Raw genomic sequence first — 56964 nt, forward strand, 5'->3', positions numbered from 1 at the left:
GTACTCGCTGCACGTTTTCCAATCGATGGAGATGAGGCTCTTCGGGATCCCGGTCGATGAAAGTGGACTTGATCCCGCATTCATCCCGGCATGCAAAAAGCAATACGGTGCAGACCTTTTGTACACGATTCCGTCATTCCACAACCCGACGGGCAGACAAATGTCGGAAGACAGAAGAAAAGAGCTGATTCGAATCAGCAAAGCGTACTCCCTTCCGATCATCGAGGATGATGCATACGGCGATTTATGGCTCGACGGTCCGCCGCCGCCGCCGCTGAAAGCCTTTGATCAGGATGGCAGCATCCTTTATGTCGGGACGCTATCAAAGACCGTCAGCCCAGGTCTGCGCATTGGCTGGGTCGCAGGTCCCGAGCCCGTCATCGAAAGGCTGGCTGACATTAAAATGCAGACAGATTACGGCTCAAGCTCGCTTTCCCAATGGGCTGCCGCTAAATGGCTTGCGGGCGGCCTTTACGAACAACACCTCGCCACGATCAGAAAAAAGCTGAAAATCAGGCGTGATGCAGCGCTCCGCAGTCTCAAAGCCCATTGCCAGGCGATCGCAACCTGGGAAAAGCCAAGCGGCGGATTTTACATTTGGGTCACATTCCATAAACCGCTGCCGCTCAATACGTTATTCGAAAGGGCGCTTAAGAAAAACGTCCTGATCAACCCTGGGACGCTTTATGATAAAGAAGCAAAACAAAGCATCAGACTGTCTTACTCCTACGCCTCTATATCCGATCTCGAAAAAGGCATCCGAACGGTTGCGGAACTGGCGCGGGAACTGATGTGACGAACGCCTTCATAAGGCCGGCAGGCCAGCCGGCCTATTCCTCTCCAACACGCAATCTCCAATTCAGGTCTAAAAGCCAGTGGTAAAAAACAGTAATTTCCATTATAAAATGACTTTTGATTCGTATTAAGAATATCAGCAAAGAAAAGAGACGCCTTCTTATGAGAAATATCACATTTTTCTGAATGTTATTGACAGGCCTGCGTCACAAAATATACACTTTTTTTGTCATTGAAAATGATAATCTTTATCAATTGGAGGAGTGCTTTTCATGCCTGTACAAACCAGTTCTAAAAATCGAGTGTTTTTGGAGCAGCAAAATAGAAGAGAATCAAATGCGCGTTCATATCCGAGGCGGTTTCCGCTTGCCATGCAAACGGCCGAAGGCATTTTCGTGACGGATGCGGATGGAAAGCAGTATTACGACTGCCTGGCAGGTGCGGGTACGCTTGCGCTCGGTCATAATCATCCAGTTGTCATTGAAGCGATTCAAAAAATGATCGATGAAAAGCGTCCCCTGCATACGCTTGATATCACATCTGAAATAAAAGAAGAATTCATCAGCGAAGTGTTTGCAAGCCTTCCCGAATCATTTGCCAAGCGGGCGAAGATTCAGTTTTGCGGTCCGACAGGCGGCGATGCGATTGAAGCCGCAATCAAGCTTGTGAAAACGGCGACAGGCAAGAGAAGCATTCTGTCGTTTCAAGGCGGATACCACGGGGCAACTCACGGAACGATGGCGTTAAGCGGCAATTTGTCACCGAAAGAAAACGTCCAGGGGCTGATGCCGGATGTTCATTTTCTCCCATACCCTTATGAGTACCGCTGCCCGTTTGGAGCCGGCGGGGAGGAGACTCACCGCCTGTCAAGCGCATATATCGAAAACGTGCTTGACGATCCTGAAAGCGGCATCCTGCCTCCGGCGGGGATGATTTTTGAAGCCGTCCAAGGCGAAGGCGGCTCTGTCCCGGCGCGTGCCGAATGGATCAGGGAAATGAGGAGAATCACAAAAGAACGCGGCATCCCGCTGATCATCGACGAGGTGCAGACCGGCATCGGCAGAACCGGAAAGATGTTTGCGTTTGAACACGCCGGTATCATACCTGATGTCATCGTCCTGTCGAAAGCGATCGGTGGAAGCCTGCCGCTGTCTGTCGTCGTCTATGACCGGGATCTAGACCAGTGGGCCCCGGGCGCGCACATCGGCACATTCAGGGGAAATCAGATGGCAATGGCGGCCGGAACGGCAACATTAAAATACATGAAAGAAAACGGCATTCTGTCACACGTGGAAAAAGTCGGCGCCAAGCTCATGCAGCATTTACAGGACATACAGCGCCATATTCCCGAAATCGGCGATGTCAGAGGTCGGGGCCTGATGATCGGAGCAGAAATCGTCTCCCCGCTCCAAAAACAAAGCGCTGCCGGCACCCCGCCGGCCGATCCGGAGCTTGCAGCCAAGATCCAAAGAAAATGCTTTGAAAAAGGCCTGATCGTCGAAACGGGCGGCCGCCACGGCAGCGTCATCCGCTTTTTGCCGCCTTTGATCGTGACGGAAGAGCAAATCGACGACATCACAGCGATTTTCAAAGAGGCTGTCTATGAAACTGTCAAGTAAGGAGAGAATCTTCGATTCCCTCTTTATGCACGGCGGCGAACATGGAATCGAAGCCTACCGGAAAGCAGTTGAGGCCGTTGTGCACATCTTGTCGGACGAATGGAAGAGGGACGCGGATCCGTACAGCGGAAACATGCCGCGCGAATTGCACGATCTCATCAAAAAAACATGCTCTTTTCGCGAATCAGGCGAGCCGCTGGAGCGTGTTCTTGAACAATTAAAGGAAGTTTGCTTGCCGCACCGCATCCGTGTTGAGCATCCGAAATGCATCGCGCATCTTCATTGTCCGCCTGTGATTCCGGCTGTGGCAGCGGAAATGCTGATCAGCGTCATGAACCTGTCGATGGATTCCTTTGATCAAAGCGGGGCAGCGTCCTTGATCGAAGAGGAAATGGTGCAGTGGCTCTGCCGGAAATTTCATTACGGCATGGAAGCGGACGGAACGTTTACGAGCGGCGGGACGCAGTCGAATCACATGGGGCTGCTGTTGGCGCGCGATGCGTATTGCGAAAAGCGGTGGAACTGGAATGTGCAAAAAGACGGACTGCCTCCTGAAGCAGACCGTCTGCGGATACTGTGTTCAAAGGACGCCCATTTCACCGTGAAACGATCGGCTTCACAGCTGGGATTGGGCGAGCGTGCCGTCGTCCTTGTCGACACGGATGAAAACAAGCGGATGTGCCTCTTCGATTTACAGAAGAAAACAGACATGCTGAAAGACTCCGGTCTTTATCCGTTTGCGCTCGTTGCGACATGCGGAACGACCGACTTCGGAAGCATTGACCCGCTGTCAGAGCTCGCGGATGCGGCCGGTAGAAGCGGCCTTTGGCTTCACGTAGATGCGGCATACGGCGGCGCTTTGATCATGAGTAAAATGCGGCGCGATAAATTGGCCGGAATCGAGCGTGCCGATTCTGTCAGCGTTGATTTCCACAAGCTGTTTTACCAGCCGGTCAGCTGCGGGGCTTTTCTCGTGAAGGACAGGCGGCATTTCCGCTTTATTGATCATCATGCCGCTTATTTGAATCCTGAGGAGGATGAAGCGGACGGTCTCGTACACCTCGTCAATAAGTCGCTTCAAACGACAAGGCGCTTTGATGCTTTAAAGCTGTTGATCTCGCTGCGCGTCCTCGGCGAAGATGCATTTGCCGAAATGATTGACGGAACGTTCGGCTTAGCAGAAGCCGCGGCGCAAAGGATTGCGGCAAACGATCATTTCGAACTGCTGAATCCGCGCCCTGAGCTGAACGCGGTCGTCTTCCGCTATCTAGCCGGAGACGATGACGAAGAAAGTGATGATGTAAACAAATACGTCCACCGGGAACTGTTTCAAACCGGACGGGCCGTCATCGCTAAAACGACTGCAGACGGGAAAACGTACTTAAAATTCACGCTTCTTAATCCGAGAACAGCTCTTTATGACATTGAAGACGTTCTTTGCGAGATCGAAAAGCTTGCAGGCTTATATTTGAAAAGCAGGAGGGTAAAATGATGGGGTCTTATCAAGAAATTGCAGAACATGCTACGATGCAAAGCTTTTTAAATTGCTATTTGCGGGAGACCGGTATCAATGCGGCAGAAACCCGGACCGGATCCGGGAAGATACTGATTGTGCCGCTTGCGCATCAGCAAATCGAGCTGATCGCCCCTGTGAAATATTGGTCGGAAACGGGGAGGCACCTGTTCTCCTTTCCGCTTTATTACAAAATAAATGGGGACGGAAAAGAGCTTCCGCTCGACTACGTCACACTCGTCGCCCTCGCGTCAAAAGAATTGCTTCTTCAGCAAAACAACAGGGGCGCAGAGGATGAATTCATGCTCAGGGTGGTGCTGAGCTGCCGCAATATCCGTCGCTATGTCGAAGAAAGGGCGAATGATCAGGAAGAGCTGAACGCACCTGACTTTTCCTTTATCGAAGCTGAGCAATCGCTTCTTTTGGGACATCTCATGCACCCGACGCCGAAAAGCAGACAGGGGATGACCGATGAAGAAGAAAAAATCTTTTCTCCCGAATTGAAGGGGGAGTTTCAGCTTCACTACTTTAAAGCGCATGCTTCACTCGTGCTTCATGATTCAGCCGCAGGCACGAAAGCGCCGCTGTTAATTGAAGAAGAACTGGGGAACGACCCATCCGTTGATAAAAAATGGCTTGAAAAAGAAACAAGGAACCCCGATTTTGTGCTGATCCCGGCACATCCCCTGCAGGCAAAAGCCTTGTTGGATAAACCGTTCGTCAAAAGGCTGATCGATGAAGGAATGCTTACATACCTTGGAGCAAAAGGACGGACGTTTACGGCGACCTCCTCCGTCCGCACAGTATACAGCAAACGCTCGAGGTTTATGTACAAATTTTCGGTCCCGATCAAAATCACGAATTCGCTCCGTATCAACAAGCAAAAGGAACTTGACAGGGGCGTTGAGATGGCGCGCCTTCTCGAAACAGAGCTCGGTGAAAGACTGAAGGACAAATTTCCCGGATTCCGCGTGATCAAGGACCCGGCCTACCTTTCAATCAAAGGAGAAAGCGGAGAGTCCGGATTTGAAGTCGTGATCAGGGAAAACCCGTTTTATGAAGACGACCGTTCCGCAACACTTGTCGCCGGCTTATGCCAGGACCATGCATACGGAAAAGAATCAAGGCTCGGTTCGATCATCAAAACGCTGGCAGCCCGGGAAGGACGGCCGACAGAGGATGTGAGCGCCGATTGGTTTGACAAGTATTTGTCCATTTCGTTTGAGCCTGTCTTATGGCTGTTTGAAACATACGGCCTTGCGATCGAAGCCCACCAGCAAAATGCCGTCATTCGCCTGAAAAACGGCTATCCTGAAACGTTTTATTACAGGGATAACCAGGGCTATTACTACAGCGAATCAAAGGCGCACATTCTTTCCGGACTTGCCCCGGATTTAAGCGAAAAAAGCGAGACGATCTGCTCAGACGGGGTTGCCGTCGAAAGGCTGCGTTATTATTTCTTCTTCAACCACTTGTTTGGACTTGTGAACGGGTTCGGGTCGGAAGGACTGATCAAGGAAGAAGCACTGCTCGCGATGATCAGGGAACGGCTTTTAGAAGCGGAGAAAACGTACGGTATCACCGAATTGACGGACAGCCTGCTGCGCTTTCCGGCGCTTCCGTGCAAAGCAAACCTCTTGACGCGCTTTTACGACATGGATGAACTGACGGGTTCGCTTGAAACGCAGTCCCGCTACACGTCTGTCGCAAATCCGCTTCTGAGGGAGGCGGCGGCCGTCCATGAGTAGAAGAATCACGTTTCGAAAGGCTGATTACGAAAAGGACGTATCCCTCGTATATCGCTGGATGCAAGAAGAGCATGTGATCCCGTTTTGGCATTTGGATATGCCGTTTCCGAAATTTGAGGCGCATTTTCACAAAGCGATCACAGACCCTCATCAGACGCTGTACATCGGCTGTATTGACGGCGTGCCGATGAGCTACTGGGAATCGTACTGGGTCAAAGGGGACATCATCGAACACCATTATGACAATGCGCCATATGATCAGGGCGTCCACCTCTTAATCGGGGAAAAGGCGTATTTGGGAAAAGGGCTGGCACTCCCGCTTTTGGAAGCGATGGTCAGGCAGCAATTTGAGGCGCCTGAGACGGAGAAGGTGATCGCAGAGCCGGATATCCGCAATGAAAAAATGATTCATATCTTTGAAAAAGCAGGCTTCCGGCCGGTCAAACCCGTAACCCTTCCCGATAAAACCGGACTATTGATGTTTTGTGATCGAAAACGCTTTTTTGAAAAGGAGAAAAGACATGAACTCAACATGCAAACAAAATGATGTATACGATGTGATCGGCGTCGGCGTCGGGCCTTTTAATCTCGGCCTCGCTGCTTTAGCTGATTCCGTGCCTGAGATCGATGCGCTGTTTTTTGAACGGAACGACAGCTTTAACTGGCATCCCGGATTGCTGATCGAAGGGACGACCTTGCAGGTGCCGTTTTTGGCCGACTTGGTAAGCATGGCCGATGTGACGAGCAAATACAGCTTTTTGAACTATCTCCAAAAGCATAACCGGCTGTACTCGTTTTACTTTTTGGAAAATTTCAAAATTCCGAGAGCGGAATATAACCATTACTGCCAATGGGTTGCCGAAAGCCTCGATTCCTGCCGCTTCGGCATGAACGTTGAGAGCATAGCCCTGGTTGAAACAGTAAACGGCGCTGTCTACGAAGTGCGGGTCGCCGACCAAACGAACGGAGCCGAATCCGTCTATTTCAGCAGGCATATCGCGCTCGGCATCGGGACCGGTCCGCACGTTCCGGAACCTTTAAGGGATGCGCTCGGCGGCGAGGTATTCCACTCTTCCGACTATTTAATGAAAAAACGCGATGGATTCAAGGGAAAAACGGTTGCCGTCGTCGGCTCAGGCCAAAGCGCGGCGGAAATATTTTACGATCTGGCAGCCGGCGGCTGCGCCCGGCATGTGAGCTGGCTGACCCGCTCAAAAGGCTTCTTTCCGATGGAATATTCGAATCTCGGCCTTGAATACTTTTCGCCGGATTATATCGATTTTTTCTATCAGCTTCCGCAATGGAAAAAAGATGAGCTGCTCAGAGAACAAGACTTGCTCTACAAAGGAATCAGCGCGAAGACAATTTCAGACATCTATCATCTGCTGTATGAGCGCACAGCCGCCGGCCGCGCCGCCGCCTTTGACCTGCAATCGATGACAGAGGTCAAGCGCATCGAGCGCGCCGCCGGCAGCTTTATTCTCCATTGCTCGCACCGCGTGAATGAAGAACGGTTCGAGCGCCGGGCTGATGCCGTCATCCTGGCGACGGGCTATAAAGAAAGAATGCCGGAATTTCTCGCTCCGATAAACGGCCTGATCGAAAAGGATGACAGCGGGCGCTTCGCCGTTACGCGCGATTACCGGCTGAAGACAACGGCCAAAACGGACAGCCGCATCTTTGTGCAAAACGGGGAGCTGCATACACACGGCGTGGGAGCCCCTGACTTGGGGCTCGGCGCCTACCGCAACTCCGTGATCATCAACCAGCTTGCCGGAAGAGAAGTATACCCCGTCAGCCATAAAACGGTCTTTCAGACGTTCGGAACGGGGAGCAAAGAGAAAGCAGCCGTGCCAAACGGCTGAATAGGAGGCGTTTTTCATGTTGTTTAAAGACGAATTGAACAAGGTGCTTCATAAGGACAGATGGAAAAAAGTCAATCAGCGGCTGCTTGCGAAAATGCTTTCCGAATACATGTATGAGGATATCATCAAACCGTCTTTAATTGAGGAAAAAAACGGAATTTCCCGCTATGAGCTGCGGACGTCAGAAGACAAAGCGTACCGGTTTTCAGCGAAGCGCCGCATGTTTGACAGCTTTGAAGCGCTGTCTGACTCGATCGAAGTGCAAAGGTGTGGACAATGGACGAGCGATGTAAGCGCGATAGAGTTTCTTCTCGACATTCAGCCGCATATTCCGATGAGTCCGGATACGGCGGGTCATTTAATCAAAGAGTTCAACCATACGCTGCTTGCCGACGCACATTTGCTGGCGAAGGATGCGCTTTCGGCGGACGAGCTGACAGAAGCCGATTATGCCGTGATCGAAGGGGAAATGACCGGCCATCCGTGGATTGTCTACAATAAAGGAAGGATCGGCTTTGGCTATGACGACTACCTCCGCTTCGCCCCGGAAAACCGGAAGGCGGTGCAGCTTTTGTGGATCGCCGTTCATAAAGAATCGGCCACGTTCCATTCGGTCGACGGGCTCGATTATGACACGCTGATCAATGAAGAGCTTGATCAAGTGACATTAAAGCAGTTTGCAAACATAATAGAAAAACAGGGTGCCGAGCCAAAAGACTACTATTTGCTGCCGGTCCACGAATGGCAGTGGACAAACGCGATCATTCAGCAATTTCCCGAAGAGATTGCATCGGGCGCGATCATCCCTTTAGGAGAGGGGAAGGACCAATACTTGCCGCAGCAATCGATCAGAACGTTTACAAACATCACCCATAAACAAAAGCATCATATCAAACTGCCGATGAGCATATTAAACACGCTCGTATACAGGGGGCTCCCTTCAGAGCGGACGGTCATTGCGCCGAAAATCACGGAGCATATTAAAGGGATCGCCGAACACGATCCGTTTTTAAGAGAAGAATGCAGGGTCATTCTCCCGGGGGAGAATGCGAGTCTGAACGTGAACCATCCATACTATCATTCTCTTGAAAAAGCGCCGTATCAATATTTGGAAATGCTCGGCGCCATCTTCAGAGAAAGCATTTACACGTATATGGAAGAAGGAGAGCACCCTGTGACACTTGCATCATTGACATATGCCGATCAAAACGGCGTTCCTTTTATCAAATGCCTGATCGAAAAGTCGGGGCTGTCGGCAGAAGAGTGGACCGGACAGCTTTTTCAAACGATGATGCCGCCGCTGCTTCACTTTATGTACCGGTACGGCACTGTCTTCTCGCCGCACGGACAAAATACGATTCTCGTTTTAAAAGGCTGCAAGCCTCACAGGCTCGCGATCAAAGATTTCGTCGATGACGTTAACATCAGCGACCAGCCCCTGCCAGAGCTGGCCGGTTTGACGGATGATTTAAAAGCGGTTCTTAGAAGCGAGCCGCCGGAAGGGCTCGTGCAGTTCATTTTCACGGGGCTCTTCATCTGCCATTTGCGGTATGTGGCCAACATTTTGGAAAATCATGATCTGCTTCCGGAAAAGCGCCTCTGGAAAGCGCTCGCTGACGCCATTTTGGATTATCAGCGAAAATTCCCTGAGCTGCGCGAGCGCTTTGAGCTGTTTGACTTGTTCAAGCCCGAACTGACGAAGCTTTGCCTGAACCGGAACCGGATGGTTGACTACGGCTACAGGGACGGAGATGACCGTCCGCATGCGTCCGAATTCGGAAAGGTGACAAACGCGCTTACCCAATTCAAAAAAGAAGCCGCACAGCTCTGATACTGTTTGCGGCTTCCTGGGCCCCGCCTGCGGCGGGGCTTTTTTATAGTGTTTTATACATCAATACATGAGGGCCGATATGGGGTATTTCATAAACATCGCCCTTTTCGCTGAAACCGAGCCTTTTATAATACTCCTTTACCGATGTTCTTGCATTGCACCATAAAAGGTCCGCTCTTCTTTCGCGGAGGCGCTCTTCCGCATGGCGGATTAACGCACTTCCCGCTTTTTGCTTGCGAAAGCCTTCAAGCGTTGCCATTCCTCTCAGCTGATACTGAAGGACGCCTTCAAGATCGGAGCGGGGCGATTTGTGAAAAGAAGCGATGCTGATTAATGTCCCGTCGATAAACCCGCCGAGGTGAAATGTCCCGTCAAGCAAATCTGTTTCATAGCGGCAGGCATCGGCCGGCTGATTCGGCCGCAAAATGCGATGCCTGATGTCATACGTTTTCTCTGCCGTAATTTCTTTCACTTCGACCATATGAGGCCCTCCTTTAGATCAATGCACATTAAAATATCTGGCTTCAGGGTGTGAGACGACGATCGCCGATACGGAGGCTTCAGGCTCCATCATAAACCCGTCTGTCAAATGAATGCCGATCCCTTCCGGCTGAATGAGCCTGAACAGCTTTTCCTGATCCTCAAGGTTCGGACACGCCGGATATCCGAAGGAATAGCGCTGCCCTTGGTACTTCGCCTGAAAACGCTGCTCCATCGTGAAGTCAGGTGCATCAGGGAAGCCCCAGCGGTCGCGGATGATTTGATGCGTCCGCTCGGCGAGCCCTTCGGCAAGCTCGAGGGCGAGGGCCTGGACCGCATGGCTTTTTAAATAGTCGCCTTCAGCTTTAAAGCGGTTCGCAATTTCCCTCACGTGTCTGCCCGCGGTCACCGCGAAGAATGACACATAATCAAGCTCGCCTTTCGGCCGTATATAATCGGAAATACAGCGGAACGGAAGCTTCTCCTGCCTCGGAAAAACAAACGTTTCAAGAATCTTGTCATGATTTCCGGGATCAAGGATATGAAGCGCGTCGCCTTCGCTGTACGCCGGGAAAAATTGATATACGACGGCGGGATCGAACCAGCCGTGCTTTTTCCCTTCGAAGAGCAATCCGTCGATTAATGCCTTCAGCTCAAGCGCTTTCGCATTTTTTTCAGCCAGCAGCTTTTTCACTTTTCCTTTCAAACCGAGGTGATGGCCGATGAGCATTTGTTCATTTACATACGGCACAATATAGGAAAGGTCAATGTTTTTAAAATAATGCCGCTTTAAATCTTCCGGCTGAAAGACCGGTGCCTCCGGAACGAGCGCCCGTTTTTCAAGCATTTCTATAACGGCCGCCGATGGTTTCTTTTCTGCAACAGCGGCGGGTGCAGCCTGTTCTTTTTTTTCGAGAAACTGCGACGGGTCCTTCCGCAGCTCGTTGGCGAGGGACAAGCCGTCCATGGCGTCCTTTGCGTATAAAACAGGCCCTTTATATTCAGGCGATATTTTCATGTTCGTAAATTTTCTCGAAAGCGCGGCGCCGCCGACCATAATCGGAATGGAAATCTCGGCTTTATCAAGGTCCTGAGCGGTGACGACCATCTGCTGCGCGGATTTGACAAGCAGCCCCGACAAACCGATAATATCGGGATTTTCTTTGCGGATCGCTTCGATGAGCTCCTGCGGCGTCACTTTAATTCCGAGGTCTACGACTTTGTAGCCGTTGTTGCTTAAAATGATGTCGACCAGGTTTTTGCCGATGTCGTGTACATCGCCTTTTACAGTCGCCAAAATGATCTTGCCTTTGCCGCTGTCGTCCTTTTTCTCCATATACTGCTCGAGAAACGAAACAGCGGCTTTCATGACTTCCGCAGACTGAAGCACTTCGGCGACGATCAGTTCATTGTCGTTAAACAGCCGTCCGACCTCTGCCATCCCGTCCATCAGCGGGCCGTTGATGACGTCAAGCGGAGTGTCGTATTTCGCCAGCGCTTTTTCAAGATCGGGAATGAGGCCTTCTTTCGTTCCTTCGATGACATAACCGGCGAGGCGTTCATCGAGCGAAAGGGATGTCTTCGGCTGCTTGTCTGCTTTTTTCTTACCCCTGTAAAACTCGGTGAATGCCGCAAGCGTCTTGTCATCGGTATGGAACAAGAGCTTTTCGGCCATTTCGATCTCCAGTTTTGGAATCGAGGCGAAGCGTTCGAGCTTTTCAGTATTGACGATCGCATAATCAAGCCCGGCCTGTGTGGCATGGTATAAAAAGACGGCATTTAAGATTTCCCTGCCGACGGGAGGGAGGCCGAACGATACGTTGCTGACCCCGAGAATCGTCAAGCATTCGGGCAGCTTGTCTTTGATGAGGCGGATGCCTTCAACCGTTTCTTTTGCAGAGCCGATATACTGTTCATCACCGGTTCCAACGGGAAAGACGAGCGGGTCAAAAATAATGTCGCATGCCGGAATCCCGTATTTTTTCGTGAGCAGCTCATAGGAGCGCACGGCGACGTCCAGTTTTTTTTCCGCGGTGACGGCCATTCCTGTTTCATCGATCGTCCCGACGACAAGCGCGCCTCCGAACCGCTTGACGAGCGGAAGGATGTCGGCGAAACGTTCTTCTCCGTCCTCGAGATTGATCGAGTTGATGATCGCTTTCCCCTGCGAATATTTTAGCGCCTTTTCGATGACCGCTTTATCGGTCGAATCGATCACAAACGGAGCCTTCACTTTTTTCATCGCTTCTTTTAAAAAGCCTTCCATATCCTCTGCTTCATCGCGGTCGGGATCAGCGAGGCAGATGTCGATGACGTGCGCCCCGTTTTTCACTTGGGCTCTTGCGATTTCAGCAGCTTCCTCGAATTTCCGTTCGGTGATGAGGCGCTTGAATTTTCGCGAACCGATGACATTTGTCCGCTCCCCGACAAAAAGAGGGCGCATCGATTCCTCATAAATCAAGCCGTCGATCCCTGAGACGGTGTGAGGTCTCGGTCCTGCCGGGAGCTCGCGGGGCGGCAGTGAAGCCACTTCATCGGCCAGCGCCTCGATATGGGCCGGCGTCGTTCCGCAGCAGCCGCCGACGATGTTCAGCCAGCCTTCTTCTGCGAAAGCCCTGATTTTTTTCGCAAGTGACTGCGGTGATTCATGATACTGCCCTTCTTCATCGGGCAGGCCGGCATTTGGATAGCAGCTGACTGCCGTCCCGGCAAGGGAGGAGAGGGTCCGGATATGGTCTGTCATAAATTCGGGCCCTGTTGCACAGTTTAAGCCGACGCTGATCGGCTTCATGTGTTCCAGGGAGATATAAAACGATTCGATATCCTGACCGGCGAGCGTCGTGCCCATCGGCTCGATCGTTCCCGATACCATGAGGGGAAGGGTTTTTTTTGTCTTTTCAAACGCTTGCCTGATGCCGATGAAGCCGGCTTTTACGTTCAGCATATCCTGACTCGTTTCAAGGAGCAGAAGGTCGGCGCCCCCCGTGATCAGCGCTCTCGCCTGTTCCTCATAATTGGAGACGAGCTCATCGAACGTCGTGCCGCCGGTAACGGAAAGGGTTTTCGTCGTCGGGCCCATTGCCCCGGCGACAAATCTTGGCCATTCAGGCGTTGTATATTTTTGAACGGCGGCTTTTGCGAGCTTGACGGACGCCGCATTGATATCAAAAGCGAGATGTCCAAGGCCGTACTCATCAAGAACGAGTCTTGTCGCGCCGAATGTATTCGTCTCAATGATATCGGCTTTTGCCGCCAAATAAGCCTCATGAATTCCTTGGATGACGTGCGGCGCTGTCACACTCAAATATTCATTGCATCCTTCATAGGCTTCACCGCCGAAATCGGCGGGTGATAAGATTGCATTTTGAATCATCGTTCCCATCGCACCGTCAAGAACGAGGATTTTTTTCTTCAGCTGGTCAGTGATGATAGACATTTGTCGTCTCCTTTTCTTTCTGGTGAATGTACGTCGTAAGCTCTGCGGTTAAATCTGACCGCAAAAACGGTGTGATCAGATAAATTCCGTTGAACAAATCGTATGCGGCGTCAAGCAGCGAGCGGGCGATGGCGAGCCCTTCCTCAGCCTGTTTTTGTTTGTCGCTGCCGGCAAGCGCCATCTTTTCGCGGATCGCATCCGACAGTTTGATGCCTGGAATTTCGTTGTGAATAAACTCGGCATTCCGGCTGCTTGTGAGCGGCATGATCCCGATATAAATCGGGGTTTTGAGATGCTTTGTTTCCTCATAGATCTTGATGAGCTGTTCTTCGGAATAGACGGGCTGGGAAATAAAATAGTCTGCGCCACAGTCGATCTTTTTCTCAATCCGTTTGACCGCTTTGTCAATATGTCTCACGTTCGGATTGAAGGCGGCCGCGACGGAAAAGTTCGTTTTCTTGCCGAGCGGTTTTCCCGAATAGGACAAGCCTTCATTAAATTGTTTGATCAGGCTGATCAAGTCGAATGACGTCAGATCGTAAACAGAAGTCGCTCCAGGGAAATCGCCGATTTTCGACGGGTCTCCGGTAATCGCCAAAACGTCGGAAAGTCCGAGCGTATCAAGTCCCATTAAATGAGACTGCAGGCCGATCAGGTTGCGGTCCCTGCATGTAATATGGACGAGCGACCTCATGTCAAGCCTCTCTTTTAAAAGCGCGCCGCAGGCCACATTGCTGATTCTCGGCGTGGCGAGCGAGTTGTCCGCTAACGTGAGTGCATCGATTCCGGCTGACTTTAACTCTTTTGCTGCCCGCAAAAACTTTTCAAAATTTAATTGTTTAGGAGGGTCCAATTCGACGATAATGGAGCGCTTCTCTTTCGCGAGCTCGTCTAAAGCGGGCTCCGTTCTTTCGCGCTGAACGGCTGCCGCCGCTTTCTCCCTGGTTTTGACCCGTTTTTCGGTGACGGGCGGGAGGCCTTTGACAGCTTCAGCCATCGCTCTGATGTGGTTCGGCGTCGTTCCGCAGCAGCCGCCGATGATGCGCGCACCCTGATTGCGAAACTCAACCGCGCTGTTTCTGAAATATGCGTCATCCGTTTCATAGACGAGACGCCCTTCGACAAGGGATGGAAGGCTGCTGTTCGGATAGACGGAAAGGTAAGCGTCCTTCAAGAGAGGCACCTCCTCGAGCGCTTTGATCATGTGATAGGGGCCGAGGCGGCAGTTGATGCCGACCACATCGGCTCCGAGTCCCGCCAAAAGCGCCAAGCCCTCTGCAAGCGGGGTCCCGTCCTGAAGAACGCCTTCTTCATGCATCGATACGTTTACGATGATCGGAAGGTTCGTTTCTTTTCTGGCAATCTTCAATACTTCGCGCGCTTCCTCTAAGTCATAATACGTTTCCAGAAGGAGTCCGTCCGGCTCCTCATTCAACAGAAGGTAAAGCTGTTCGCGAAAGCTTCTTTTAATGTCATCGAGCGAATACTTATTTTTATTGAACGTCCGGATGCCGCCGAGCGTTCCGAGAACATAGGCGGAGTGAGCCGCCGAACGGGCGAGGCGGACGGCTTTTTCGTTGATTTGCTTTGTCTCGTCTTCAAGGCCGTATCTGGACAGCTTAATGAAATTTGCGCCGTACGTGTTTGTTTGAATGATGTCGGCGCCTGCCTTGACATATGCTTCATGAATCCGTTTCACTTCATCAGGCTTTGAGACGTTCAGCTCTTCGAAGCAGCGGTCGATCCCGTATGAATAAAGAAGCGTTCCCATTGCGCCGTCGGCTATTAACGTTTTGCTTTTTATATCCTCCAATAAACCCATCGTTTTCCCCCTTAAAAACAGTAATAAATAAAAAAAGCCTTCTAAGAAGAAGACTTTTCGTTTGCATTCACCTTCTTCTTATCTTCCAAGCAGTCTGCTTGCTGGATTTAGCACCTTGGTCATGAAACAATCATTACACCGGTTGCTGAGGCTTCATCGGGCCAGTCCCTCTGCCTCTCTTGATAAGAACAGCTATTCAATTGTCGGCTGATGCCGCCAAAAAACGGCTTTTACTCAATTTACCGAAAATCGGGGGAATAATCAACAGTAAATTGAGAATTTATCGAAAATTTATAAATTGAACATCAATCGGAAGATCCGCTTCCCTTACCAAGGCGATGATTTGCTGGAGATCGTCTTTGTTTTTCCCGGTCACCCTGATTTGGTCATCCTGTACTTGGGATTTGACTTTAAGGCCCGATTTTTTGATCAGGGTATTGATTTTCTTTGCGTTTTCTTTGTCGATGCCCTGAACAAGCTTGCCGCGCTGTCTGACCGTTCCGCCTGACGCGTTTTCCAGCTTGGAATACTCGATGTTTTTCGTCGGGACGTTCCGCTTGATGAGCTTGTTGACGAGAACGTCTTTCAGCTGGTTCATTTTGAATTCGTCGTCTGACACGAGCACAAGCTCCTCCCCGTCGAGCGTGATGCTGCTTTTCGAACCTTTGAAATCATAGCGGTTGCCGATTTCTTTCAAAGCGGTTTGGATTGCGTTTTGAACTTCGGGAAGTTCCACCTTTGAAACGATGTCAAATGAGCTTTCTTTAGCCATAAGAAAAAAACCTCCATCCATTTTACTTATGAGTCAATTATAGTAGAATAAGGTGAAACTTCCAATATCGAACGGTTTCGTCTGGCCGTTATCTGGCAATAATTTGAACATTGGAGGAATACGAAAAAGCGAAACAGGCGAGTGAGAAAGGAAGAGCAAGTATGAAACCGGGACAGCAATTAACGTTGAAAATAGATCACAAAGCAGATTACGGATATTTTTTGACCGATGGAGAAACGGTCATCCTTTTGCACAACAGCGAGATCACCGAAGATATTGAAGACAGGGAAGAGGTCGATGTATTCATATATGTCGATCATGAAGGCCGTCCGGCGGCTACGATGAGGAAGCCGCTGATCAGCGCTGATCATTACGGTTGGGTCGAAGTCGTTGATGCGGTAGATGACATGGGGGTTTTCGTCGATGTCGGGCTTACGAAGGATGCGCTGGTGGCAACCGAACATCTGCCGCCTTATTCATCCGTCTGGCCGCAGAAAGGGGACAGGCTCTATTGCATGCTGAAAATCACGAGCCATGGGAGAATGTTTGCCAAACCGGCTCCGGAAGACAGGATGAGCGAGCTGTTTACCGAAGCGTCCCCGGACCTGATGAATAAAGAGCTGACAGGGACGGTTTACCGCTTGATCGCTTCAGGCTCGTTTATGATTTCCGACGGCGGCATCAGAGGCTTCATTCACTCCTCCGAGAGAAAACAAGAGCCGCGGTTGGGAGAGAGGCTCACGGCAAGAGTGATTAAAGTCAAGGATGACGGATCTGTCAATTTGTCGCTTTTGCCGAGAAAGCAGGATGCCATGACGGTGGACGCGGAAGAAATTTTGACGTATATGAGATCGAGAAACGGGGCGATGCCGTTTTGGGATAAAAGCGACCCGGAAGACATTAAAGAGCGGTTTAACATGAGCAAGGCAGCGTTTAAAAGAGCGCTCGGCCATCTGATGAAACACGATAAAATCTATCAGGAAGACGGATGGACATACGAGAAAAAATAGCAGCTGCAGGCGGCGTTTCCTAAAGAATCGCCGCCTGCTCTTTATAAATGATGAGGTTTTTTTGATCCCTGGTGCTTCCCGGCTTGTCTGTTTTTTTCGGCGAGCCGGTTTTTTTGCTGGTTGACCGCGTTGTGATCGACCGATTTTTTATCATCGTCTTTCGTCACAAAGAGCACCTCCCGTAAATAGATTGCTCACAGGGCCGTAAACTATGTGCGCTATTTTTTCTATGTTTTTGCCGGGAAGTCTATACCTTTCGGAAAATGCGGCATACATATATGGATGATAGGAAAAAGCAACAGGAAAAGGAGAAGAGGTATGGAGTTTCCCTGTGCAGTTTATATTCGTCATGTTTCAGGCGGCGGGGTTGTGAATTTTGGCGGGGCGATCAAGATCAGCCCGATCCATACGTCAAAAACCGTTGAAGGAGCAGGAAGCGGGAATACGGGGCTTACGGTTTCAGATACGGGAATTTCAGATACGGATGCCCTAGATAGCGACTTGCTTGATCAAACTATCGTATAAGGATGCGGGTGGCTCCTTGTCAAAGACCAGGAGCCATCGGCCTGTGAACATTCATCTTTTTTCTTTTCCCGAAAAAAAGACCGCCACTGTGCCAGGGCCCGCATGCGCGCCGATGGTCGATCCGATCATATGAACCACGATGTCTTTCGGATGAAACTCGGCTTCGATGAGCCGCTTGATTTCGTCGGCCGTTTCTTCGGCATCCCCGTGGCTGATCCCGATCGTCTGGCTATTTAGATCACGTCCTCTTTCTTTCATAAGCTCGATCATCCGTTTCAAAAGCTTCTTTTTGCCCCTGATTTTTTCTAAAGGGACAAGCTTTCCTCCTTCGACATCAAGCAGCGGTTTGATATTGAGCAATCCTCCGACGAACGCGGATGCTTTGCTGATTCTGCCGCCCCTTGCCAAATAGGTCAAATCGTCGACGGTAAAAATATGTTCAAGATGGTCGCAAAAGTCCTTTACAGACGTTTCGATTTCTTGTATTGTATTGCCGTTAGTTGCGAGTTCAAGCGCATGTTTTACGGCGAGGCCGTAGCCCAATGAAGCGCATTTTGAATCGATGATCCGCAAATCAAAATCAGGAAATTCTTCCTTGACCTCGTTTGCTGCCATTACGGCAGTCTGGTATGTGCCGGAAAGCTCAGAGGAAAAGGCGATATATAAAGCGGGCTGATTCTCTTTCGCAAGATTTGTGAACGCGTCTTTCATAAGCTGGAAAGACGGCTGGAAAGTTTTAGGCGCTTTCCCGTTGCGCATCGCTTCATATACATCAAGAGGCTGAATCGTTACGAGATCGTCATACTCTTTGTCGTCAAGAAGCACGCGCAAAGGAATGAAAGTGACGCCGTTGTCATCGTAAAAAGATTTCGGCAAATCCGCCGCACTGTCGGCTATCAGATGAACGGTCATTTAGAACCCCTTCTTTCATCGTAATGGTTTTTAGGTTAACATGGCGCACGGCGCCGCCGCGGAAGCTGATCCGCTTTTCCAAGATCAACTATATCATATAATTTTATTTTGGCGTTTTCAAAATATGGATTTAAGGGTAAACCAATTATATAGAATTAGCGGAGGAACTGAAAAAATGGTAATAGCTGAAGCAAAGAAATTGTTCATTGTCATCATTGGCGCCTTATTAAACGCGATCGGCCTGAATTTATTTTTAATTCCCGCCGATGTGTACGCAAGCGGTTTTACAGGTGTTGCGCAGCTTTTATCAAGCGCGCTTGACCAGTACAGCCCCATCTATTTTTCAACCGGAACGCTCTTGTTTATTTTAAATATCCCGGTCGGTATATTAGGATGGCTGAAAGTCGGGCGTTCATTCACGATTTACAGCGTGTTAAGCGTGGCGCTGACGACGATTTTTCTCGGGATGCTGCCTGATGAGGGTCTGTCAAACGACATTTTGCTGAACGCCGTTTTCGGCGGGGTGATCTCAGCGGTCGGAATCGGCCTGACGCTGAAATACGGAGCCTCAACGGGCGGTCTTGACATCATCGCGATGGTTCTGGCGAAATGGAAAGATAAGCCGGTCGGCACATATTTCTTTATTTTAAACGGAGCCATCATTTTGACGGCAGGATTATTGCAGGGTTGGGAGAAAGCATTATATACGCTCGTTACGCTTTATGTGACGACGCGGGTGATCGATGCGATTCACACACGACATGCCAAACTGACCGTCATGATCGTCACGAAGAAAGCGGAGGAGATTAAAGAAGCCATCTACGGAAAAATGGTGCGCGGCATTACGACCGTTCCGGCCAAAGGCGCTTTTACGAATGAACAAAAAGAGATGATGATCATCGTCATTACCAGGTATGAATTATACGACTTGGAAAAAATCGTTAAAGAAGTGGATCCAAAGGCTTTTGCAAATGTTGTGCAAACAACCTCTGTTTTAGGGTTTTTCCGAAAAGATTAGAAAGGGTGAATGAATGCGGCTTGTATTGTTGACTGTGCTATTACTCATCGTCGGAGGATGCGGGCAAAACGGGGGGAGCGGCCCCGCCAAGGAGGTATCAGGGGAAATGAGCAACGGAAGTGTTGTATTGACGGTTGAACCTGTGCAAAAACAGGACGGTATCGAATTTCGCATGTCGGTTGTAAACCATTCGGATGAAGCGGTTGCATTTGAATTTAGCAGCGGACAGAAGTTTGAGCTTATCGTAAGCGACAAGGAAGGAAATGAACGATACCGCTATTCAAAAGGAAAAATGTTCACCCAGGCTTTCCAAACGATGACGTTGAACCCGAAAGAGACGTACGATTTCACGGACGTTTGGAAGGAAGTACCCGAGCCTGGCGTATACGATGTGAATGTCACGTTTTTGGGGAGAGCGGAACAGCTTGCCGTGCTGAGGGCAGGCACATCGTTTGAAGTAAAGTAAGAATTCAGGCTGCGAGCATTGGGCTGCTACAAATAAAAACAGAGGCATCCGAAGATGGATGCCTCTGTTTTTAATATTTATCGCCATTAAAAATGGAATTTTTGACGATGACATAGTCGACATTGCGGATTGCGTCAAGCTTGTTTCCTCCAGCATAAGAAATGGAGGATTGGAGGTCCTGTTCCATTTCGGTCAGCGTATCCTTGATGGAGCCTTTATGTTCTACATACATTTTCTTGCCTTCTACATTTTTTCGTTCGCCTTTTTGATATTCTGAAGCTGAGCCAAAGTACTCTTTGTAGAGCTTTCCGTCTTTTTCAACCGTTGCTCCAGGGGATTCCTCGTGTCCGGCAAACAACGAACCGATCATGACCATCGTTGCCCCGAATCTGATTGATTTCGCAATATCCCCGTGAGTGCGGATGCCGCCGTCAGCGATGATCGGCTTGCTTGCAGCTTTGGCGCACCAGCGCAATGCTGCCAATTGCCATCCGCCCGTTCCAAAACCGGTTTTGATTTTTGTAATGCAGACTTTTCCGGGGCCGATGCCGACTTTTGTAGCGTCAGCTCCGGCGTTTTCCAGTTCCCTTACCGCCTCAGGCGTTCCGACGTTTCCGGCGATGACGAAACTTTTCGGCAAATACGTTTTAATATGCTGAATCATGCTGATGACGGCGTTGGAATGCCCGTGGGCGATGTCGATTGTGATGTATTCAGGTTCTGCATGTTCTTCGGACAGCTTTTGCACAAATGCGTATTCCTCATCCTTGACCCCAACGCTGATGGAAGCAAATAAACCGCGGGACTTCATGTCTTTTATAAAGTCAAAACGTTTTTCGGGCTCGAAACGGTGCATCACATAAAAGTAACCGTTTTCAGCCAGCCGGATCGCCAGCTTCTCATCGATAATCGTCTGCATGTTGGCAGGTACAACAGGCAGTTTAAACGTCCGTCCGCCCAACTGAACAGTTGTATCGCATTCAGAACGGCTATTGACGATGCATTTTGCAGGAATTAATTGAATATCTTCATAATCAAACACGTTATCCATGATAAACACCCCTAAAAACGAATATTTATTTATTAATAATATCAAATGTTCGCCTTTAATAATGTACTCTCTTTTGTTTCGAATGTCAAACGTTTTATGTAGAGTTTTTACAAATGACAAAAGGAGCCGTGTCGATAAGACAGGCTCCTTGTTGATGATTAGGACAATCGGTCAAGCCGGTCCTGAAGGTCGTGAAGCTGGCTGCGCTCAGCGTCGGTTGAGTTGGCATATGCAGAGGAAATCGCGTTTTTCGCCCTTTCAACCGCCTTTGTCCGCTCGCCCGCTTCTGCGCCGTATGCTGTTGTTTCGGCTTCATGGACGGCATGCTTTGCCATTTGAAACAATTCGTTTCTCATTTTACAGCCCTCCGCATTCTGTCGGGCCGTTGCGCTTTTCCGCCTCTTCTAATGTGGATCGGTAAGGGAACCTCGCCGCATGCTGCTTAATCGCGTCTTTGCCTTGCTGAATAAACCGTTTCGATTTGCTTCGTTTACCCATCCTGACTGCCCCCTTGAAACGAGTTGGACGGTCTCTTTGGACCGCCTTCCCATAGTATTGCCGAGGGAAAACTCCGTTTATGAATGGCAAATTATAAAATTATAAAGAGAAATAATCCTTTAAAAAGACCGCGATTCCGTCTTCTTCATTCGATTTGGCGACATGGTCGGCAACGTTTTTGACGCCTGCGATTCCGTTGCCCATCGCGACGCCGCAGCCCGCAAATTCGAGCATTTCCAAATCGTTGTCTTCATCTCCGAAAGCGATGACCCGCTCCTGCGGAATGCCGTAGTATTCCGTTATCTTTTGCAGGCCGACCGCTTTGTTGATGCCGCTTTTGATCAATTCGATCACATGCCACGGGGCGGCCCATCTTCTATGGTCGACCATTTCGGCATGAACATCGGATAAATAAGAGCGGATCGCAGGTACATCCTCTTCCTTGGCGTGGATCAAGACGCTTGTGACGTCCGCGCCGAGATTTTTTCTTAAATCGCCGACCGTAATATTCGGGTTGCCCATTGTGAACACGTCGATCAGTTTCTCATCATGGTAATGAAAATAAACATCGTCCATGATTTCGGCGAGGATATTATGGACGTTGTACGATTCGCTGACCCCGATGATCTGCTTGACAACTTCAAGGTCGAGCGACGTATGGAATCTTCCCCAGCTTTCATCCTTCGGGTGATGGACAAACGCGCCGTTGAAGTTCACGATCGGCGTATCGAGTCCAAGCTCGTCATAGTAGATCGCGCTCGCCCTGAACGGCCTCCCTGTCGAAATGCATACGTAATGCCCGTCCTCCCGGAGCTTGCGGATGACGCTGCTCGAGCTCTCAGAGATGGTCTTGTCGTCTTTTAATAAAGTTCCGTCTAGGTCCAATGCAATTAAATATGGTTTCGTTTCCATAAATGCTCCTTTTAAGCGTAAATTTAAAAGTTCTGACTTACTTATAGTGTATCTTTTTACCTTCTTTATTGTCTACATGTTAAACTGATGATGATGGATATCCTAAAGGAGGAAGAAACAGTCGTGATTATTGTCGATAAACGGAATATTTCAGGAATTCCTTTTTTACATATTGTAAAAGAGGAGAATAAGGATAAAGCTCTTCCTCTGGTTTTCTTTATACACGGTTTTACAAGCGCAAAGGAACACAATCTGCACTTCGCATATCTTCTTGCCGAAAAGGGGATTCGGGCTGTATTGCCTGAAGCCGCATATCATGGGGATAGGGAAAAAGAGCTCTCCCGGGAGCAGCTGTCCTCGAGATTTTGGGCCATTGTCACCAATGAAATTAAAGAGCTCGATATCCTGAAACAGCATCTTCATCAGGAAAACCTGATTGACAGCGGGCGGATCGGCGTGGCTGGAACGTCAATGGGCGGCATCGTGACGCTGGGAGCCCTTACCCAATACGACTGGATAACAGCCGCCGTTAGTCTGATGGGCTGTCCCTCATATGTTGAGCTTTTTGACGAACAGCTCGCATTGATAAAGAAAAAGCAGCTCGAAGTTCCTGTCACAGAAGAGCAGATCGCACAGCAGCGAGAGGAATTGAAACAGTTTGACCTCTCGCTGCAGCCGGAAAAGCTGAACACAAGACCGCTTCTCTTTTGGCATGGCAAGCTGGACAGCGTCGTGCCGTTTGCGCCGGCCCGCCGGTTTTACGAATCGGTCATGCCTCAGTATGAAAAACGGCCGGATTTGCTTCAGTTTATCGCAGATGAACGCGCCGGCCACAAAGTTTCACGGGAAGGTCTTTTGAGGACAGTTGAATGGTTTGATACTCATCTTTAAAAAAGCACTTTCGTTTCAGAAAATAAAAAAAGTGCGTTATACTGATGAAAAAAGGAGTGAAGTAGTGTGGATGAAGCATTGAAAGAGAACATCATGGGCGCTCTTGAGCAGGTCGTTGACCCGGAGCTTGGCATTGATATCGTTAATCTCGGCCTCGTCTATGATGTTGAGATGGATGAAAACGGAAAAACGGACGTTACGATGACCTTGACTTCGATGGGCTGCCCGCTTGCCCCGATTATCGTCGATCAGGTCAAAACAGCGCTGGCCGATATCCCGGAAGTGAAGGATGTAGACGTCAACATCGTCTGGAATCCGCCATGGACGCGGGACAAAATGTCAAGATACGCGAAAATCGCGCTTGGAATACAGTAAGAACGAAAAGAGCCTGCTCATTTATGAGCAGGCTCTTTTTTAAAAAAGGAGAGCTGATTCTTGCTGTCAGAAGTTGAGCCCTTTTTGATGTTCCAAGAAAATGCTGAAGAAGCGATGAAACCGATTCAGAAACCGTCGCTATGGAGCGAATGAACCGGGTGAAAGCAAGCCGTCTTTTCAGTAAAAGTGCAGGAGTTCATGTGCATGGACAGGAATGTTAAACACGATTTTGCGTCTTCCCCTTCGTTTTCAATATTGATACCGAAGAGGAGACCTATAGCGATTAGCCAAAAGGTGGACAGCCGTTTACGGTTTGCCGGATCACCGAACGGTTCGGCGTTTCCCGGCAGCTGAACCTCCCGTTTTAAGATACACCGGAAAGCCCGCATTCGCTGCGGGCTTTTTTGTAGGGGAAAATCGATGCGCTGAATCGTAAAAAAAATATTAAATATACAATTGAATTAATTTTTATTCATGTTATAATGTTAAATAATTTCACAAAGACCAAGAAGGTGAATATGTTTTGAAAATAGGAATTATAGGTGCTACGGGCTATGGGGGAGCCGAGATTGCAAGAATCCTCAGGTCTCACCCTTATACAGATGAATGCATACTTTATTCATCGAGCGATGAAGGAACGCCGTACCATCAGTCGTATCCGCACCTTGTCAAGCTGGCCGATCAGACGCTCAAACCGATCGATATTGAACAGATTGCAAGCGAGACAGATTTTTTATTTATGGCGGCGCCTCCGGGAGTTTCAAGCCGGCTGACGCCTCAGCTTGATGCGTACGCTTTGCCGGTAATCGACCTTTCTGGCGATCTCAGGCTCAAACATCAGGCTGTTTATGAAAGCTGGTATAAAAGGGAGTCCGCTCCCGGGCATATTCTCGAAAAGGCGGTATACGGGCTGAGTGAGCTTAATCGGGAGGAGATCAAAACGGCAAAGCACATTGCCAATCCCGGCTGCTTCCCGACCGCGGTTCTTCTCGGCTTGGCCCCGCTTGTCAAAAACGGGCTTGTGAACGAATCGTTCGTCATTGCCGATGCAAAGACCGGCGTTTCCGGAGCCGGCAGAAAAGCTTCCATGGGGACGCATTTTTCAGAGATCAATGACAATTTTAAAATATACAAGGTGAATGAACATCAGCATACACCGGAAATCGAGCAGGCCGTCAGGGGATGGGACCCCGCTTTTCAGCCGATCACGTTCAGCACACATTTAGTGCCGATGACAAGGGGAATTATGGCGACCATCTATTTAGAGCTGAAGGAAAGCATGACAGGTCAACAGCTGCAGCAATTTTTTTCTGATTTTTACCAAGATTCTTATTTTGTAAGAATAAGAGAATCAGGTGAATTTCCGGCGACCAAAGAAGTATACGGCAGCAATTTCTGCGATATCGGCGTCGCCGCTGACGAACGGACGAACAGGGTGACGATCGTATCGGTGATCGATAATTTAATGAAGGGGGCTGCTGGGCAGGCCGTGCAAAACTTTAACATCATGAACGGCTGGAGCGAGAAGGCTGGACTTGATTTTACGCCAATTTATCCATAAGACAGGAGAGAATGAACCATGATTCAGGTGAGTGAAGGCAGCATCAAAAAAATAGACGGCAGCATCGATTCGCCGAAGGGCTATCAGGCAAAAGGGATTCACTGCGGGCTCCGCTACTCCAAAAAGGACTTGGGAATGATCATCAGCTCGGTGCCGGCGGTGAGCGCCGCCGTTTATACACAAAGCCATTTTCAGGCCGCGCCGATCAAGGTGACGCAGGACAGCCTCAAAAACGGCGCAACGCTGCAAGCGGTGATCGTCAACAGCGCCAATGCCAATGCGTGCACAGGGGAGCAGGGGCTTTTGGATGCCTATGAGATGCGCCAAAAATGCGCGGACATCCTCGGTATCGAGCCGGAACTTGTCGCCGTTTCGTCTACAGGCGTCATCGGCGAGTCTCTCGATATGAAAAAGATTCGCGAAGGCATCAGCCTCCTTGATCGAACAACACCTTCGGAAGGCGATTTTGAGGAAGCGATTTTGACGACCGATACGGTTACAAAACAAACGTGCTATGAACTGATGATCGGGGATCAAAAAATCATGATCGGCGGCGCGGCCAAAGGCTCCGGGATGATCCACCCGAATATGGCGACGATGCTCGGCTTCGTCACGACGGATGCGCACGTAGAGGAAGGCGCGCTTCAAAAAGCTTTAAGAGACATTACGGATGTATCATTCAACCAGATTACGGTCGACGGCGATACATCGACAAATGACATGGTTCTCGTCATGGCGAACGGCTGTGCAGGCAACGAATGCCTTCATGAAGGGCATAAGCAATGGCCGGTTTTTAAAAAGGGTCTGGAGTTCGTATGCAGAGATCTCGCCAAACAGATCGCAAAGGACGGGGAAGGGGCGACAAAATTAATCGAAGTCCAGGTAAAGGGAGCGAAAAGCAATCGCGATGCACAGATCATCGCCAAAAAAATCGTCGGATCCAACCTTGTCAAAACGGCGGTGTACGGTACGGATGCCAATTGGGGCAGAATCATCGCCGCTATCGGAGACAGCGCGGCATCTGTCACACCGGAAAAGGTCGAGATCCATCTTGGCGGCCAGTGCCTCTTTAAAAACAATGAACCGCAGCCGTTTTCTGAAGCGTTTGCCAAAGAATACCTGCAGAAAAGCGAAGTGCAAATCGATGTTCAAATGAATGAAGGAAAAGGCACAGGAACGGCGTGGGGCTGCGACTTGACTTATGAATATGTCAAAATCAATGCGAGCTATCGTACGTAAAGGGGAAAACAATGAGCAAAACAATCGTTTTTAAATGCGGCGGAAGCGTCATCCGCGAACTGTCCGATGAATTTTTTCAGAATGTAAAAGAGCTGGTCGAGGAGGGCTGGAAAATCGCCGTCGTCCACGGCGGGGGACCTGAGATTACGAATATGCTGAAGAAATTGAAGATCGAAACAGAGTTTGTGAACGGACAGCGGAAAACGACAAAACCGGTTTTGGAAATCGCAGAGATGGTGCTCTCGGGCTCGATCAACAAGTTTTTTGTGTCAGAGCTTGCAAGGCACGGTCTGTCAGCCGTCGGCGTTTCCGGTAAAGACGGAGGCTTACTTCTGGCCGATTATATAAATGAAAAAGAATACGGCCAGGTCGGCTGCATTAAAAAGGTAAACGCCCGGATCGTCGAAGCGCTCATGGAAAAAGGATTCATTCCGGTGATCGCGCCGCTGTCGATGACGGAAAACTGCGAGACGCTCAACGTAAATGCCGATATGGCTGCATCGGCTGTCGCGGGGGCTCTGCACGCCGATAAATTGATGTTTGTCACGGATGTCAAAGGGATTATGAAAGACGGTAGCATGCTTTCATCCGTCACGCCGGAGGAGATCGAGCGCCTCATTGCCGGCGGCGTGATTTCCGGGGGGATGATCCCGAAGGTGAACTCCGCTGTAGCGGCGCTCACGGATGCGGTGGATGAGGTCATGATCGTCAGCGGAAAGGGTTCTTTTCTTGCAAAAGATACATTCGCCGGTACAAAAATCATAAAGGAGAAGGAGGCCGTATCGTGAGCCATTTATTCCAAACGTACAGCCGCTGGAATATTCATATCAAAAAAGCGAAAGGCACGCTTGCCGTAGACGAAAGCGGCAAAACCTATCTCGATTTCGTCCAGGGAATCGCCGTCTGCAATCTCGGACACTGCCCGGATCAGGTGACGGCTGCTGTAAAAAAACAGCTTGATAACCTGTGGCATGTTTCGAATTTGTTCCAAAACGGGCTTCAGGAAAAAGTCGCCGAAAAGCTGGCGGCAAACAGCACAGGAGATCTCGTGTTTTTCTGCAACAGCGGAGCGGAAGCAAACGAAGCAGCGATCAAATTGGCCCGCAAACATACGCAAAAAACGAAAATCATCACGTTTCAGCAGTCGTTTCACGGCAGGACGTTCGCCGGAATGGCGGCGACCGGACAAGAAAAGATTAAGCAAGGTTTCGGTCCGATGCTGTCCGGATTTTACTATCTTCCGTATAACGATCCGGACGCCTTGAAAACGATGGAAGACGAAGAAGGCATCGCAGCGGTCATGCTTGAGACGATCCAGGGCGAGGGCGGCGTCATTCCTGCAAACAGCGAATTTTTACAGGAAGTGCAGGCTTTCTGCCGGAAAAAACAGGCTCTTCTCATTGTTGACGAGGTTCAGACGGGGATCGGCCGGACGGGAAAAGCTTTCGGCTATGAGCATGAAGGGCTCACACCGGATATCATCACCGTTGCAAAAGGTCTCGGCAGCGGCTTTCCAGCCGGGGCGGTCATCGGGAAAAAAGGGCTTTCCTCAGCATTTTCCCCAGGTTCTCACGGCTCGACGTTCGGCGGAAACATGCTGGCCATGGCCGCCGCAAATGCAACATTGGAGATCATTTTTGAGAAAAGCTTTCTTGATGAAGTCTGTGGAAAAGGCGAATATTTGCAGAAAGAATTGGAAAGCTTGCTTCAATTCCCGCTGGTAAAAGACATCAGGGGAAAAGGCCTGATCGCAGGCATTGAATTGAAAGACCCTGTTCAGCCGCTGATTGAAGAACTTCAAAATGAAGGATTGCTCGTCCTTCCGGCAGGTTCGAACGTCATCAGGCTTCTTCCGCCGTTAACGGTCACAGTACAAGAAATCACGGAGGCGGTGCAGAAACTGAACAATGTCTTGACACGGCATACAGCAGTAACACAATAAATTTTTTTTGCTACGTCAGTATAAAAATTCATATAAATTATTATTTATTCATCAGAGGTGGGCAGAAGATGGAAGGATATTTAGTTCTTGAAGATGGAACCTCCTTCAGCGGAGATTTAGACGGCCCTTGCGGCATGAGCGGCGAAGTCGTATTTTTCACGGGAATGACCGGCTATCAGGAGGTGCTGACAGATCCTTCGTATAAAGGGCAGATCATTGTCTTCACGTATCCGCTGATCGGCAACTACGGCATTAATGAGATCGACTTTGAAAGCAAAAAGCCGCAAGTGCGGGGGGTTGTCGTCTATGAAGCGTGCGAGCATTTTTCTCACCATCAGGCGACGAAAAGCCTGCGCGATTATTTGAAAAAATGGGATGTTCCGCTGTTCTCTCATGTCGATACGAGAGCGCTCGTCAAACATATCAGGGCAAAAGGCACGCTGAATGCGACACTGACCATTCAAAAAGACAGCCTGCCGGCTGCACGCGAGGAAAATGTCGCCGCACAGGTCGCCGGACAAAATGAAACAGGCACATTCGGAGACGGTTTGACCCATATCGCGCTGATCGATTTCGGTTATAAAAAATCGATCGCAATGTCGCTCGTAAAACGGGGCTGCAAAGTCACGATCGTTCCTTATCAGGAGATGGATAAAGTGTTTAAGCTGAACCCGGATGGAATCGTCCTGTCAAACGGACCCGGTGATCCGAAAGCGATCGCTCCGTACATGGATGAGCTTCGAGACATCATCAAAACCTATCCGACACTCGGCATATGCCTTGGACACCAGCTGATCGCCCTCGCATTTGGAGGCGACACCTACAAGCTTCCGTTCGGCCACAGGGGAGCCAATCATCCGGTCGCCGACAGGAAAACCGGCCGCGTCTTCATGACGAGCCAGAATCACAGTTATGTCGTTGATGAAGCAACGATCAACACAGAGGAATGTTCGGTCAGGTTTTATCACGTAAACGACGGTTCTGTCGAAGGGATCGTGCACAATACACTGCCCGTCATGTCTGTTCAGTTTCATCCGGAAGCCCATCCCGGCCCGGCTGAAAGCGAGTGGATTTTCAACGAATATATAGAGAATTTGAACAAAGCAAGGAGAGAGTTCGCCCATGCCTAAAGATCACAGCATAAAAAGCATACTCGTTATCGGATCGGGGCCGATCATCATCGGCCAGGCCGCAGAGTTTGACTACTCAGGAACACAAGGCTGCATGGCGCTGAAAAGCGAAGGATTCCGCGTCATCCTCGTCAACAACAACCCGGCGACAATCATGACGGATGAATCATTCGCAGATGAAATTTATTTTGAACCGCTGACTGTCGAAAGCCTGACCCAGATTATCAAACGCGAACAACCGGACGGACTGCTTGCGAACCTGGGCGGGCAGACGGCATTAAACTTAGCGGTCGAGCTTGAAAAAGCCGGCATCCTCAAAAAATATAAGGTGAAGCTGCTCGGAACATCCGTGGAAACGATCGAAAAAGGCGAAGACAGGGAAAAGTTCCGCGCGCTCATGAAAGATCTCAATGAACCGGTGCCGGATTCCGAGATCGTCGACAACAAAGGCGACGCACTTCGCTTTGCGCAGTCCATCGGCTTTCCGATCATCGTTCGTCCGGCTTATACGCTGGGCGGCAAAGGAGGGGGGATCGCAAAGACAGAGGAGGAATTCATGCCTTTGATCGAAAGCGCCCTTCTCGCAAGTCCGATCCATCAATGTCTTGTCGAAAAAAGCATTGCCGGTTTTAAAGAAATCGAATACGAAGTAATGCGCGACAAGAGCAATACGTGTATTACCGTCTGCAACATGGAAAACATTGATCCTGTCGGCATTCATACCGGGGATTCGATCGTTGTCGCCCCGTCGCAGACATTAACGGACACGGATTACCAAATGCTGCGCTCTGCAAGCCTAAAGATCATTTCCGCGCTTGATGTCGTCGGAGGCTGCAACATTCAATTCGCCTTGGACCCGAGCAGCAAAAACTATTACGTCATCGAAGTCAACCCGAGGGTCAGCCGTTCTTCCGCCCTCGCTTCAAAAGCGACGGGCTACCCGATCGCGAAAATGGCCGCTAAACTCGCTGTCGGCTATACGCTTGACGAGCTGAAAAACCCGCTGACAGATTCGACATATGCGAGCTTTGAACCGGCGCTTGACTATGTCGTCGTGAAGTTCCCGCGCTGGCCGTTTGACAAATTTAAAAACGCCGATCGCAAGCTCGGTACGAAAATGAAAGCGACAGGGGAAGTCATGGCGATCGACCGCAACCTTGAAGCGGCACTGCAAAAAGCCGTCGCTTCCCTCGAACTGAAAACAAAAGGAACCCATTTGCCAGAGCTCGGGGCGTTTTCTTCAGCCGCTTTGCGCGAGCTTTTGGAGACACCTGATGACAGGCGTTTTTTCGCAGTCATGGAGCTTTTGGGAAGAGGGATTTCAATCGAAGAAATCCATGAGAGAACAAAAATCGATACCTTTTTCCTTCATGTATTCGCAAACATCATTCAGCTTGAAAACGAGCTTATGAAGGAGGAGGATACGCTCTCTTCCGACCTTTTGAAAAAGGCGAAAGAGAAGGGGTTTACCGACTGTACGATCGCTTCCCTGACAGGGAAAACCGAAGGGGAGATCCGGGCCCTCCGCAAAGAAAAAGGCATTACAGCATCATTTAAAATCGTCGATACATGCGCCGCTGAATTTGATGCAAAAACGAACTACTTTTACTCAACATATTACGGAGAAAGCGACGGAAACTTCTCCGAAAAAACGAAAAAACGGGCGCTTATCATCGGATCAGGGCCGATCAGGATCGGGCAGGGGATCGAATTTGACTACAGCGCCGTGCACGGGGGCATGACGCTGAAAAGCCTGGGCTTTGAGACGATTATGCTCAACAACAACCCGGAAACCGTCAGCACGGATTACGAAACGGCAGACCGGCTCTATTTTGAACCGATTACAGCTGAACATATTTTAAATGTTGCAGAAGCTGAAGATATCGATTTTGCGATCGTTCAATTCGGCGGCCAATCGGCCATTAATGTGGCGGAAGCGATCGAAAAAGCGGGAGTCGTCCTTTTGGGGACGTCATCGGAAACGCTTGATGTACTAGAGGACCGCGACCAATTTTATCAGCTTCTTGACGAACTCGGCATCCAACATGCCAAAGGGGAAACGGCCTCGACAAAATCGGAGGCTGTGCAAAAAGCAAATGCCATCGGTTATCCGGTGCTGATCAGACCGTCTTATGTGATCGGCGGCATGGGAATGGTGATCGTCCATTCAAAGCGTGAACTGTCAGAGCTGCTTGAGGGCGCAGCGGCGATGCCGTACCCGATTTTGATCGATCAATACATTCCGGGAAAAGAATTTGAAGTTGACCTTGTAAGTGACGGACAGGACATTTATATCCCGGCCTATATCGAGCACATCGAAAAAGCCGGCGTCCATTCGGGCGACAGCTATGCGATTTTGCCCGGACCCTCCGTTACCGCACGTATGAAGCGCGCCGCCCGGGAAGCGGCCGGGAAAATCGTTCGCAGCCTCGGCTTTAAAGGGATCATGAATATTCAATTTATCGCTGATCCGGATGCCCCGGATGAATTGCTTATCCTTGAAGTCAACCCGAGGGCGAGCAGAACGGTCCCTGTCGTCAGCAAAGTGATGGGCGTGCCGCTGATTCCGCTTGCTGCAAAGCTCATTGCCGGGGCACGCTTAAAGGAGCTCGCTCCCGTCCAGCAAAACCGCCACGGCGTCGCCGTGAAATTTCCGGTCTTTTCGTCGCATGCCATCCAGGATGTCGATCTGAAGCTCGGGCCTGAAATGAAATCGACGGGCGAAGGCATGTATGTCGGGTACAATCCGGAAAGCGCGATGAAGAAAATTTTTGCCGGCGTCTGGAAAGAAAAAGGCTCCATCTATCTAAAAGCGGGCGATGAGCTGAAAACCATTGCCGAACAGGCGGGCTTCACCGTACAGACAGCGGGCTTCCAAGACTGGATCAAGCGGCCGGACAAAGCGCTTCACATCAATTTGACGGATTCAAAAGAAGCAAAACGCGAGCGGATGGAAGCCATCACACACGGCGTTTTTGTCATGACAGAGGAAGAGACGGTGCGCGCCTTTTTAGGAAGCGGATCAGGGACGACTTCAGCCGTCTCGCTTAAGGACTTATACAAAAAGGAAGTGGAATCATGTCTACTGTAACGAGCAACACCAATTTGTCCGGCAAGGATTTTTTAAGCCTGAAAGACTTTTCAAAGGAAGAGATTTTGTATCTCCTTCAGGAAGCGGCCGACATGAAAAACAACAAAATCCAGCGCATCTTTCAAGGGAAAACATTGGCGATGATCTTTGAGAAATCGTCGACGAGAACACGGGTTTCTTTTGAAGCGGGCATGGCGCAGCTCGAAGGAAACGCCTTGTTTTTAAGCAGCAAAGACATGCAGCTCGGCCGGGGGGAGACGATCGCCGACACGGCGAAAGTGCTCTCGAGGTATGTGGATGCGATCATGATCCGCACCTTTGAACACGAAAAAGTCGAGGAGCTTGCTGAACATGCGGATATTCCGGTCATCAACGGTTTGACCGACCTGTTCCATCCATGCCAGGCCCTTGCCGATCTTCTGACGATTCAGGAAATCAAAGGCACGTTTAAAGGGCTGAAAGCAGCATATATCGGGGACGGAAACAATGTCGCACATTCGCTGTTAATCGGCTGCGCCAAGGTCGGCTGCGACATCACGGTCGCATCGCCTGAAGGATATGAGCCGAATCCGGAGGTTGTCGCGCTTGCCAAGGCATTTGCCGAAGAGTCGGGCGCTGACATAACGATCACAAATGACGCGGCTTTAGCCGTTCAGGATGCAGATGTCGTCTATTCAGACGTGTTTACAAGCATGGGCCAGGAATCGGAAACGAACGAACGCCTGAGTATCTTTTCCCCGTACCAAGTGAACAGCCGGCTCGTCTCCCGCGCCAAAGCCGACTATATCTTTCTGCACTGCCTTCCTGCGCACCGCGGCGAAGAAGTCGCAGCAGAGGTCATCGACGGACCGAATTCAGCCGTCTTCGACCAGGCAGAAAACCGTCTTCATGTACAAAAAGCGCTGCTAAAGGCACTCTTGTCTTGAACAAAAAACTGCTGATCTCACATGAGATCAGCAGTTTTTTTGACCAGGCGGATGTAAAGGCGAAAACCGGGCAGACTATATTTCTAAAAAGGGGTGAAGCAATATGGGACAGCAGCATCAATTTCGCCCGGGTCACAAAGCGCCCAACAACGGCGTTTACGTGGAGATTGGCGAGACCGGCAGCACGGTCAAAAATCCGCAGCAGATCAAGCTGAAAGCCGGTGAGTTTTTTCCTGAAACATCCAACCACAACCGCCTTTGGACATATAAAAGAAAACCGTAAAAAACGCAAAAAACCCTGCCGTGAAGGCGGGGTTTTAATGTTGGCCTGCATCCTTTTCAACAGGCATAATCTCTCCAAGTATAATGACGATAACGGTGATGATGACACCCATCGTCGAGCTGAGCTTAAAGTCGTATGCAGCACCGCTCATGGCTCCGACAATATAACAAGCCATTTGTGTCAAAAGGAACGTCCAAAAAAAAGCTGCGATAAATCTCACGTTTCCACCTCGTCCTTCTCAATCGATTCTAAAGCATATCATACCACACATAAAGTAAACGAGAAAGGGCATTTTAGTGAACAGGACAGAGTAAGACATCATTTTTCAGAAATATGAGACACTCCGTTGCGAAATCTATTTTTCATCATTTAGACTGGGGCTTTTCCTTATACCTTTGCTGCATGCTCCACATAAAATAATGGAGCAGATTACGGCAGGAAGGAGGCAGGCAAGTGATGAAAATAACGGAACGTTTTTTCAAACTCGATACTGAATGGAACGTGATTCATCTTCCTTACAGGCCAAACGGTTTCGCGGTCTTTATTTTCGGCGACCGGAACCATTTCGTCACGGAAGAATCGAGCTTCTGGCTCGAGCATTACGGCAGAAACCAGCTTCTTACGAGTTTGCGAAACAAGGGATACACCCTTGTGAACAGCAATCTGTTCGGCAGGCACTGGGGGTCGGAAAAAGCCGTTGCATACGCAAAGCAGCTGATTCACTATGTATTCAAACAGGAAATTTTGAACGAAAAAATTCATCTGCTTGCAGAAGGAACAGGCGCGCTGGTGGCTAACGAACTCCTCCGCTCGATTCCGGGACAAATCCGCTCTGCTGCGATGCTGAATCCTTGCCTTGATCTTCAGGCTCATAATAAAAAGGAAAAGGAAAATAAATTTTTTTACAGGCAGTTTATTAAAGAAGTTGCAGACAGTTACGGCATATCGGAAAGGGAAGCTGCAGATTACCCGTTTAAAACGATTTCACCTTATCACAATCTTGTGCCTGTCCACATTTGGCAAAAGCTGAACGGTTCTTCATACCCGTACATGCTGCACGCCAAAACGTTTGAGGAGCGTCAGATGGAAGGCGGGTACCGCGTAGGGCTGACCCTGCATTTGTTTGATCATCCCTACCGCATTTATTCAGCGATCGCGAACTTTTTCAAAACGCATGAAAAAGTTTTATAGAGAATAGAATAGTAGCAGCCCGATGTCTTCAGGGCTGTTTTTCGCTGTTTTCAAAACGGCGGGAGAAGCTGAATCGAAAGGTGGTCTTTCAGGATGAAATCAGTACTGGTGATTGGAGCAGACGAATTCTTCGGCCTTTCATTTTGCGAACGACTCATGGAGGAAGGCATCAGCGTTGACGTCAAATTGCAAGAAGCAAGTGACGAAAAAAAGCGGTTATACCTTGAAGAACGGCTGATGTGGCTGGTGAGAAATCAGCATTTCTGCGTGATTGAACAAGACGCGGGCAGCGGCTATGACAAGATTTTTATTCAATATCCTGAGAAGATGCCGGAAAAAGCGCTGGATGTGCTGACCGAAAACACGCCCGCTTTTCTTTTGCTGTACGAACATCAAGAGGATGAGGCCGTCAAGAAAGAGGCTGACGAGAAGGGCGTTCAAACGATCGTTCTCCCGGACATGTACGGCCCGTGGAACGCCGGGGAAGAGGATGAAGAAAGCAGGGAGTCCGGCTTTTTTGTAGACGATGTTGCATCACAGCTTGCCGTGTACATGATGGAAAAAGACCCTTCACCGCTGCAATTTAAACGGCGGATCACGGAAGAAGAAGCCGCCCCCAAAATCGAGGAATGGAAAAGACAAATGACTACAATTTTCGACAAAAAATAAGAAAGATCTTCCTTAGTTGTACGTGAAAGGATACAATAAAGTTAGATTTGAATTGCTGGTTTTTTTGAAAGGGAGTTGAACAGGGCATGGTGTACAGGCTTGTCGTGATTTTTTTGATGCTCCTTGCGATGTGCGGCTGCGGACAAGCGTCGCTGAACGGGAAGATTGAAAAAGTCGGGTTGCTTGTCCCTGATACAATAAGCGATCAAGTATGGGGAACCAAAGGATATAAAGGACTATTAAGAATACAGTCTGTCTACGGTGTCGATGTCTATTATAAAGAAGGAATCGATAATGAAGCGGCAATTAAAATGGCCGTCGACGATTTTCAGAAAAAAGGCGTCAATTTAATTTTCGGGCACGGAAGCGAATATGAAAAAGTATTTAATCGTATAAGCGAAGACTACCCAGGCATTCATTTCGTCCTGGTTAACAGCAAAGCCAAGCATAAAAATGTGACAAGCATCGCCTTTGACGGAAGGGCGATGGGCTTTTTCGGCGGCATGACCGCCGCACACCAATCAAAGTCAGGAAAACTCGGCATACTTGCAACGCATAGCTGGCAGCCTGAAGTCAAAGGGTTTATCGAAGGCGCCAAATACGTGAATCCTGACATTTTGGTCATGACAGATTATATCGGCCAGTGGGATGACTCCGAAAAGGCCGTTCAAAAGTACGAAAAAATGAAAAAAGCGGGCGCTGATGTTGTATATCCGGCGGGAGACGGGTATAATGTCCCTGTCATTGAACAAATCAAAAAAGACGGCCTATATGCCATAGGCTATGTAAGCGACCAGTCGGAGCTGGGGGAGAACGTCGTCCTGACGAGCACCATCCAGCATGTTGACGAGGCTTATGAACTGATCGCCGACGAATTCAATAAAGGAACGCTTAAGGGAGGCCGGCGGGTCTTTGACATTCAGGACGGCGTCATCGAAATGGGCGAATTCAGCCCGGTTGTCGATCAGGCATTCCAGAAAAAAATCAAAGGACTTATTGAACAATACAAAAAAACGGGAAAACTGCCTGAAGAAAACGTGAGGTGATCTACGTGCAGCACGAAAAATCGATGGAATTTCTGCAAATTGCCATGAAATACATACCGGAAGCAAAGGAAGAGATGGAGAAAGCGGGAATCGAGCTTTCCCCCGAGATGCTTCAGCCGTTTATGACATTGTTTACAAAGGTCATGGCAGAAGCATACGAGCTCGGCAAAGCGGATGCAGGGTCAGGCGAGTAGCCTTTCTGAGATGACCGAAAAAGCCACTTATATGGAGTGGCTTTTTACTTGGAGATCTTATTTTTTAAGGTGCTTACCATCGACCCGATTTCTTTAAAGGCAGGCTTCAGCTCGTCGATGGAATCCATGATCTGGCCAATCTGATTCATAATGTGCATGTAATCAGGTTCGGTCATTTCCGCCGCTTCCGTCGTCCCGTCAGGTCCGTCTTCGTGTTTTTCAGACTGATCTTCACGTTTGCCCGGCGGATGTGAGCCAAACATCATTTTCGTGAAAAAATCGTCATCCGCCATCTGTTACGCCCCCTTTCTTTCTATATTTTTACTATATGAAGGGGGAGGCCTGATAGATTAGACGAATATATTGCCAACTAAAAAAAAATAGGGTAGGATTAGTACCAGATACTAATAATTGCTCATAACATTAATTGGAAAAAATCATCAATAAAGGAGTCTTTCCTATGAAAGCTGGAATTATTGGAATTGGCCGGTATATCCCTGAAAAGGTGCTGACGAATTCCGACTTGGAAAAAATGGTTGAAACATCTGACGAGTGGATTCGTACAAGAACTGGAATAGAAGAAAGAAGAATCGCAGCCGAAGACGAGATGTCGTCCGACATGGCTGTCGCCGCCGCAGAGAAAGCGATGGAGGATGCAAATATAAAGGCGGAAGACCTTGATATGATTCTCGTCGCCACCGTTACTCCTGATCAGGCATTTCCGACGGTGTCCTGCATGATTCAAGAAAAGCTCGGCGCTTTCAACGCGTGTGCGATGGATATCAGCGCAGCATGCTCCGGATTCATGTACGGTCTTGTCACAGCCAAACAGTTTATCGAATCGGAAACGTATAAACACGTTCTGGTCATCGGCGTCGAAAAACTTTCCGGCATCACCGACTGGGATGACCGCAACACATGCGTTTTATTCGGAGACGGAGCGGGGGCTGCAGTCGTCGGACCTGTCAGCGATGACAGAGGCATTCTGTCGTTTGAGCTCGGCGCTGACGGAAGAGGCGGGAAGCACTTGTACTTGGACGAAAAAGATCATACAATCATGAATGGCAGAGAAGTGTTCAAATTCGCCGTCCGCCAAATGGGAGAATCGAGCGTAAACGTCATTGAAAAAGCCGGATTAACAAAAGAGGATGTCGACTTTCTTGTCCCGCATCAGGCGAACATCAGGATTATGGAAGCCGCTCGGGAACGCCTGGAGCTTCCGGTTGAAAAAATGTCCAAAACGGTTCATAAATACGGAAACACATCAGCTGCCTCGATTCCGATTTCTCTTGTGGAAGAACTTGAAGCTGGTAAAATAAAAGACGGTGACGTCATTGTAATGGTCGGTTTTGGCGGAGGGTTAACATGGGGAGCCATCGCCATGCGCTGGGGCCGTTAGAAGAAAGGTGAGGTGCAACTTATGAATAGGAAAAGAGTAGTCATTACCGGATTAGGAGCTTTATCACCTCTTGGTAATGACGTCAAAACGAGCTGGAACAACGCGGTTAACGGGGTTTCCGGAGTTGGCCCGATCACTAGGGTTGACGCAAATGAGTACCCTGCAAAAGTAGCCGCAGAGCTGAAAGATTTTAATATAGAAGATTATATGGATAAAAAAGAAGCAAGAAAAATGGACCGGTTCACGCAATATGCCGTTGTTGCTTCAAAAATGGCGGTCGAAGACGCCAAGCTTGACATTAATGACAAAAATGCTGCCAGAATCGGCGTCTGGATCGGTTCCGGCATCGGCGGACTTGAAACGCTTGAACAGCAGTTTGAAACGTTTTTGACAAAAGGGCCGAGACGGGTCAGTCCGTTTTTCGTACCGATGATGATCCCGGATATGGCCACGGGCCAGGTTTCCATCGCGCTCGGCGCAAAAGGTGTCAATTCGTGTACGGTTACGGCGTGCGCGACAGGGACGAACTCGATCGGTGATGCGTTTAAAGTCATCCAGCGCGGTGACGCGGATGTCATGATCACCGGGGGAACGGAAGCGCCGCTTACAAGGATGTCCTTTGCGGGCTTTTCCGCAAACAAAGCGCTTTCCACGAATCCGGATCCGAAAACGGCAAGCCGTCCGTTTGACAAAAACAGAGACGGTTTCGTCATGGGAGAAGGAGCGGGAATCGTCGTCCTCGAAGAGCTTGAGCATGCATTAAGCAGGGGAGCGGACATTTACGCCGAAGTCGTCGGCTACGGTTCAACAGGAGACGCGTACCACATCACGGCTCCTGCGCCAAACGGAGAAGGCGGCGTCAGAGCGATGAATGAAGCGATCAAAGACGCCGGCATGTCGCCTGAACAGATTGACTACATCAATGCGCACGGAACAAGTACGCCGTACAACGACAAGTTTGAAACGATCGCGATCAAAGAAGTTTTCGGAGAGCACGCGTACAAGCTTGCCGTCAGCTCAACGAAATCGATGACAGGGCACCTGCTCGGTGCTGCCGGAGGAATCGAAGCGATTTTCTCGGTGCTTGCGATTAAAGACGGAATCATCCCTCCGACAATCAATATCGAAACGCCTGACGAAGATTGCGATCTGGACTATGTACCGGACAAAGCGCGCCGCCAGAACGTTGATGTCGTGCTCAGCAATTCGCTCGGCTTCGGCGGACATAACGCGACGCTTATCTTTAAAAAATATGAATAACAACCGTATCCAAAACGGCTGCCATGTCAAATGGTAGCCGTTTTTTTTCGCCTGCATATCATACAGGTGAAAGGAGTGATCCGGATGAGTGTCGAACAAACATATAAATGGTATGAAAAAGCTTCATCCATGCGGGAGCTGTCTCTCTGTCTTCTTCCGTATTTTAAAGGGGCGAAAGCGAACCAAAGCATGTCATTGATCAGCCACCTCCAATCCCATGGCATGCTCCGCTATTGGTCAGACGGGCAGAAGACGATGAAGGGGCTCAGGGAAAAAGGCGTATTCCAGCATGTGAATAAGGAGGAGCGGCTGCTGAAGAAACGCTGGAACGGCCCGGACGTTCCGATCATCATCCTCCCTGTCGACGAAAGAAACCGGAAAATCCGGGCCGAATTCGGCTCTAAATCCGGGCTTGCTTTTCGCGATAAATTATTTTTGTTTCTTTCGACGCATATTTCTTCTTCCTCCATATCAGCGATCATAACTCACGAATACAATCACGTTTGCAGGTTAGAAAATATGCCGAAAGAGGAAAAAGATGTGACGCTTCTTGATACAATCGTTCTTGAAGGATTGGCGGAAAACGCTGTTTATGAAAGATTTGGAGAGTCAGAGATAGCCGGCTGGACGTCGTTTTATTCGGAAAAACAGCTCGAACATTTCCAAAATCGCCTGATTCGCCCTTATTTCGAGCTGCGCCGGCAAGATGGGCGGTTATTCTCCAATATTTTATTTGGAAAAGGTTATTATCCTGATATGCTCGGATATGCCGTCGGCTACAATATCGTAAAAAAATATTTATCCAGCAAAAAATTAAAGGTTGCCGATGTGCTATCCCTGCCGGCCGAAGACTTTATAGTTCCAATGCTTTAATACATTAAAAAATTGACAATAAATTAATATTATTACAAAACATCCAAAAATTCCTTGCTTTTGTAATGATTATGTAATAATATACAACTATAAAATTTTAAGATAATTCAGTCTTATCAAGAGAAATTTATATTAGTTTTCAATCATATTTAACTTCTGGTCTATGGAAGGGGGAATCCGGATGAGCGCATTGCTGGAAGTCAGTGACTTAAAAACTTACTTTTTCAGAAAAAAACAGCCCATACCTGCAGTTGACGGAGTTGATTTTTCGATCGAAAAAGGGGAGACCGTTGCACTGGTCGGAGAATCTGGATCAGGAAAAAGCATCACTTCTTTATCGATCATGGGACTTGTCGGGAGCTCCGGCGGAAAGATCATGAACGGTTCGATCAAGCTGGAAGGCCGGGATCTCGTTACATACAAAGAACATGAGTTATGCAAGATTCGCGGAAACGATATCTCCATGATTTTTCAGGAGCCGATGACATCCCTGAATCCCGTGCTGACGATCGGCGAGCAGATTACGGAGGTCCTCATCTATCATAAAAAACTATCAAAAAAGGAAGCTGATAAAAAGGCGGTGGAACTGCTGAAGCTGGTCGGATTTTCGAGAGCTGAACAGCTGATGAAGGACTATCCGCACCGTTTGTCAGGAGGGATGCGGCAGCGGGTGATGATCGCGATCGCTCTCAGCTGCAATCCGAAGCTGCTCATCGCCGATGAACCGACGACAGCGCTCGATGTTACGATCCAGGCCCAGGTGCTGGAGCTGATGAAAGATTTGTGCGACAAATTCGGCACTTCGATTCTGCTCATCACCCATGATCTCGGCGTCGTCTCTGAAATCGCCGACCGCGTGATCGTCATGTATTGCGGACAAGTCGTCGAAAACGCCACGGTTGACGAACTTTTTGACAACCCTCTCCATCCGTATACACAGGGGCTCCTGCATTCGATCCCGGTCATTGACGGCTCCATCGAAAAGCTGACGGCCATCAAGGGAAATGTGCCGACGCCTGACAACCTCCCGGCAGGCTGCCGCTTTGCTCCGAGGTGTCCAAACGCAATGGATAAATGCTGGGGCTTGCAGCCGGATCTGAAAACCCGGCCCGACGGACGGGCCGTCAGATGTTTCTTATACGAGGAGGAGGAATAAGGGGATGACTGCATCAGCGGAACAAGTACAGCAGGCACAGACGATAAAACATGATGAAACCCTTTTAGAGCTGAAAGACGTCAAAAAATACTTTCCGATCCGCTCGGGGATATTCCAGAAAAAGATCGGCGATGTCAAAGCGGTTGACGGGCTCAGCTTTTCGCTGAAGCGCGGCGAAACGCTCGGGATCGTCGGAGAATCGGGATGCGGGAAATCGACAGCCGGCCGGACGATGATCCGCCTCTATAAACCGACAGCAGGACAAATCCTTTACAAAGGCCGGGATATTTCAAATTTGTCAGAAGAAAGTTTAAGAAAAACCGTACGCAAAAATATTCAAATGGTGTTTCAGGATCCGTTTGCCTCACTAAATCCGAGAAAGACATTGCGATCCATCATCAAAGAGCCTTTTAACACCCATCATATGTACAACTTCAAAGAGCGCAACGAAAGAGTGGAAGAACTTTTGGAAAAAGTCGGGCTGCACCCGTCTTTTGCAAACCGCTACCCGCACGAGTTTTCCGGCGGGCAGCGCCAGAGAATCGGCATCGCGCGGGCCCTTGCGCTCAATCCGGAGCTCATCATCGCCGATGAACCGGTTTCGGCTTTGGACGTGTCGATTCAGGCCCAGGTCATTAACCTGATGGAAGAGCTTCAGGAAGAATTTAACCTGACCTATCTGTTCATCTCCCACGATTTGAGCGTCGTCCGCCACATCAGCGACAGAGTCGGCGTGATGTACCTCGGCAAAATGATGGAGCTGGCAGATAAGCATGAGCTGTACGACAACCCGCTTCATCCATACACGCAGGCGCTGCTCTCCGCCGTTCCGGTCACGCGGAAGAAAGGGCGCGCAAAGCGGGAGCGGATCGTTCTGAAAGGGGAGCTGCCGAACCCGGCCAATCCGCCGCGCGGCTGCGTCTTCCATACGAGATGCCCGGCTGCAAAACCGGAGTGCGCGGAAAAGGTGCCCGCTTTCAAGGAAGTCAAAACAAACCACTTCGTGGCATGCCACCTTTACGAATAAAGGGGACGGCCGCTACATATTTAATCCTTGAGAGGGGGAATGCCTTCTTCAAAAACGGGGGCTTTTTCGGCCCGGCAAAACAACAGTTTAAAAAGGGGGAATTCGTAAAATGAAGATACGCAAAAAAACCGGATTTTCGATTTTAAGCCTGCTGCTGATCTTGTCGGTCTTTCTTTCGGCCTGCAACAGCGGCGAAGTCGGAGGGGAGCAGAAGGAAGGCAAATCTGACGGCAAACCGCAGCAGGGCGGAGACCTGATCGCCGGATCAACGGGGGAGCCGACGCTGTTTAACTCGCTGTATTCAACAGATGTGTCCAGCTCTGATATTGAAAGGCTCCTCTATAATACCCTTTTGGATACCAATGAAAAGCTGGAGGTCGAGAATCAGCTTGCCGAGGATGTAAAGGAGTCGGAGGACGGCCTGACGTTTGACGTCAAACTTAAAAAAGGCGTCAAGTTCCACGACGGCAAGGAAATGACCGCCGATGACGTCGTATTTACGTACAGCATTCCGATGAGCAAAGACTATGTCGGGGAGCGCGGCTCAAACTTTGAAGTGCTCAAATCCGTCACGAAAAAAGGAAAATATGAAGTCGAGTTTAAACTGAAACACCCTGACCCTTATTTTTACAATGTAACGATGACAAGCTACGGCATCCTGCCGAAGCACATCTTGAAGGACGTTCCGATCGGCGAACTCGGCGAGCATGAGTTCAACCGGAAAAAGCCGATCGGAACCGGACCGTTTAAATTCAAAGAATGGAAACAGGGGCAATACGTCAAAGTTGAAGCGTTTGACGATTATTTCGCGGGACGTGCGCATTTAGACTCGATCACGTATAAAATCATCCCGGATTCCAATGCAGCGCTGACACAGCTTCAAGCCGGAGATATCGATTATTTAGTCATTACGCCGGGATCTGACTATAAAACCGCGGAAAAATTTAATAATGTAAAAATCGAAACAGATTTAGGGTTGAATTACAGTTACATCGGCTGGAATGAAAAGAACGAGCTCTTTAAAGACAAGAAGGTCCGCCAGGCGCTGACGTATGCGCTCGACCGCCAGGCGATGGTCGACCAGGTTCTTGACGGAGACGGAAAAATCGCCAACATTCCTGAAAGCCCGCTGTCATGGAATTATCCGGACAGCGAATCCAAATTTAAAACGTTTAACCACGACCCTGAAAAAGCGAAGAAAATGCTGAAAGAAGCCGGCTGGTCTGATACGGACGGCGACGGCATTTTAGACAAGGACGGCAAAAAATTCTCCTTCGTCATCAAAACTAACCAGGGCAATAAGACGAGGGAAGACCTCGCAGTTGTCGTTCAGCAGCAATTGAAGGAAATCGGCATCGAGGCGAAGCCGCAAATCGTCGAGTGGAGCGCATTGATCGAACAGATGAATCCGCCGAATTGGGATTTTGACGCGATGATCATGGGCTGGAGCCTTGCCACATTCCCTGATCAAAGCAACATTTTCCACTCCAAAGAAGCGGAAAAAGGGCTGAACTATGTGTGGTATCAAAATAAAGAGCTTGATAAGCTGCTCGACGAAGCCAAAACGCTGAAAGACCGTGAAGATTATAAAAAGGCGTATGAAGAAATCTATAAAATATTGGCGGAAGATCAGCCGTACACGTTCCTGTACTACACGAATTACCACAGAGCGATGCCGGCCAACATGAAAGGCTTTGTCTTCCATCCGAAGGAAGATTTCTATAAAGCCGAAAACTGGTGGCTGGATCAAAAATAAAGGAAATTCCCTTAAGGGGAGGGAGGTTGTCAAGATGCTTCCTTCCCCTTCATTTTAAGAAATTAATCAAAAAGGGGATCAAAAATGGTTACATATATCATTCGCAGGACGCTCATGTCGATTCCGATCTTGCTTGGGATTACCATTTTGTCATTCGCGATTATGAAAGCCGCCCCGGGGGATCCGATGGCATTAATGATGGACCCGACGATCAGTGCGGCAGACCGGGAAAAATTCATCGAGAAATACGGCTTGAACGAGCCTGAGCACATTCAATATTTGAAGTGGCTCGGAAACATGGTTCAGGGAGATTTCGGCACCTCTATCGTCAGAAAAGGGATGCCTGTTACCGAACTGATATTTGCAAGGCTTCCGAACACGCTTTTATTGATGCTTGTTTCGACCATTCTCGCGCTTCTCATCTCGATTCCGTTCGGGGTGCTTTCAGCGAGGCGGCCATACTCAAAGCTTGATTACGGGATTACGTTTACATCGTTTATCGGACTTGCCGTCCCGAATTTTTGGCTTGGATTAATCCTGATTATGTTTCTTGCTGTTAATTTAGGCTGGTTTCCGACAGGCGGCGTCATGACGATCAATGCCGATTTCAGCTTGTGGGATCGCATCCATCACTTGATTCTGCCCGCTTTTGTACTCGCAACCGCTGATATGGCGGGACTCACGCGCTATACGAGGTCAAGCATGCTCGATGTGCTAAGGCAAGACTACATGCGGACGGCCAGAGCGAAAGGGTTTAAAGAAAACCGGGTCGTGTACAAGCACGGACTCCGAAACGGACTGCTGCCGGTGATCACGATTTTTGGACTGATGATTCCTTCCTTTATCGGCGGAGCCGTCGTAACCGAACAGATTTTCAGCTGGCCAGGCCTCGGAAAGCTGTTTGTCGATTCCGCTTTCCAAAGAGATTATCCGGTCATCATGGCCATGACCGTCATATCTGCCGTGCTGGTCGTCGTCGGAAATTTAATTGCCGATATTTTGTACGCAATCGTCGATCCGCGAATTGAGTATTAAAGGAGGGGACTAAGGTCATGACACAGCCAAACCCATCGGCGCCTTCACCGGAGATCAGGCTTCAGGAAAACGTCGCGCCGAAGCCGGAAACGATGACAAAAATCTTCTTTGAAAAGTTTTTCAAAAACAAGCTGGCGGTGGTCGGCGGAATTATTTTATCCATCATTATCTTGTCGGCTCTGTTTGCGCCGCTGATCGCTCCGTATCCGCCGGAGCAGCAGAATCTGCTGAACAAGCTGAAACCTCCGAGCGCCGAACATCTGATGGGAACGGACAAGTTCGGACGCGACATTTTCAGCCGTTTGCTGTATGGCGCCCAAGTATCGTTGCTGGTCGGCTTCGCTTCTGTGCTCGGTTCCATTACCATCGGCACCGTGGTCGGCGCCATAGCCGGCTATTTCGGCGGAATCGTTGATGCCATCATGATGCGGCTCGTCGACATCATATTGTCGATACCTGATATCTTCCTCTTGATTACGCTGGTGACGATTTTTCAGCCGGGCGTTGACAAGCTGATTTTAATCTTCGCCTTGACGAGGTGGACAACGACGGCGCGGCTCGTCCGCGGTGAGTTTTTATCCTTGCGGTCGAGGGAATTCGTTCTCGCTGCCAAAACGATCGGAACAAGGAGCCACAAGATCATTTTCTCCCACATCTTGCCGAACGCGATGGGACCGATTATCGTTGCTGCCACATTATCCGTCGGGACCGTCATTCTTTCGGAGTCGGCGCTCAGCTACCTCGGCTTCGGCGTTCAGCCGCCGATGGCGAGCTGGGGAAACATGCTACAGGATGCGCAAAACTTTACGATTATGATTCAGGCGTGGTGGTATCCGCTGTTCCCTGGACTCATGATTTTACTCACTGTATTATGCTTTAACTTTGTCGGGGACGGACTGCGCGATGCGCTTGATCCGAAGAATATTAAATGAACGAAGCCGGGGGATTTTACCCCCGGTTTTTTGCTGATTCGTTCTGCCATAATCTTTGCCTGATGGAATAAATTCTCTTCCCCTTGCCTATACTGTGGACAACAGTTTTTATAAAAGTGAGGGGTTAGAAATGTTATTTCTTCATGATGTGTGGGTGAATTGGTTTGAGGGAGAAGAAAATGGCTATAATGTCTGCCACTTTCACGAATGGCGGAAGGAAGACAGTGTTGAACTGCTTGACCAGGTGCCTTTATTAAGGGTTTCGCCCGTTTTGTTTCACTACATAGAAAATGACCTGTCAGAGCTTCCGGCGGAATTGTTAAACGATGTTCGTCAAAAAGCGTATATTCGCAAAAATCACGAACGGACACAGCTTGACCACTGTTTCGTTGTGACGGACGGCATCGGAATTCTCGCGGTTGATACGGCCGGCTATTCAATACCGGTCAGAAAAAGCCGACTCATTCCAAGGCAAGAGCAGCTTGTGTACGAAATGGTGAAGGACGTCGAGGCGCAGGAATACGAATTTTCGCAGGAAAAACTGAAATCTTCCAAAGAATACCACATTCTATCATTATCACCGGAGCATGTCAGAGGACTAACAAGAAAGGAACGCCAGCTCAAACAGCTTTTGTTCATGGCGCTTGATCAGCTGAAAGGTCTCAAAAACCGCGCTGAGATTGCCTACTGGTACACGGAATGGAATCCGTATATGTATGAGCAGATTAAACGGATGACATTTGAAGAAATCTGGGACATGCTTTTCAATGAAACGATCGACGGCTGGTCTGGTAAACACCGGGACTTTTGCGAGAATTTGATAAAAGGGCAGCCGTTTTTTGAAAAACTGTGGGAAATCGAAAATGAGTCTAAAGTCAACTAAATAAGAAGCAGAGAGGCTGTCGAGCATGCCGATGGCCTTTTTCGTTTGCTTCAGCGACATTTTATTAGAAAAGAAAAAGCTTTTGAATAAACGAGAAACCACTTTCCACGGCAAGGGAAAGCGGTTTTGTTATTAGCGTTTTTTGCGGCCGAGGCCCATCGCGTTCTCCATTTTTTTCAGCATTTTGTTTGCCGCTTTGTTTGCGCGCTCTGCGCCTTCATCGAGAATCCGGTCCAATTCCTCCGATTCGATCAGTTCGTAGTACCGGTCCTGAATCGGTGACAGCGCATTGACCACGACTTCGGCAAGGTCGGTTTTAAATTCGCCGTAGCCTTTGCCGTCGTACTTTGCTTCGAGCTCTTCGATGGAAACTTGTCCAAGGATCGAATAGATCGTCAGCAGGTTGGACACTCCCGGCTTGTTCTCCTTATCGTATTTGACGATTCCGTCTGAATCGGTGACGGCGCTTTTGATTTTTTTCTCCAGCTGTTTTGGTTCGTCAAGCAATGTGATGAACGCTTTTTGATTCGGATCTGACTTGCTCATTTTTTTGAGCGGATCGGCAAGCGACATAATGCGGGCGCCGACCTTCGGAATTTTCACTTCAGGTACCGTAAAGATGTCATTGTATTTTTTGTTGAAGCGCTCAGCCAGATTCCGCGTCAGTTCAAGATGCTGCTTTTGGTCTTCGCCGACAGGGACGACGTCTGTGCCGTACAACAGGATATCGGCCGCCATTAAAGGAGGATATGTCAGCAGCCCGGCAACGACGGCTTCTTTGCCCGCCGATTTGTCTTTAAACTGGGTCATGCGCTCGAGCTCGCCGATATAGGCGACGCACTGCAACATCCAGCCGGCCTGTGCGTGAGCAGGCACCTCAGACTGGATAAACAGCGTTGCCTTTTCTGGATCAAGGCCGATGGCCAAGTAAAGAGCGGCCAGATTGCGGATGTTTTTTCTCAGCTCGAGGCGGTCCTGCGGCACTGTGATCGCATGCTGGTCAACGATGCAGAAGTAGCAGTTGTAGTCGTCCTGCAGCTCGACGAATTGTTTCATCGCTCCGATGTAGTTGCCGAGCGTAACGGAGCCGCTCGGCTGAATTCCGGAAAATATCGTTTTCATGTGAATCCCTCTTTTCGTTTCAAAATAAAAAGGCCCACTCTTCCCTTAAAAAAGGGACGAATGAACCGCGGTGCCACCCTGATTATTTCATTATGGACAAAATGAAATCACTTTAGACGTTGTTAACGAAGCCTTCTCCGTCTGATCCTACTTAAAAAGCGTTCGGTCAGCTGCTCCAAAGCCCATTCCACATTCGCCATTATCCGCTCCCAGCAACGCGGACTCTCTTTAAATGGGGAGAAATGTGTACTCTTCTTTTTCAAAGCATTTTATTCATAATTTTATTATATATAAAATTGAAATAAAAGTCACCAGTGTTAAATAAAGAATCTTGTGAAAGCGATGAAAAACGTTTGCTTAATGGCCGGACGTCTTTATTGCGTATGGAGATTGTTATATGTAAAAAACGATTTTGACAGGATTAAGGAGCTTTTGATTTTAACGATGTTACGCTTTAAAACAGAGAAGTATCTTAAGAACTTTGGCAGAAAAGCTGACAAAGTTGAATTGTTTGAATAAAAAAATAATTGAAAATTAATATTGCAATAAATTATTCTATTAATTATAATGAATTTGTTCACTTCGGTGTTACAGGTTCTTTACATAATAAATATTCAGAAAAGACGAAACAAAGGAAAAAGTATGGCAAGTGGGCCTATTACTTTTTTATGATAAATCTGAATGTTGAGGAGTAAGGAACTAAAAAAATATCATCATAGGGGGGTTTCTCTTTGAAGAAGCGTTTGTCATTTATCAGTTTACTGCTTATGTTCACCCTCGTTTTGAGCGCTTGCGGTTTCAGCTCGAGCTCTGGAGACGGCGGCAAGAAAGACAGCAATGGAAAAGATACATTGAATGTCAATATTAAAACTGAACCGTTTTCATTGAATCCGGGCCTTGCAAACGATACAGTTTCCGCAAACGTGTTTCGCCAGACGTTCGAAGGATTGACAACGATTGGCAAGGACGGAAAGCCGGTCAATGCGGCAGCTGAAAAGATCGAAATCAGCAAAGACCAGAAAACATATACGTTTACAATCCGGAAAGATGCCAAATGGTCAAACGGAGATCCTGTAACAGCCGGGGACTTTGAATATGCCTGGAAGTGGGCGCTTAACCCGAAAAACGAATCGCAATACGCCTACCAGCTTTACTACTTAAAAGGCGGTGAAGCGGCAAACACAGGCAAAGGAAAGATTGATGATGTCGGCGTTAAAGCGGTCGATGACAAGACATTGAAGGTCGAGCTTGAAAAACCGACGCCGTACTTCACGGAACTTACCGCGTTTTACACTTACATGCCGGTCAATAAAAAAGTCGCTGAGAAACATCCGAAGTGGTATACGAAGGCTGATGAAAATTACGTTTCAAACGGACCTTTCAAAATGACGGCATGGAAGCACAGCGGGAACATCGTACTGGAGAAAAACGACCAGTACTGGGATAAAGATTCCGTAAAACTGAAAAAGATTAACATGGCGATGGTCAACGACCCTAACACAGGCCTGAACATGTATAAAAAAGGCGAGATTGACTTTGTAGGACTGCCTCTTGACGAGATTCCGACGGATGCGATCCCAAGCCTTAAAAAAGAAGGCTTGAACATTGATCCGTACGCAGGGGTGTACATTTATAAATTCAACACAGAATCTGCTCCGCTGAACAACGTCAACATCCGCAAAGCCTTGACATATGCGATCAACCGCGAAGCGATCGTCAAAAACATCACACAGGCTGAGCAGATTCCGGCGACCGGATTCGTACCTCCGGCAGTCACAGGATTTGAGTCAAACAAACCATACTACAAAGACCATGATGTTGCAAAAGCAAAAGAATATCTGAAAAAAGGCTTAAAAGAGCTGGGCCTTAAAAAGGCGTCAGATCTACCGAAAATCACGCTTTCTTACAACACGGATGAAGGTCATCAAAAAATCGCTCAAGCCGTCCAGGAAATGTGGAACAAGGATTTAGGCGTTAAAGTTGAATTGGGCAATGAAGAGTGGAACGTTTATATCGATAAGCTTCATTCAGGCAACTATCAAATCGGCCGATTGGGCTGGCTCGCCGACTTTAACGACGGCATGAACTTCCTTGAAACATACCGGGATAAAGAAGGCGGAAACAACGATACAAACTGGGAAAATGCGAAATATAAAGAGCTTCTCTCAAAAGCTTCAACCGAAACGGATGATCAAAAGCGCGTCGAGCTGATGAAACAAGCCGAAGGCATCCTGATGGATGAAATGCCGATCGCTCCGATCTACTTCTATACGATGCCTTACCTGCACGATAAGAGCTTAAAAGGCTTTGTTTTGACAGGTACAGGAGAGCTCTATTTCAAAACAGCGTATTTTGAATAAAACTGCATTAAAAAGTATATGGGGGCTCTAAAGGATTTTTCCCCCATATACTTTTATTTATGATAAGAGTTTAATAGACTGAAAATTCGGAGGTGTGTAAACATGATTAAATTTTTAGGCCGTCGTCTCGTTTATATGCTGATTTCTCTATGGGTGATTGTCACTGCTACCTTCTTCCTGATGAGATCGATACCTGGCGGACCATTTTCAGGCGAGAAGAAGCTTCCTCCTGCAATCGAAGCCAGCCTCAATTCATACTATGGTTTAGACCAGCCCCTCTTTAAACAATATCTCGACTATTTGGTGTCAGTAATGAAGTGGGATTTCGGGCCATCATTTAAATACAAAGGACAAACCGTGAACGAACTGATCAACTCCGGTTTCCCGATTTCTTTTACACTGGGAATGGAAGCGATTTGCCTTGCGCTTGCTTTCGGCGTGTTATTTGGCGTTATCGCAGCGCTGAAGCGCAATCAATGGCAGGATTATACAGCGATGATTATCGCTGTCATCGGCATCTCTGTACCGAACTTTATCATGGCCGCGCTGTTGCAGTATGTACTGGCGATGAAGCTGGGCTGGTTCCCTGTCGCACAATGGGAATCATGGGGCCATACCGTTCTGCCGGCGATCGCCGTGTCATCAATGCCGATGGCGTTTATCGCCCGGCTGACGCGTTCAAGCATGCTCGAAGTGCTTAGCAGCGATTACATACGTACGGCGAAGGCGAAAGGTCTTAGCACTGCAGCCATTACCGTCAAGCATGCGATACGGAACGCGATCATGCCGGTTGTTACATATATGGGACCGATGGCAGCATCTATTTTGACAGGGACGTTTGTCGTTGAAAAAATCTTCGGCATACCGGGACTCGGCATGCACTTCGTCACAAGCATCACGAACCGCGATTATACGGTTATCATGGGCGTCACCGTGTTTTTCGGCGCGATCTTACTGCTTTGCGTCCTCATAGTTGATATTTTATACGGCTTAATCGATCCGCGCATCAAACTGTTTGGCGCTAAGAAAGGGGAGTAAAAGGATGCAGCAAATACCTAAAGACATGTTTGAACCTGCAGCTGTCGACCATAGCGAAGCGGAGAAAATCTCCAAGAAAAACCTTTCTTTTTGGACGGACGTGTTTTTGAGATTTAAAGAAAACAAGCTTGCGATGTGCGGCCTTATCGTTCTCATTCTCATCGCGCTGATGGCCATCTTTGCGCCGGTGTTTTCAAGCTTTCATTATGATGAAACGAATTTGACCAATGCGAACAAACCGCCGAGCGGAGAGCACTGGTTTGGCACCGATGACCTCGGCAGGGACGTGTTTGTCCGCACATGGGTCGGAGCCCGCATCTCGCTGACAATCGGTCTTGCCGCCGCGCTGATCGACGTTTTGATCGGCGTCATCTGGGGTGCGATTTCAGGCATCAGAGGCGGACGCACTGACGAAATCATGATGAGAATCGCGGACATCTTATGGGCGATTCCTTCCTTATTGATGACGATCCTTCTTCTCGTCGTCATGGGAAAAGGGTTAATCACGATGATCCTCGCAATGGTCATTACAGGATGGATCAATATGGCGAGAATCGTGCGCGGACAGGTGCTCCAGCTTAAAAATCAGGAATTCGTTCTCGCTTCAAGAACATTGGGTGCGAAAAACTCGCGCATCATCAGAAAACACCTGCTTCCAAACATTATGAGCCCGATTTTGGTGACGATGACATTGACCGTCCCTACTGCGATTTTCTATGAAGCGTTCTTAAGCTATCTTGGCCTCGGCGTCCCGCAGCCGCTGGCAAGCTGGGGGACGATGGCGACAGACGGCGTGCAGGGCCTGGAATATTATCCTTGGCGTTTGTTCTTCCCGGCTACATTTATCTGCCTGACCATGTTTGCATTCAACGTTATCGGCGACGGATTGCGCGACGCTTTAGATCCGAAGCTGCGTAAATAAAGGAGTGAGAAAGATGAAACACTTACTTGAGGTGAAAGATTTAGCCATTTCTTTTAAAACATACGCCGGAGAAGTCCAGGCCATCCGCGGTGTCAACTTTCACGTTGACAAAGGGGAGACGCTTGCGATCGTCGGGGAATCCGGATCTGGAAAAAGCGTCACTTCACAGGCGATCATGAAGCTGATACCGATGCCTCCGGGCTATTTTAAGAGCGGACAGATTTTATTTGACGGACAGGATTTGGTGCCGAAATCGGAAAAAGAGATGCAGTCGATCCGCGGCAAAGAGATCGGCATGATCTTTCAAGACCCGATGACATCGTTGAATCCGACGATGAAAGTCGGCCGCCAGATAACAGAGGTTTTGTTTAAACACGAGAATATTTCCAAGGAAGATGCGAATAAACGTGCGGTAGAACTGCTCAGCCTTGTCGGAATTCCGATGCCTGAACGCCGCGTAAATCAATATCCGCACGAATTCAGCGGGGGAATGAGGCAGCGGGTCGTCATCGCGATGGCGCTTGCCGCCAACCCGAAGCTGCTGATCGCGGACGAACCGACGACCGCCCTTGATGTGACCATTCAGGCGCAAATTTTGGAACTGATGAAAGAATTGCAGAAAAAGATCGAAACATCGATCATTTTTATCACCCACGATCTCGGCGTCGTCGCCAACGTGGCCGACCGGGTAGCCGTTATGTATGCCGGACAGATCGTCGAGATTGGAACGGTTGACGAAATTTTCTACAATCCGAAGCATCCTTATACATGGGGTCTTTTAGCTTCAATGCCGAGCCTTGACAATGACGGGGATGAAGAATTGATGGCGATACCGGGATCTCCGCCTGATCTGACGAATCCGCCGAAAGGCGACGCGTTTGCATTAAGAAGTCCGTATGCGATGAAAATCGATTTTGAACAGGAACCGCCGATGTTTAAAGTATCTGATACGCATTATGTGAAATCGTGGCTCCTGCATCCGGATGCGCCAAAGGTTGAACCGCCTGCGGCTGTTAAAAGCAAAATGCGGGAGTTTAAAAATCAATACGTAAAACCGGTTCAAGTGAAAGAAGGTGAATGATATGGCAGAAAAACTGCTCGAAATCAAGAACTTAAAACAGCACTTCTCAACGCCCAAAGGAACGGTAAAGGCTGTCGACGGAATCACGTTCGACATCTACAAAGGGGAAACGCTCGGCCTTGTCGGAGAATCCGGCTGCGGAAAGTCGACGACAGGACGGACGATCATCAGGTTATATGAAGCGACTTCGGGTGAGGTGCTGTTTAAAGGAAAGAATGTGCACGGCAAAAAATCCGCCAAAGATCTTCTCGAGTTCAACCGGAAAATGCAAATGATCTTTCAGGACCCGTATGCTTCATTAAATCCGCGGATGACGGTGGCCGATATCGTCGCCGAAGGGATCGACATTCACGGCTTGGCAAAAACGAAGCAGGAGCGCCTTGCAAGGGTTCACGAGCTTTTGAAGCTGGTCGGCTTGAATGAAGAGCACGCCAACCGCTATCCGCACGAATTTTCCGGCGGTCAGCGGCAGCGGATCGGCATCGCAAGAGCGCTTGCTGTTGAACCTGAATTCATCATTGCCGATGAGCCGATCTCCGCGCTTGACGTGTCCATCCAGGCTCAGGTCGTCAACTTGATGAAGGATCTGCAAAAGGAGAGAGGATTGACATATTTATTCATCGCCCACGATTTATCGATGGTGAAATACATCAGCGACCGGATCGGCGTCATGTATTTCGGAAAGCTGGTTGAACTTGCGGCAGCCGAGGAATTATACGAAAATCCGCTTCATCCTTATACACAGTCGCTGCTTTCTGCGATTCCTCTTCCGGACCCGGATTATGAGCGCACACGGGTGAGAAAAACGTATGATCCATCCGTTCACAAGCTGAAAGACGGTGAACAGATGGAGCTTCGCGAAGTGAAGCCTGGGCATTTTGTAATGTGTTCCGAGGAAGAATTTGCAGCGTATCAGTCCAAATAAAAGCTTACGAGACAGCCGCGCAGGCTGTCTTCTTTTTTGTAAAAAAAACTGAAACTTTCGGGCCGAACATCCGTCTTAGTATATGTAAGCGCAACATGCTGCTTTGCTCCAGGAGGTTTGTTTAATTTTATGAGAAAGCGGGTATATCTAAGGTGTGAATCATAAAAGAACAGCCATAAGGAGTAGATGAATGAACTGGTATGAGAAGCTCAGCGAGTATTTTACCGTTGAAGAAATGAAGTCGAAAGAGCATATGGAAGCATTATTAAAGGAACGAGACGACATATACCATAAAGAAGAAGGCAGGCATCACGTTTTGATGTATGCCGAGTTTGATTCCTTTATTTTCATTGACTATTTATTCGTTTCAAAGGATGCAAGGGGCCAGGGGCTCGGTTCAAAACTGATAGAGGCTCTTAAAAAGAAAAACAAACCGATCCTTCTTGAGGTCGAACCCGTTGATGAAGATGATGCTGATACGGCGAAGCGGCTCAAATTTTATCAAAAGGAAAACTTTAAACACGCTGAGTCAGTCGGCTACCGGCGCCGGTCTTTGGCTACCGGCAAAGTAAACAAAATGGAGATCCTCTACTGGTCTCCGAAATCAAACACAGAAGAAGAAGTATTTGAAGCCATGAAAAAAACGTACGAAAAGATCCATACATACAAAGACGAAAAATGGTATGGAGAATCGTTCGAACACGTTGATGATGTCCTAAAGATCATTGACGAGGAAAAGCAGAAAAACATTTTCGATGAATTAAACTAAATGAGAATGAAATCCGGCTAAAAAAAGAAATGTCGCAGGATTGTCAAAAAATTTCTATTGCACACTGTTCACACTTACTTTTTTATAGTATAATACTCTATAAAGATTACTTCTTTAGAGTTATTTCAATTTAAGAATAAGCTGATTTCATTCTACTTTCCAAGGAGTGAAGAATTATGGTTACATTATATACATCACCAAGCTGTACGTCTTGCAGAAAGGCGCGCGCATGGCTGGAAGAGCACGATATCCCGTTTCAAGAAAGAAATATTTTTTCAGAGCCGTTATCAATTGATGAAATAAAAGAAATTTTGCGGATGACGGAAGACGGAACAGACGAGATCATTTCAACCCGTTCCAAAGTATTCCAAAAGCTGAACGTCAACCTTGAAACGATGCCGCTTCAAGAGCTGTATCAGCTGATCAATGAACATCCCGGCCTCTTGCGCCGTCCGATTATCATCGACGAAAAACGCTTGCAAGTCGGATACAACGAAGATGAAATCCGTCGTTTCCTTCCGCGCAAAGTCCGTACGTTCCAATTAAGAGAAGCACAGCGTCTGGCAAACTAAGGCCGGCCTGAGTGAAATGAAAGAAGGCTGAATCATTCAGCCTTCTTTTTAATGCTTTTCAATCGTCTGTTCGTAATAAATGCTGGCCAAAATGACAAAAATAACCGCAAGGACTGGAAACAGCATTTCAAGCGTACTGTGTCTGGCCATAAAGGATGACAGTTCCTGCTCCCTGACGATCATTTCACCGCCGGTGTATGCAAGGAGCCCGCTCCCTGCGTAGATGAGAAGCGGAAATTTGGAAAGAGCGGCCTGGATGAGCCTGCTGCCCCAAATGATGACCGGCACCGAAACCGCCAGGCCGATGACGACGAGCGTCAGGCGGCCTTGTGATGCGCCTGCCACAGCAATCACATTGTCAAGCGACATGAATAAATCGGCGATCACAATAATCCGAATCGCCTTCCACAAGGATGTCCCGCCTTTGACATGCTGGGCTTCCTTTTTTTCGATCAGAAGCTGATATCCTAAATACAGAAGGAAGATTCCTCCGATAAATTGCAGGTAAGGAACCGCAAGAAGATAAACCGCCAGAGTGGTCAGCATGATCCTCATCAAAATGGCAATGCCCGTGCCGATGATGATTGCTTTTTGCCTTTGCCGGGGAGGCAAACTCCGGCTCGCCATTGCAATGACGACCGCATTGTCGCCGCCGAGAATAAGGTCGATTCCGATGATGACAACAAACGGCATCAGTAATTCTTGTTCCATCAACTGGCACCTCGCTTTTTGCACCTCGCGTCATTTACTGCTTGTACAGCTAATATATGAGGCTCATTCAAAATTATGTTAAGCCCGGCAGCAATGCGTTTTTATTTCTTTTGCATCTTTTTTATCATAAAATAGAAATGAAAGATTGATCCTGCATAAGGTTAAGAAGTGGACGTAATGGGTAAAGTGTAGTAAAGTACAATTAATTGGGAGCTTAGTTATCCCTTCAACATCTTACAAAGAAGGGAAGGTTGGCAAATGGAAATCGAAAGAATAAATGAACATACGGTTAAGTTTTATATTTCCTACGGTGATATAGAAGACCGGGGGTT

At 48.7% G+C, this 56964-nt stretch carries 56 protein-coding genes, 2 pseudogenes, 1 riboswitch and 1 other annotated feature (2 of these 60 running past the window's edge); of the genes and pseudogenes, 44 read left to right on the forward strand and 14 right to left on the reverse strand.

The features are described from left to right. The 7 genes from pdxR to AB447_RS14390 all read left to right on the forward strand — a co-directional run. Window positions 1-796, forward strand: partial view of a MocR-like pyridoxine biosynthesis transcription factor PdxR gene (pdxR, locus tag AB447_RS14360; RefSeq protein ID WP_048406698.1) — the 3' portion only. The gene continues 644 nt to the left of window position 1, outside the view; only the last 796 of its 1440 coding nucleotides appear in the window; its start codon lies beyond the left edge, outside the window; the stop codon is at window positions 794-796. 271 nt (window positions 797-1067) lie between these two features. Continuing rightward, window positions 1068-2414, forward strand: coding sequence for an aspartate aminotransferase family protein (locus AB447_RS14365; protein WP_048354815.1), 1347 nt, complete (start codon window positions 1068-1070; stop codon window positions 2412-2414). Continuing rightward, a complete protein-coding gene (locus tag AB447_RS14370) occupies window positions 2398-3906 on the forward strand; it encodes a pyridoxal phosphate-dependent decarboxylase family protein (RefSeq protein ID WP_048354814.1) in 1509 nt (502 codons plus the stop codon). The genes AB447_RS14365 and AB447_RS14370 overlap by 17 nt, the downstream gene beginning before the upstream one ends. Further along, window positions 3906-5675 carry an IucA/IucC family protein gene (locus AB447_RS14375; RefSeq protein WP_048354813.1) on the forward strand — a complete coding sequence of 590 codons (1770 nt, stop codon included), beginning with the start codon at window positions 3906-3908 and terminating at the stop codon, window positions 5673-5675. Before AB447_RS14370 ends, AB447_RS14375 begins: the two co-directional genes overlap by 1 nt. Continuing rightward, a complete protein-coding gene (locus AB447_RS14380) occupies window positions 5668-6222 on the forward strand; it encodes a GNAT family N-acetyltransferase (RefSeq protein ID WP_048354812.1) in 555 nt (184 codons plus the stop codon). Before AB447_RS14375 ends, AB447_RS14380 begins: the two co-directional genes overlap by 8 nt. Continuing rightward, a complete protein-coding gene (locus tag AB447_RS14385; protein ID WP_048406696.1) occupies window positions 6197-7540 on the forward strand; it encodes a lysine N(6)-hydroxylase/L-ornithine N(5)-oxygenase family protein in 1344 nt (447 codons plus the stop codon). Before AB447_RS14380 ends, AB447_RS14385 begins: the two co-directional genes overlap by 26 nt. Window positions 7541-7556: 16 nt before the next feature. Next, window positions 7557-9371, forward strand: coding sequence for an IucA/IucC family protein (locus tag AB447_RS14390; protein ID WP_048354811.1), 1815 nt, complete (start codon window positions 7557-7559; stop codon window positions 9369-9371). A 43-nt stretch (window positions 9372-9414) separates the two neighbouring features. Here the strand turns inward: AB447_RS14390 and AB447_RS14395 are convergent, their stop codons facing one another. The 4 genes from AB447_RS14395 to AB447_RS14410 all read right to left on the reverse strand — a co-directional run bounded on the left by AB447_RS14395 (window position 9415) and on the right by AB447_RS14410 (window position 15881). Beyond that, window positions 9415-9852, reverse strand: a complete 438-nt coding sequence (locus tag AB447_RS14395) for a GNAT family N-acetyltransferase (protein ID WP_048354810.1) — start codon at window positions 9850-9852, stop codon at window positions 9415-9417. Window positions 9853-9870: 18 nt separating this feature from the next. Next, window positions 9871-13287: a methionine synthase gene (gene metH / locus AB447_RS14400; protein ID WP_057957619.1), complete on the reverse strand. Its 3417-nt coding sequence runs from the start codon at window positions 13285-13287 to the stop codon at window positions 9871-9873. After that, on the reverse strand, window positions 13271-15109 hold the full coding sequence (locus AB447_RS14405; RefSeq protein ID WP_048406694.1) for a bifunctional homocysteine S-methyltransferase/methylenetetrahydrofolate reductase: 1839 nt from the start codon (window positions 15107-15109) through the stop codon (window positions 13271-13273). Before AB447_RS14405 ends, metH begins: the two co-directional genes overlap by 17 nt. A gap of 75 nt (window positions 15110-15184) precedes the next feature. Continuing rightward, a riboswitch (SAM riboswitch) is annotated at window positions 15185-15298 on the reverse strand. Window positions 15299-15389: 91 nt separating this feature from the next. Then, complete coding sequence (locus AB447_RS14410) at window positions 15390-15881, reverse strand: YajQ family cyclic di-GMP-binding protein (protein ID WP_048354809.1); 492 nt, start codon at window positions 15879-15881, stop codon at window positions 15390-15392. A gap of 141 nt (window positions 15882-16022) precedes the next feature. Between AB447_RS14410 and AB447_RS14415 the strand changes: the two are divergent. Continuing rightward, a pseudogene (locus AB447_RS14415) lies at window positions 16023-16891 on the forward strand (CvfB family protein). A 41-nt stretch (window positions 16892-16932) separates the two neighbouring features. Here the strand turns inward: AB447_RS14415 and AB447_RS25860 are convergent. Then, complete coding sequence (locus AB447_RS25860; protein ID WP_156415986.1) at window positions 16933-17058, reverse strand: DUF3941 domain-containing protein; 126 nt, start codon at window positions 17056-17058, stop codon at window positions 16933-16935. Between the two features lie 151 nt (window positions 17059-17209). Here AB447_RS25860 and AB447_RS14420 point away from each other — a divergent pair, with 151 nt between their 5' ends. Then, a complete protein-coding gene (locus AB447_RS14420; protein ID WP_048354807.1) occupies window positions 17210-17416 on the forward strand; it encodes a spore germination protein in 207 nt (68 codons plus the stop codon). 51 nt (window positions 17417-17467) lie between these two features. Here the strand turns inward: AB447_RS14420 and AB447_RS14425 are convergent, their stop codons facing one another. Then, entirely contained in the window at window positions 17468-18328 is an 861-nt protein-coding gene (locus AB447_RS14425; RefSeq protein ID WP_048354806.1) for a DegV family protein, read from the reverse strand. Window positions 18329-18503: 175 nt separating this feature from the next. Here AB447_RS14425 and AB447_RS14430 point away from each other — a divergent pair, with 175 nt between their 5' ends. Both AB447_RS14430 and AB447_RS14435 read left to right on the forward strand, forming a co-directional pair. Further along, complete coding sequence (locus AB447_RS14430; protein WP_048354816.1) at window positions 18504-19346, forward strand: YitT family protein; 843 nt, start codon at window positions 18504-18506, stop codon at window positions 19344-19346. A gap of 13 nt (window positions 19347-19359) precedes the next feature. Further along, a complete protein-coding gene (locus AB447_RS14435; RefSeq protein ID WP_048354805.1) occupies window positions 19360-19812 on the forward strand; it encodes a BsuPI-related putative proteinase inhibitor in 453 nt (150 codons plus the stop codon). Between the two features lie 70 nt (window positions 19813-19882). Here AB447_RS14435 and guaC read toward each other — a convergent pair whose 3' ends face one another. The 4 genes from guaC to AB447_RS14450 all read right to left on the reverse strand — a co-directional run bounded on the left by guaC (window position 19883) and on the right by AB447_RS14450 (window position 22273). Further along, a complete protein-coding gene (gene guaC / locus AB447_RS14440) occupies window positions 19883-20863 on the reverse strand; it encodes a GMP reductase (protein WP_048406690.1) in 981 nt (326 codons plus the stop codon). 158 nt (window positions 20864-21021) lie between these two features. Continuing rightward, a complete protein-coding gene (locus tag AB447_RS14445) occupies window positions 21022-21219 on the reverse strand; it encodes a DUF3813 domain-containing protein (protein ID WP_048354804.1) in 198 nt (65 codons plus the stop codon). A gap of 1 nt (window position 21220) precedes the next feature. Continuing rightward, window positions 21221-21361: a hypothetical protein gene (locus AB447_RS26310; RefSeq protein ID WP_172796352.1), complete on the reverse strand. Its 141-nt coding sequence runs from the start codon at window positions 21359-21361 to the stop codon at window positions 21221-21223. A gap of 99 nt (window positions 21362-21460) precedes the next feature. After that, entirely contained in the window at window positions 21461-22273 is an 813-nt protein-coding gene (locus AB447_RS14450) for a Cof-type HAD-IIB family hydrolase (RefSeq protein WP_048354803.1), read from the reverse strand. A gap of 123 nt (window positions 22274-22396) precedes the next feature. Here AB447_RS14450 and AB447_RS14455 point away from each other — a divergent pair, with 123 nt between their 5' ends. The 11 genes from AB447_RS14455 (at window position 22397) to AB447_RS14500 (ending at window position 33711) form a co-directional block, all read left to right on the forward strand. Beyond that, the gene (locus AB447_RS14455; RefSeq protein WP_048354802.1) at window positions 22397-23164 is read left to right on the forward strand and encodes a prolyl oligopeptidase family serine peptidase; all 768 of its coding nucleotides are present in this window, start codon (window positions 22397-22399) and stop codon (window positions 23162-23164) included. Between the two features lie 66 nt (window positions 23165-23230). After that, on the forward strand, window positions 23231-23539 hold the full coding sequence (locus tag AB447_RS14460) for a metal-sulfur cluster assembly factor (protein WP_048354801.1): 309 nt from the start codon (window positions 23231-23233) through the stop codon (window positions 23537-23539). Between the two features lie 204 nt (window positions 23540-23743). Further along, on the forward strand, window positions 23744-23893 hold the full coding sequence (locus AB447_RS26495) for a hypothetical protein (protein WP_193787110.1): 150 nt from the start codon (window positions 23744-23746) through the stop codon (window positions 23891-23893). 169 nt (window positions 23894-24062) lie between these two features. Continuing rightward, window positions 24063-25100: an N-acetyl-gamma-glutamyl-phosphate reductase gene (gene argC, locus AB447_RS14465; RefSeq protein WP_057957620.1), complete on the forward strand. Its 1038-nt coding sequence runs from the start codon at window positions 24063-24065 to the stop codon at window positions 25098-25100. Window positions 25101-25118: 18 nt separating this feature from the next. Next, complete coding sequence (gene argJ / locus AB447_RS14470; protein WP_048354800.1) at window positions 25119-26339, forward strand: bifunctional ornithine acetyltransferase/N-acetylglutamate synthase; 1221 nt, start codon at window positions 25119-25121, stop codon at window positions 26337-26339. 11 nt (window positions 26340-26350) lie between these two features. Next, window positions 26351-27127: an acetylglutamate kinase gene (gene argB / locus AB447_RS14475; RefSeq protein WP_048354799.1), complete on the forward strand. Its 777-nt coding sequence runs from the start codon at window positions 26351-26353 to the stop codon at window positions 27125-27127. Continuing rightward, entirely contained in the window at window positions 27124-28281 is a 1158-nt protein-coding gene (locus AB447_RS14480; RefSeq protein ID WP_048354798.1) for an acetylornithine transaminase, read from the forward strand. The genes argB and AB447_RS14480 overlap by 4 nt, the downstream gene beginning before the upstream one ends. Before the next feature lie 68 nt (window positions 28282-28349). Continuing rightward, a complete protein-coding gene (locus AB447_RS14485) occupies window positions 28350-29411 on the forward strand; it encodes a carbamoyl phosphate synthase small subunit (protein ID WP_048354797.1) in 1062 nt (353 codons plus the stop codon). Continuing rightward, complete coding sequence (locus AB447_RS14490) at window positions 29404-32502, forward strand: carbamoyl phosphate synthase large subunit (RefSeq protein WP_048406687.1); 3099 nt, start codon at window positions 29404-29406, stop codon at window positions 32500-32502. The genes AB447_RS14485 and AB447_RS14490 overlap by 8 nt, the downstream gene beginning before the upstream one ends. Beyond that, window positions 32490-33428, forward strand: a complete 939-nt coding sequence (gene argF, locus AB447_RS14495; protein ID WP_048355077.1) for an ornithine carbamoyltransferase — start codon at window positions 32490-32492, stop codon at window positions 33426-33428. The genes AB447_RS14490 and argF overlap by 13 nt, the downstream gene beginning before the upstream one ends. A gap of 103 nt (window positions 33429-33531) precedes the next feature. Then, a complete protein-coding gene (locus AB447_RS14500) occupies window positions 33532-33711 on the forward strand; it encodes a YjzC family protein (protein WP_048355076.1) in 180 nt (59 codons plus the stop codon). Window positions 33712-33745: 34 nt separating this feature from the next. On the opposite strand, the gene AB447_RS14505 is transcribed toward AB447_RS14500, so the two are convergent. Then, window positions 33746-33931 (reverse strand): YjzD family protein, encoded by a 186-nt coding sequence (locus tag AB447_RS14505; RefSeq protein ID WP_046131233.1) that lies wholly within the window; start codon window positions 33929-33931, stop codon window positions 33746-33748. Between the two features lie 236 nt (window positions 33932-34167). Here AB447_RS14505 and AB447_RS14510 point away from each other — a divergent pair, with 236 nt between their 5' ends. The 4 genes from AB447_RS14510 (at window position 34168) to AB447_RS14525 (ending at window position 36811) form a co-directional block, all read left to right on the forward strand. After that, a complete protein-coding gene (locus AB447_RS14510; protein WP_048355075.1) occupies window positions 34168-34902 on the forward strand; it encodes a hypothetical protein in 735 nt (244 codons plus the stop codon). Window positions 34903-34995: 93 nt separating this feature from the next. After that, complete coding sequence (locus AB447_RS14515) at window positions 34996-35571, forward strand: hypothetical protein (protein ID WP_048355074.1); 576 nt, start codon at window positions 34996-34998, stop codon at window positions 35569-35571. 86 nt (window positions 35572-35657) lie between these two features. Next, complete coding sequence (locus AB447_RS14520; protein WP_048355073.1) at window positions 35658-36617, forward strand: BMP family ABC transporter substrate-binding protein; 960 nt, start codon at window positions 35658-35660, stop codon at window positions 36615-36617. Window positions 36618-36622: 5 nt separating this feature from the next. After that, a complete protein-coding gene (locus AB447_RS14525) occupies window positions 36623-36811 on the forward strand; it encodes a ComZ family protein (protein WP_048355078.1) in 189 nt (62 codons plus the stop codon). Window positions 36812-36855: 44 nt separating this feature from the next. Here the strand turns inward: AB447_RS14525 and AB447_RS14530 are convergent, their stop codons facing one another. Beyond that, on the reverse strand, window positions 36856-37104 hold the full coding sequence (locus tag AB447_RS14530; RefSeq protein ID WP_048355072.1) for a hypothetical protein: 249 nt from the start codon (window positions 37102-37104) through the stop codon (window positions 36856-36858). A gap of 167 nt (window positions 37105-37271) precedes the next feature. On the opposite strand from AB447_RS14530, the gene AB447_RS14535 reads away from it, so the two are divergent. The 9 genes from AB447_RS14535 (at window position 37272) to AB447_RS14575 (ending at window position 47132) form a co-directional block, all read left to right on the forward strand. Further along, window positions 37272-38210 carry a beta-ketoacyl-ACP synthase III gene (locus AB447_RS14535; RefSeq protein WP_048355071.1) on the forward strand — a complete coding sequence of 313 codons (939 nt, stop codon included), beginning with the start codon at window positions 37272-37274 and terminating at the stop codon, window positions 38208-38210. A gap of 21 nt (window positions 38211-38231) precedes the next feature. Continuing rightward, window positions 38232-39470, forward strand: coding sequence for a beta-ketoacyl-ACP synthase II (gene fabF, locus AB447_RS14540; RefSeq protein ID WP_048355070.1), 1239 nt, complete (start codon window positions 38232-38234; stop codon window positions 39468-39470). Between the two features lie 84 nt (window positions 39471-39554). Beyond that, a complete protein-coding gene (locus tag AB447_RS14545) occupies window positions 39555-40343 on the forward strand; it encodes a DUF2268 domain-containing putative Zn-dependent protease (RefSeq protein WP_048355069.1) in 789 nt (262 codons plus the stop codon). 181 nt (window positions 40344-40524) lie between these two features. Continuing rightward, complete coding sequence (locus AB447_RS14550; RefSeq protein WP_048355068.1) at window positions 40525-41499, forward strand: ABC transporter ATP-binding protein; 975 nt, start codon at window positions 40525-40527, stop codon at window positions 41497-41499. A gap of 4 nt (window positions 41500-41503) precedes the next feature. After that, complete coding sequence (locus AB447_RS14555) at window positions 41504-42526, forward strand: ABC transporter ATP-binding protein (RefSeq protein ID WP_048355067.1); 1023 nt, start codon at window positions 41504-41506, stop codon at window positions 42524-42526. A gap of 109 nt (window positions 42527-42635) precedes the next feature. Further along, window positions 42636-44282: a peptide-binding protein gene (locus tag AB447_RS14560; protein WP_048355066.1), complete on the forward strand. Its 1647-nt coding sequence runs from the start codon at window positions 42636-42638 to the stop codon at window positions 44280-44282. An 84-nt stretch (window positions 44283-44366) separates the two neighbouring features. Then, window positions 44367-45317: an ABC transporter permease gene (locus AB447_RS14565; RefSeq protein ID WP_057957621.1), complete on the forward strand. Its 951-nt coding sequence runs from the start codon at window positions 44367-44369 to the stop codon at window positions 45315-45317. A 17-nt stretch (window positions 45318-45334) separates the two neighbouring features. Beyond that, window positions 45335-46249: an oligopeptide ABC transporter permease gene (gene opp4C, locus AB447_RS14570; RefSeq protein ID WP_048406106.1), complete on the forward strand. Its 915-nt coding sequence runs from the start codon at window positions 45335-45337 to the stop codon at window positions 46247-46249. A gap of 130 nt (window positions 46250-46379) precedes the next feature. Next, window positions 46380-47132, forward strand: a complete 753-nt coding sequence (locus AB447_RS14575; protein WP_048355065.1) for a YjbA family protein — start codon at window positions 46380-46382, stop codon at window positions 47130-47132. 132 nt (window positions 47133-47264) lie between these two features. Here the strand turns inward: AB447_RS14575 and trpS are convergent, their stop codons facing one another. Next, window positions 47265-48254 (reverse strand): tryptophan--tRNA ligase, encoded by a 990-nt coding sequence (gene trpS, locus AB447_RS14580; protein ID WP_048355064.1) that lies wholly within the window; start codon window positions 48252-48254, stop codon window positions 47265-47267. 49 nt (window positions 48255-48303) lie between these two features. Then, window positions 48304-48526 (reverse strand) — a binding site (T-box leader). 459 nt (window positions 48527-48985) lie between these two features. Here trpS and AB447_RS14585 point away from each other — a divergent pair. The 7 genes from AB447_RS14585 to spxA all read left to right on the forward strand — a co-directional run bounded on the left by AB447_RS14585 (window position 48986) and on the right by spxA (window position 55921). Next, on the forward strand, window positions 48986-50614 hold the full coding sequence (locus AB447_RS14585) for a peptide ABC transporter substrate-binding protein (protein WP_048355062.1): 1629 nt from the start codon (window positions 48986-48988) through the stop codon (window positions 50612-50614). Between the two features lie 102 nt (window positions 50615-50716). Next, the gene (locus tag AB447_RS14590) at window positions 50717-51652 is read left to right on the forward strand and encodes an ABC transporter permease (protein ID WP_048355061.1); all 936 of its coding nucleotides are present in this window, start codon (window positions 50717-50719) and stop codon (window positions 51650-51652) included. A 4-nt stretch (window positions 51653-51656) separates the two neighbouring features. Continuing rightward, the gene (locus AB447_RS14595) at window positions 51657-52574 is read left to right on the forward strand and encodes an ABC transporter permease (RefSeq protein WP_046131216.1); all 918 of its coding nucleotides are present in this window, start codon (window positions 51657-51659) and stop codon (window positions 52572-52574) included. A 13-nt stretch (window positions 52575-52587) separates the two neighbouring features. Further along, the gene (locus AB447_RS14600) at window positions 52588-53655 is read left to right on the forward strand and encodes an ABC transporter ATP-binding protein (protein WP_046131215.1); all 1068 of its coding nucleotides are present in this window, start codon (window positions 52588-52590) and stop codon (window positions 53653-53655) included. A gap of 1 nt (window position 53656) precedes the next feature. After that, window positions 53657-54580 (forward strand): ABC transporter ATP-binding protein, encoded by a 924-nt coding sequence (locus AB447_RS14605; RefSeq protein WP_046131214.1) that lies wholly within the window; start codon window positions 53657-53659, stop codon window positions 54578-54580. 190 nt (window positions 54581-54770) lie between these two features. Beyond that, window positions 54771-55349, forward strand: a complete 579-nt coding sequence (locus AB447_RS14610) for a GNAT family N-acetyltransferase (protein WP_046131213.1) — start codon at window positions 54771-54773, stop codon at window positions 55347-55349. 176 nt (window positions 55350-55525) lie between these two features. Continuing rightward, window positions 55526-55921: a transcriptional regulator SpxA gene (gene spxA / locus AB447_RS14615; RefSeq protein ID WP_046131212.1), complete on the forward strand. Its 396-nt coding sequence runs from the start codon at window positions 55526-55528 to the stop codon at window positions 55919-55921. 48 nt (window positions 55922-55969) lie between these two features. Here the strand turns inward: spxA and AB447_RS14620 are convergent, their stop codons facing one another. Continuing rightward, on the reverse strand, window positions 55970-56632 hold the full coding sequence (locus tag AB447_RS14620; RefSeq protein ID WP_048355060.1) for a TerC family protein: 663 nt from the start codon (window positions 56630-56632) through the stop codon (window positions 55970-55972). Window positions 56633-56783: 151 nt separating this feature from the next. Here AB447_RS14620 and AB447_RS25865 point away from each other — a divergent pair. Both AB447_RS25865 and mecA read left to right on the forward strand, forming a co-directional pair. Beyond that, window positions 56784-56909: pseudogene (locus AB447_RS25865) on the forward strand (hypothetical protein). Further along, window positions 56891-56964, forward strand: the 5' end (the start) of a protein-coding gene (gene mecA / locus AB447_RS14625) for an adaptor protein MecA (RefSeq protein ID WP_048355059.1). The gene runs 565 nt beyond the window's last position; only the first 74 of its 639 coding nucleotides appear in the window; it begins with the start codon at window positions 56891-56893; the stop codon falls past the right edge of the window. Before AB447_RS25865 ends, mecA begins: the two are co-directional and overlap by 19 nt.

It is taken from the genome of Bacillus glycinifermentans (genome assembly GCF_001042475.2).
GTDB classification, from domain to species: domain Bacteria; phylum Bacillota; class Bacilli; order Bacillales; family Bacillaceae; genus Bacillus; species Bacillus glycinifermentans.

Bases quoted from the DNA above. Each gene is read 5' to 3' on its own strand.
- AB447_RS14375 (WP_048354813.1), top strand. From the start codon at position 3,906: ATGGGGTCTTATCAAGAAATTGCAGAACATGCTACGATGCAAAGCTTT.
- AB447_RS14595 (WP_046131216.1), top strand. From the start codon at position 51,657: ATGCAGCAAATACCTAAAGACATGTTTGAACCTGCAGCTGTCGACCAT.
- opp4C (WP_048406106.1), top strand. From the start codon at position 45,335: ATGACACAGCCAAACCCATCGGCGCCTTCACCGGAGATCAGGCTTCAG.
- AB447_RS14555 (WP_048355067.1), top strand. From the start codon at position 41,504: ATGACTGCATCAGCGGAACAAGTACAGCAGGCACAGACGATAAAACAT.
- AB447_RS14545 (WP_048355069.1), top strand. From the start codon at position 39,555: ATGAGTGTCGAACAAACATATAAATGGTATGAAAAAGCTTCATCCATG.
- AB447_RS14395 (WP_048354810.1), bottom strand. From the start codon at position 9,852: ATGGTCGAAGTGAAAGAAATTACGGCAGAGAAAACGTATGACATCAGG.
- argJ (WP_048354800.1), top strand. From the start codon at position 25,119: ATGATTCAGGTGAGTGAAGGCAGCATCAAAAAAATAGACGGCAGCATC.
- guaC (WP_048406690.1), bottom strand. From the start codon at position 20,863: ATGGATAACGTGTTTGATTATGAAGATATTCAATTAATTCCTGCAAAA.
- AB447_RS14380 (WP_048354812.1), top strand. From the start codon at position 5,668: ATGAGTAGAAGAATCACGTTTCGAAAGGCTGATTACGAAAAGGACGTA.
- AB447_RS14425 (WP_048354806.1), bottom strand. From the start codon at position 18,328: ATGACCGTTCATCTGATAGCCGACAGTGCGGCGGATTTGCCGAAATCT.
- AB447_RS14385 (WP_048406696.1), top strand. From the start codon at position 6,197: ATGAACTCAACATGCAAACAAAATGATGTATACGATGTGATCGGCGTC.
- AB447_RS14450 (WP_048354803.1), bottom strand. From the start codon at position 22,273: ATGGAAACGAAACCATATTTAATTGCATTGGACCTAGACGGAACTTTA.
- AB447_RS14430 (WP_048354816.1), top strand. From the start codon at position 18,504: ATGGTAATAGCTGAAGCAAAGAAATTGTTCATTGTCATCATTGGCGCC.
- AB447_RS14420 (WP_048354807.1), top strand. From the start codon at position 17,210: ATGGAGTTTCCCTGTGCAGTTTATATTCGTCATGTTTCAGGCGGCGGG.
- AB447_RS14485 (WP_048354797.1), top strand. From the start codon at position 28,350: ATGGAAGGATATTTAGTTCTTGAAGATGGAACCTCCTTCAGCGGAGAT.
- argF (WP_048355077.1), top strand. From the start codon at position 32,490: ATGTCTACTGTAACGAGCAACACCAATTTGTCCGGCAAGGATTTTTTA.
- AB447_RS26495 (WP_193787110.1), top strand. From the start codon at position 23,744: ATGGACAGGAATGTTAAACACGATTTTGCGTCTTCCCCTTCGTTTTCA.
- AB447_RS14370 (WP_048354814.1), top strand. From the start codon at position 2,398: ATGAAACTGTCAAGTAAGGAGAGAATCTTCGATTCCCTCTTTATGCAC.
- AB447_RS14405 (WP_048406694.1), bottom strand. From the start codon at position 15,109: ATGGGTTTATTGGAGGATATAAAAAGCAAAACGTTAATAGCCGACGGC.
- AB447_RS14490 (WP_048406687.1), top strand. From the start codon at position 29,404: ATGCCTAAAGATCACAGCATAAAAAGCATACTCGTTATCGGATCGGGG.
- AB447_RS14500 (WP_048355076.1), top strand. From the start codon at position 33,532: ATGGGACAGCAGCATCAATTTCGCCCGGGTCACAAAGCGCCCAACAAC.
- AB447_RS14445 (WP_048354804.1), bottom strand. From the start codon at position 21,219: ATGAGAAACGAATTGTTTCAAATGGCAAAGCATGCCGTCCATGAAGCC.
- AB447_RS14610 (WP_046131213.1), top strand. From the start codon at position 54,771: ATGAACTGGTATGAGAAGCTCAGCGAGTATTTTACCGTTGAAGAAATG.
- AB447_RS14390 (WP_048354811.1), top strand. From the start codon at position 7,557: ATGTTGTTTAAAGACGAATTGAACAAGGTGCTTCATAAGGACAGATGG.
- AB447_RS14530 (WP_048355072.1), bottom strand. From the start codon at position 37,104: ATGGCGGATGACGATTTTTTCACGAAAATGATGTTTGGCTCACATCCG.
- AB447_RS14605 (WP_046131214.1), top strand. From the start codon at position 53,657: ATGGCAGAAAAACTGCTCGAAATCAAGAACTTAAAACAGCACTTCTCA.
- AB447_RS14550 (WP_048355068.1), top strand. From the start codon at position 40,525: ATGAGCGCATTGCTGGAAGTCAGTGACTTAAAAACTTACTTTTTCAGA.
- AB447_RS14410 (WP_048354809.1), bottom strand. From the start codon at position 15,881: ATGGCTAAAGAAAGCTCATTTGACATCGTTTCAAAGGTGGAACTTCCC.
- metH (WP_057957619.1), bottom strand. From the start codon at position 13,287: ATGTCTATCATCACTGACCAGCTGAAGAAAAAAATCCTCGTTCTTGAC.
- AB447_RS14520 (WP_048355073.1), top strand. From the start codon at position 35,658: ATGGTGTACAGGCTTGTCGTGATTTTTTTGATGCTCCTTGCGATGTGC.
- argB (WP_048354799.1), top strand. From the start codon at position 26,351: ATGAGCAAAACAATCGTTTTTAAATGCGGCGGAAGCGTCATCCGCGAA.
- AB447_RS14435 (WP_048354805.1), top strand. From the start codon at position 19,360: ATGCGGCTTGTATTGTTGACTGTGCTATTACTCATCGTCGGAGGATGC.
- AB447_RS14590 (WP_048355061.1), top strand. From the start codon at position 50,717: ATGATTAAATTTTTAGGCCGTCGTCTCGTTTATATGCTGATTTCTCTA.
- spxA (WP_046131212.1), top strand. From the start codon at position 55,526: ATGGTTACATTATATACATCACCAAGCTGTACGTCTTGCAGAAAGGCG.
- AB447_RS26310 (WP_172796352.1), bottom strand. From the start codon at position 21,361: ATGGGTAAACGAAGCAAATCGAAACGGTTTATTCAGCAAGGCAAAGAC.
- AB447_RS14575 (WP_048355065.1), top strand. From the start codon at position 46,380: ATGTTATTTCTTCATGATGTGTGGGTGAATTGGTTTGAGGGAGAAGAA.
- AB447_RS14510 (WP_048355075.1), top strand. From the start codon at position 34,168: ATGAAAATAACGGAACGTTTTTTCAAACTCGATACTGAATGGAACGTG.
- AB447_RS14620 (WP_048355060.1), bottom strand. From the start codon at position 56,632: ATGGAACAAGAATTACTGATGCCGTTTGTTGTCATCATCGGAATCGAC.
- AB447_RS14515 (WP_048355074.1), top strand. From the start codon at position 34,996: ATGAAATCAGTACTGGTGATTGGAGCAGACGAATTCTTCGGCCTTTCA.
- AB447_RS14365 (WP_048354815.1), top strand. From the start codon at position 1,068: ATGCCTGTACAAACCAGTTCTAAAAATCGAGTGTTTTTGGAGCAGCAA.
- fabF (WP_048355070.1), top strand. From the start codon at position 38,232: ATGAATAGGAAAAGAGTAGTCATTACCGGATTAGGAGCTTTATCACCT.
- AB447_RS14600 (WP_046131215.1), top strand. From the start codon at position 52,588: ATGAAACACTTACTTGAGGTGAAAGATTTAGCCATTTCTTTTAAAACA.
- AB447_RS14535 (WP_048355071.1), top strand. From the start codon at position 37,272: ATGAAAGCTGGAATTATTGGAATTGGCCGGTATATCCCTGAAAAGGTG.
- AB447_RS14560 (WP_048355066.1), top strand. From the start codon at position 42,636: ATGAAGATACGCAAAAAAACCGGATTTTCGATTTTAAGCCTGCTGCTG.
- trpS (WP_048355064.1), bottom strand. From the start codon at position 48,254: ATGAAAACGATATTTTCCGGAATTCAGCCGAGCGGCTCCGTTACGCTC.
- AB447_RS14565 (WP_057957621.1), top strand. From the start codon at position 44,367: ATGGTTACATATATCATTCGCAGGACGCTCATGTCGATTCCGATCTTG.